Source organism: Flavobacterium sp. R1_16, assembly GCF_057652095.1.
Genome location: NZ_JBYFCG010000001.1, coordinates 1 through 57,671, shown reverse-complemented (window position 1 = coordinate 57,671; position 57,671 = coordinate 1). Strand labels below are relative to the sequence as shown.

General features: G+C 31.9%; 50 protein-coding genes (1 of these 50 running past the window's edge). 20 read left to right on the top strand and 30 right to left on the bottom strand.

Annotation, left to right across the window (positions count from 1 at the left end; all coding sequences use genetic code 11):
* On the bottom strand, window positions 1–541 hold the 5' portion of the coding sequence (locus AC23L6_RS00250) for an acyl-ACP desaturase (RefSeq protein WP_487560279.1). It extends 449 nt beyond the left edge of the window; the window shows 541 of its 990 coding nt (coding positions 1–541); the start codon lies at window positions 539–541; its stop codon lies off the left edge, out of view.
* A 54-nt stretch (window positions 542–595) separates the two neighbouring features.
* Entirely contained in the window at window positions 596–1,333 is a 738-nt protein-coding gene (locus AC23L6_RS00245; protein ID WP_487560278.1) for a lysophospholipid acyltransferase family protein, read from the bottom strand.
* Between the two features lie 148 nt (window positions 1,334–1,481).
* On the opposite strand from AC23L6_RS00245, the gene recA reads away from it, so the two are divergent.
* Entirely contained in the window at window positions 1,482–2,486 is a 1,005-nt protein-coding gene (gene recA, locus AC23L6_RS00240; RefSeq protein ID WP_487560277.1) for a recombinase RecA, read from the top strand.
* A 23-nt stretch (window positions 2,487–2,509) separates the two neighbouring features.
* Here recA and AC23L6_RS00235 read toward each other — a convergent pair whose 3' ends face one another.
* Entirely contained in the window at window positions 2,510–3,259 is a 750-nt protein-coding gene (locus AC23L6_RS00235) for a lysophospholipid acyltransferase family protein (protein ID WP_487560276.1), read from the bottom strand.
* Window positions 3,260–3,328: 69 nt separating this feature from the next.
* Between AC23L6_RS00235 and trpS the strand changes: the two genes are divergently transcribed.
* Window positions 3,329–4,309: a tryptophan--tRNA ligase gene (gene trpS / locus AC23L6_RS00230; RefSeq protein WP_487560275.1), complete on the top strand. Its 981-nt coding sequence runs from the start codon at window positions 3,329–3,331 to the stop codon at window positions 4,307–4,309.
* Here the strand turns inward: trpS and dprA are convergent.
* On the bottom strand, window positions 4,306–5,406 hold the full coding sequence (gene dprA, locus AC23L6_RS00225; protein ID WP_487560274.1) for a DNA-processing protein DprA: 1,101 nt from the start codon (window positions 5,404–5,406) through the stop codon (window positions 4,306–4,308). The two genes, trpS and dprA, sit on opposite strands and share 4 nt — an antisense overlap.
* 102 nt (window positions 5,407–5,508) lie before the next feature.
* On the opposite strand from dprA, the gene AC23L6_RS00220 reads away from it, so the two are divergent.
* A complete protein-coding gene (locus AC23L6_RS00220) occupies window positions 5,509–6,465 on the top strand; it encodes an HU domain-containing protein (protein ID WP_487560273.1) in 957 nt (318 codons plus the stop codon).
* Between the two features lie 63 nt (window positions 6,466–6,528).
* Complete coding sequence (locus tag AC23L6_RS00215) at window positions 6,529–7,038, top strand: acyl-CoA thioesterase (RefSeq protein ID WP_487560272.1); 510 nt, start codon at window positions 6,529–6,531, stop codon at window positions 7,036–7,038.
* Between the two features lie 76 nt (window positions 7,039–7,114).
* Here the strand turns inward: AC23L6_RS00215 and AC23L6_RS00210 are convergent, their stop codons facing one another.
* From AC23L6_RS00210 to AC23L6_RS00120, 19 genes are all read right to left on the bottom strand, one after another.
* Window positions 7,115–8,419, bottom strand: coding sequence for a murein hydrolase activator EnvC family protein (locus tag AC23L6_RS00210; RefSeq protein WP_487560271.1), 1,305 nt, complete (start codon window positions 8,417–8,419; stop codon window positions 7,115–7,117).
* Between the two features lie 20 nt (window positions 8,420–8,439).
* Window positions 8,440–9,207, bottom strand: coding sequence for a lipoprotein insertase outer membrane protein LolB1 (gene lolB1 / locus AC23L6_RS00205; RefSeq protein ID WP_487560270.1), 768 nt, complete (start codon window positions 9,205–9,207; stop codon window positions 8,440–8,442).
* Complete coding sequence (locus AC23L6_RS00200) at window positions 9,207–10,550, bottom strand: tetratricopeptide repeat protein (RefSeq protein WP_487560269.1); 1,344 nt, start codon at window positions 10,548–10,550, stop codon at window positions 9,207–9,209. Before AC23L6_RS00200 ends, lolB1 begins: the two co-directional genes overlap by 1 nt.
* Window positions 10,551–10,564: 14 nt before the next feature.
* Window positions 10,565–11,575, bottom strand: a complete 1,011-nt coding sequence (locus AC23L6_RS00195; RefSeq protein ID WP_487560268.1) for a sugar nucleotidyltransferase — start codon at window positions 11,573–11,575, stop codon at window positions 10,565–10,567.
* 33 nt (window positions 11,576–11,608) lie between these two features.
* Complete coding sequence (locus AC23L6_RS00190; protein ID WP_487560267.1) at window positions 11,609–11,929, bottom strand: GIY-YIG nuclease family protein; 321 nt, start codon at window positions 11,927–11,929, stop codon at window positions 11,609–11,611.
* A gap of 106 nt (window positions 11,930–12,035) precedes the next feature.
* A complete protein-coding gene (gene dut, locus AC23L6_RS00185) occupies window positions 12,036–12,470 on the bottom strand; it encodes a dUTP diphosphatase (RefSeq protein WP_487560266.1) in 435 nt (144 codons plus the stop codon).
* A gap of 15 nt (window positions 12,471–12,485) precedes the next feature.
* The gene (locus tag AC23L6_RS00180; RefSeq protein WP_487560265.1) at window positions 12,486–13,952 is read right to left on the bottom strand and encodes a lipopolysaccharide biosynthesis protein; all 1,467 of its coding nucleotides are present in this window, start codon (window positions 13,950–13,952) and stop codon (window positions 12,486–12,488) included.
* Window positions 13,953–14,094: 142 nt separating this feature from the next.
* Window positions 14,095–14,955 (bottom strand): ATP synthase F1 subunit gamma, encoded by an 861-nt coding sequence (atpG, locus tag AC23L6_RS00175; protein WP_487560264.1) that lies wholly within the window; start codon window positions 14,953–14,955, stop codon window positions 14,095–14,097.
* Between the two features lie 90 nt (window positions 14,956–15,045).
* Window positions 15,046–16,623, bottom strand: a complete 1,578-nt coding sequence (atpA, locus tag AC23L6_RS00170; protein WP_487560263.1) for a F0F1 ATP synthase subunit alpha — start codon at window positions 16,621–16,623, stop codon at window positions 15,046–15,048.
* Between the two features lie 15 nt (window positions 16,624–16,638).
* Entirely contained in the window at window positions 16,639–17,172 is a 534-nt protein-coding gene (atpH, locus tag AC23L6_RS00165) for an ATP synthase F1 subunit delta (protein ID WP_487560262.1), read from the bottom strand.
* Between the two features lie 2 nt (window positions 17,173–17,174).
* Window positions 17,175–17,675 (bottom strand): F0F1 ATP synthase subunit B, encoded by a 501-nt coding sequence (locus AC23L6_RS00160; RefSeq protein ID WP_487560261.1) that lies wholly within the window; start codon window positions 17,673–17,675, stop codon window positions 17,175–17,177.
* Between the two features lie 85 nt (window positions 17,676–17,760).
* Window positions 17,761–17,952: an ATP synthase F0 subunit C gene (atpE, locus tag AC23L6_RS00155; RefSeq protein WP_171221220.1), complete on the bottom strand. Its 192-nt coding sequence runs from the start codon at window positions 17,950–17,952 to the stop codon at window positions 17,761–17,763.
* Between the two features lie 34 nt (window positions 17,953–17,986).
* Window positions 17,987–19,147 carry a F0F1 ATP synthase subunit A gene (atpB, locus tag AC23L6_RS00150; RefSeq protein ID WP_487560874.1) on the bottom strand — a complete coding sequence of 387 codons (1,161 nt, stop codon included), beginning with the start codon at window positions 19,145–19,147 and terminating at the stop codon, window positions 17,987–17,989.
* Window positions 19,148–19,254: 107 nt separating this feature from the next.
* On the bottom strand, window positions 19,255–19,647 hold the full coding sequence (locus tag AC23L6_RS00145; protein ID WP_487560260.1) for a hypothetical protein: 393 nt from the start codon (window positions 19,645–19,647) through the stop codon (window positions 19,255–19,257).
* A complete protein-coding gene (locus AC23L6_RS00140) occupies window positions 19,634–19,882 on the bottom strand; it encodes an AtpZ/AtpI family protein (RefSeq protein WP_487560259.1) in 249 nt (82 codons plus the stop codon). The genes AC23L6_RS00145 and AC23L6_RS00140 overlap by 14 nt, the downstream gene beginning before the upstream one ends.
* The gene (locus tag AC23L6_RS00135) at window positions 19,845–20,255 is read right to left on the bottom strand and encodes a bactofilin family protein (RefSeq protein WP_487560258.1); all 411 of its coding nucleotides are present in this window, start codon (window positions 20,253–20,255) and stop codon (window positions 19,845–19,847) included. The genes AC23L6_RS00140 and AC23L6_RS00135 overlap by 38 nt, the downstream gene beginning before the upstream one ends.
* 8 nt (window positions 20,256–20,263) lie before the next feature.
* Window positions 20,264–23,137 (bottom strand): type IX secretion system periplasmic lipoprotein PorW/SprE, encoded by a 2,874-nt coding sequence (porW, locus tag AC23L6_RS00130; RefSeq protein WP_487560257.1) that lies wholly within the window; start codon window positions 23,135–23,137, stop codon window positions 20,264–20,266.
* An 88-nt stretch (window positions 23,138–23,225) separates the two neighbouring features.
* Complete coding sequence (locus tag AC23L6_RS00125) at window positions 23,226–23,921, bottom strand: ABC transporter ATP-binding protein (RefSeq protein ID WP_487560256.1); 696 nt, start codon at window positions 23,919–23,921, stop codon at window positions 23,226–23,228.
* Window positions 23,922–23,942: 21 nt separating this feature from the next.
* Window positions 23,943–25,412, bottom strand: a complete 1,470-nt coding sequence (locus AC23L6_RS00120; protein WP_487560255.1) for a DUF5687 family protein — start codon at window positions 25,410–25,412, stop codon at window positions 23,943–23,945.
* A 131-nt stretch (window positions 25,413–25,543) separates the two neighbouring features.
* On the opposite strand from AC23L6_RS00120, the gene AC23L6_RS00115 reads away from it, so the two are divergent.
* The gene (locus tag AC23L6_RS00115) at window positions 25,544–26,596 is read left to right on the top strand and encodes a 2Fe-2S iron-sulfur cluster-binding protein (protein WP_487560254.1); all 1,053 of its coding nucleotides are present in this window, start codon (window positions 25,544–25,546) and stop codon (window positions 26,594–26,596) included.
* A gap of 39 nt (window positions 26,597–26,635) precedes the next feature.
* Here the strand turns inward: AC23L6_RS00115 and AC23L6_RS00110 are convergent, their stop codons facing one another.
* Together AC23L6_RS00110 and AC23L6_RS00105 are read right to left on the bottom strand one after the other, a co-directional pair.
* Window positions 26,636–27,646 carry a glycosyltransferase family 9 protein gene (locus tag AC23L6_RS00110; protein ID WP_487560253.1) on the bottom strand — a complete coding sequence of 337 codons (1,011 nt, stop codon included), beginning with the start codon at window positions 27,644–27,646 and terminating at the stop codon, window positions 26,636–26,638.
* Window positions 27,647–27,767: 121 nt separating this feature from the next.
* The gene (locus AC23L6_RS00105; RefSeq protein ID WP_487560252.1) at window positions 27,768–28,373 is read right to left on the bottom strand and encodes a DUF4254 domain-containing protein; all 606 of its coding nucleotides are present in this window, start codon (window positions 28,371–28,373) and stop codon (window positions 27,768–27,770) included.
* 87 nt (window positions 28,374–28,460) lie between these two features.
* Between AC23L6_RS00105 and upp the strand changes: the two genes are divergently transcribed.
* A complete protein-coding gene (gene upp / locus AC23L6_RS00100) occupies window positions 28,461–29,114 on the top strand; it encodes a uracil phosphoribosyltransferase (protein ID WP_487560251.1) in 654 nt (217 codons plus the stop codon).
* Here upp and AC23L6_RS00095 read toward each other — a convergent pair.
* Window positions 29,109–30,026 carry a DUF6427 family protein gene (locus AC23L6_RS00095; protein ID WP_487560250.1) on the bottom strand — a complete coding sequence of 306 codons (918 nt, stop codon included), beginning with the start codon at window positions 30,024–30,026 and terminating at the stop codon, window positions 29,109–29,111. The genes upp and AC23L6_RS00095 overlap by 6 nt on opposite strands.
* A 135-nt stretch (window positions 30,027–30,161) precedes the next feature.
* Here AC23L6_RS00095 and AC23L6_RS00090 point away from each other — a divergent pair, with 135 nt between their 5' ends.
* Window positions 30,162–30,395, top strand: coding sequence for a DUF6341 family protein (locus tag AC23L6_RS00090; RefSeq protein WP_487560249.1), 234 nt, complete (start codon window positions 30,162–30,164; stop codon window positions 30,393–30,395).
* On the opposite strand, the gene purD is transcribed toward AC23L6_RS00090, so the two are convergent.
* The gene (gene purD / locus AC23L6_RS00085; protein WP_487560248.1) at window positions 30,367–31,662 is read right to left on the bottom strand and encodes a phosphoribosylamine--glycine ligase; all 1,296 of its coding nucleotides are present in this window, start codon (window positions 31,660–31,662) and stop codon (window positions 30,367–30,369) included. The genes AC23L6_RS00090 and purD overlap by 29 nt on opposite strands.
* 133 nt (window positions 31,663–31,795) lie before the next feature.
* Between purD and AC23L6_RS00080 the strand changes: the two genes are divergently transcribed.
* The 3 genes from AC23L6_RS00080 (at window position 31,796) to AC23L6_RS00070 (ending at window position 35,515) form a co-directional block, all read left to right on the top strand.
* Entirely contained in the window at window positions 31,796–33,118 is a 1,323-nt protein-coding gene (locus tag AC23L6_RS00080; protein WP_487560247.1) for a phenylacetate--CoA ligase family protein, read from the top strand.
* A 93-nt stretch (window positions 33,119–33,211) separates the two neighbouring features.
* Window positions 33,212–34,318, top strand: a complete 1,107-nt coding sequence (gene wecB / locus AC23L6_RS00075) for a non-hydrolyzing UDP-N-acetylglucosamine 2-epimerase (protein ID WP_487560246.1) — start codon at window positions 33,212–33,214, stop codon at window positions 34,316–34,318.
* A 12-nt stretch (window positions 34,319–34,330) separates the two neighbouring features.
* Window positions 34,331–35,515: a glycosyltransferase family 4 protein gene (locus tag AC23L6_RS00070; RefSeq protein ID WP_487560245.1), complete on the top strand. Its 1,185-nt coding sequence runs from the start codon at window positions 34,331–34,333 to the stop codon at window positions 35,513–35,515.
* Here the strand turns inward: AC23L6_RS00070 and AC23L6_RS00065 are convergent.
* Complete coding sequence (locus AC23L6_RS00065) at window positions 35,512–36,879, bottom strand: undecaprenyl-phosphate glucose phosphotransferase (protein WP_487560244.1); 1,368 nt, start codon at window positions 36,877–36,879, stop codon at window positions 35,512–35,514. The two genes, AC23L6_RS00070 and AC23L6_RS00065, sit on opposite strands and share 4 nt — an antisense overlap.
* Before the next feature lies 1 nt (window position 36,880).
* Window positions 36,881–37,864, bottom strand: coding sequence for a UDP-glucuronic acid decarboxylase family protein (locus tag AC23L6_RS00060; RefSeq protein WP_487560243.1), 984 nt, complete (start codon window positions 37,862–37,864; stop codon window positions 36,881–36,883).
* Window positions 37,865–38,252: 388 nt separating this feature from the next.
* Between AC23L6_RS00060 and AC23L6_RS00055 the strand changes: the two genes are divergently transcribed.
* The 6 genes from AC23L6_RS00055 (at window position 38,253) to AC23L6_RS00030 (ending at window position 44,617) form a co-directional block, all read left to right on the top strand.
* A complete protein-coding gene (locus AC23L6_RS00055) occupies window positions 38,253–39,215 on the top strand; it encodes a GDP-mannose 4,6-dehydratase (RefSeq protein WP_487560242.1) in 963 nt (320 codons plus the stop codon).
* On the top strand, window positions 39,216–40,535 hold the full coding sequence (locus tag AC23L6_RS00050; RefSeq protein ID WP_487560241.1) for a lipopolysaccharide biosynthesis protein: 1,320 nt from the start codon (window positions 39,216–39,218) through the stop codon (window positions 40,533–40,535). It abuts the gene before it with no gap.
* A gap of 28 nt (window positions 40,536–40,563) precedes the next feature.
* Window positions 40,564–41,271, top strand: coding sequence for an FkbM family methyltransferase (locus AC23L6_RS00045; protein WP_487560240.1), 708 nt, complete (start codon window positions 40,564–40,566; stop codon window positions 41,269–41,271).
* A 124-nt stretch (window positions 41,272–41,395) separates the two neighbouring features.
* A complete protein-coding gene (locus AC23L6_RS00040) occupies window positions 41,396–41,923 on the top strand; it encodes a hypothetical protein (RefSeq protein ID WP_487560239.1) in 528 nt (175 codons plus the stop codon).
* A 65-nt stretch (window positions 41,924–41,988) separates the two neighbouring features.
* Window positions 41,989–43,404, top strand: a complete 1,416-nt coding sequence (locus tag AC23L6_RS00035; RefSeq protein WP_487570222.1) for an O-antigen polymerase — start codon at window positions 41,989–41,991, stop codon at window positions 43,402–43,404.
* On the top strand, window positions 43,391–44,617 hold the full coding sequence (locus AC23L6_RS00030) for an O-antigen ligase family protein (RefSeq protein WP_487560237.1): 1,227 nt from the start codon (window positions 43,391–43,393) through the stop codon (window positions 44,615–44,617). Before AC23L6_RS00035 ends, AC23L6_RS00030 begins: the two co-directional genes overlap by 14 nt.
* On the opposite strand, the gene AC23L6_RS00025 is transcribed toward AC23L6_RS00030, so the two are convergent.
* Window positions 44,587–45,687, bottom strand: coding sequence for a glycosyltransferase family 4 protein (locus AC23L6_RS00025; protein ID WP_487560236.1), 1,101 nt, complete (start codon window positions 45,685–45,687; stop codon window positions 44,587–44,589). The genes AC23L6_RS00030 and AC23L6_RS00025 overlap by 31 nt on opposite strands.
* 229 nt (window positions 45,688–45,916) lie before the next feature.
* On the opposite strand from AC23L6_RS00025, the gene AC23L6_RS00020 reads away from it, so the two are divergent.
* The 4 genes from AC23L6_RS00020 to AC23L6_RS00005 form a co-directional block, all read left to right on the top strand.
* Complete coding sequence (locus AC23L6_RS00020; RefSeq protein WP_487560235.1) at window positions 45,917–47,149, top strand: glycosyltransferase family 4 protein; 1,233 nt, start codon at window positions 45,917–45,919, stop codon at window positions 47,147–47,149.
* A gap of 49 nt (window positions 47,150–47,198) precedes the next feature.
* The gene (locus AC23L6_RS00015) at window positions 47,199–50,126 is read left to right on the top strand and encodes a DUF7619 domain-containing protein (RefSeq protein ID WP_487560234.1); all 2,928 of its coding nucleotides are present in this window, start codon (window positions 47,199–47,201) and stop codon (window positions 50,124–50,126) included.
* A gap of 200 nt (window positions 50,127–50,326) precedes the next feature.
* Complete coding sequence (locus tag AC23L6_RS00010; protein ID WP_487560233.1) at window positions 50,327–53,710, top strand: CotH kinase family protein; 3,384 nt, start codon at window positions 50,327–50,329, stop codon at window positions 53,708–53,710.
* Window positions 53,711–53,871: 161 nt separating this feature from the next.
* On the top strand, window positions 53,872–57,671 hold a 3,800-nt coding region (locus AC23L6_RS00005), incomplete at its 3' end, for a CotH kinase family protein (protein ID WP_487560232.1).

Here is a 57,671-nt window from a genome sequence, read left to right as displayed (position 1 = left end):
AATTTTTTGCCAATTGGGAAACTCTGTTGTGTGAAATATAGGTTGCTAACTCCTGAAAAGAGGTGTAAACAAAGTTTTTATAAGGATCTCTCCCTGTTCCGATATCAAATCCATCATTAATTAGATGCTGGGTGGTCATCTCTACTTCACGCATATTAATACGCCCAGATAAATACAAATATTTATTGAGTACATCTCCATGACGATTCTCTTCACCCGTCCATTGACGAACCCACTTAGACCAACCGTTTCGTTCTACATTATCAACACCTTCAACATCCATAAGCCATGATTCATAGGTAGGCAAAGCTTCTTCGGTGATGGTATCACCAACCATTGCAACCCAAAAATCATAGGGTAAATCTTTTGCTATTTCTCGCAATTCTTTTACTTCTTCAAAAAAAGTAGTACTCTCTGAATCTGGTAAAAAATCAGAAGGCTGCCAAATTTTTTCTACGGGTATCAGATATTGATCAACAAATTCTTCCACCTTATTTTCTAGAAATTGCATTACTTCTAGTCGAATATTTTTGATAGACATTATTCTTTTTAGATTTAGGATTTTAGATTTTACCAAAACTAAAATCTGATTATATTATTTTGTTAGTATTCCTTGAACTATTGCTTGCTCTGTTTGTTTCATGATTTCATCAAATGACAAATCTTTTACAGAGAGAGCTTTATGAACGGTAAAGGTAATACGATTTCCTAAACCAAGTGGAAAAAATCCATATTTAAATAATTTCCATGAATTATTAATCGATACAGGCACTACATAAGCAGATGGTGCGTACTTGCACAAAATTTTCAATCCTGTTTGAGAAAATTCTTTTGGAATTCCTGTTTTACTTCTAGTTCCTTCTGGAAAAATAACCGCCGAACGTTTGTACAACTCTATATAGTCTGATAGTATTTTGATGGTTGGAACGGCTTGTTTAGGGTCTTTTCTATCTATAAGAACCGAGCCTCCATGACGTAGATTATAAGAAACACTTGGTATGTTTTTGCCTAATTCTTTTTTACTAACAAATTTTGGATGAAATTTCCTGAAAAACCATATCATCGCAACAATATCATATAAACTCTGATGATTGGCTACAAATATTATGGGAACACCTTTAGGAATTAACTCCCTATTTTCAACTTTATACGAAGTACCTAACAAGTGGCTAATTCTCAATAAAACTAAATTGAGATAATCTACACTTTTTTTATGAGCCTGATATCCTAATAGATTTAAACACAGCCATTGAATTGGATGAAAAATCAACAAAGTCAGGATGAAAAAAAGTATAGCAACTAGCGATAATGGATACGAAACAATTTTCTGCATTAGTAAAAAATATGAGCAAAAATAAGAAATATATTTTTGTTTGTTCTATTTTAGAAAAATAGAAAATTCTTTGTCAAATCTTCACTTGGAACTTAGGAAAAAATAAGTATTTTTACGAAAAATAAGTGTCATCCAAACGAAGCAAAAAATGAGTTCAGAAAAAGAAGCAAAGTTAAAAGCATTACAATTAACTCTTGATAAATTAGATAAAACGTACGGTAAAGGAACCGTAATGAAAATGGGGGACAAAGCTATTGAAGAAGTTGAAGTTATCTCTTCTGGTTCTTTAGGTTTAGATTTAGCATTAGGAGTTAATGGTTATCCAAAAGGGAGAATTATAGAAATATATGGTCCTGAATCTTCGGGTAAAACTACTTTAACATTACACGCCATCGCCGAAGCCCAAAAAGCAGGTGGAATTGCTGCTTTTATTGATGCAGAACATGCTTTCGATAGAAATTATGCTGAAAAACTTGGGGTTGACATCGAAAATTTAATCATTTCGCAACCTGATAACGGAGAACAAGCGTTAGAAATTGCTGAAAACCTAATCCGTTCAGGAGCTATAGATATTGTTGTTATTGACTCGGTTGCTGCCTTGACTCCAAAAAGTGAAATTGAAGGCGAAATGGGCGATTCTAAAATGGGATTACATGCTCGATTGATGTCGCAAGCTCTTAGAAAATTGACAGGAACCATTAGCAAAACGCATTGTACTGTGTTTTTCATCAACCAGCTGAGAGAGAAAATTGGTGTGATGTTTGGAAATCCAGAAACTACTACTGGTGGAAATGCATTAAAATTTTATGCATCCGTGCGATTGGATATTCGTCGCTCGTCTCAAATTAAAGATGGAGAAAATGTTATTGGAAATAGAACCAAAGTAAAAGTGGTTAAAAATAAAGTAGCACCACCGTTTAAAACTGCTGAATTTGATATCATGTATGGCGAAGGCGTTTCTAAAACTGGGGAAATCCTCGATTTAGCCGTAGAGTTTGAAATCATCAAAAAGGCAGGTTCTTGGTTTAGTTATGGCGAAACCAAATTAGGTCAAGGTCGTGATGCAGTAAAAGCTTTAATAAAAGACAATCCAGAATTAGCGGACGAATTAGAGGAAAAAATTAAAGCATACATTAAAGAAAATAACTCATAAAAAACGCCCTATTGGGCGTTTTTTTATTTTTGATAACGTAACAATTGATTTAAAATAATCGTTCGTACCTCATCTTTTACTTCTTTAATGTCTTTTTTACTTTCTATATTTTTCCCAATAGTTGAGACAAAAGAATGTACTTTGGCTCTCATTAATCCTGGACTACCGCTAAAAAAGGTATAAGAAAAACGTTTTTTGTTGTCTGGAAAAGTCATAGGAACAATAGGGATTTGATGTTCTATGGCTAAACGAAATGCCCCATCTTTAAATTCATCTAAAATGATGGATTCGTCCGCAGGAACGCCTCCTTCGGGAAAAATACAAATACTCAAACCTTGATTCAGTCTTTTTTGAGCTCTATTAAAAACTTCCATTCGACTTTTTTGACTTCCTCGATCAACCAAGATACAGGTTCGCTTATAGAAAAATCCAAATAAAGGAATTTTTGACAATTCTTTTTTACCCACAAAAACAAATGGATTTTTTACTACTGCCAACATCAACATAATATCCGCCATTGATGTATGATTGGCAACAAACATATAGCTTTTATCTTGCTCTATTTGCTGTTCTGCTTCTACTCTATAATAGAATCCAGAACCATATAAAATTACCTTTGCCCAGATTCTTGCCATAATGAAAAAATAAGGATACCATTTTTCTTTTAGGATAGAAACAATCAAAAAAGGCAACATTATGATAATAGGAATTCCCATCATAATATAAAACCAAACACGCCAAAGTGTCCAAAAAATGATTTTTACAATTTTCATGTTACCAAAAGTAAGAATTCAATTTTTATTTTTGGTAAAACATTTACCTTTGTAAAAATTAAGTTAATCATGGCCAAAATACTTACAGGAATTCAAAGCACTGGAACTCCTCATTTAGGAAACCTATTAGGCGCTATAATTCCTGCGATAGAATTATCTAATAAACCTGAGAATGAATCTTTTCTTTTTATTGCCGATTTACATTCTGTAACTCAAATAAAAGATGGAGCTGCCTTAAGAGCAAATACCTACAGTACGGCTGCAGCATGGTTAGCCTGTGGGTTGAATATCGATAAGGTCATTTTCTACAGACAATCTGATGTGCCTCAAACAGCAGAATTATCTTGGTATTTGAGCTGTTTCTTTCCCTATCAAAGATTAACTTTAGCACATTCTTTTAAAGACAAATCAGACCGACTAGAAGATGTCAATGCAGGTTTGTTTTCTTATCCAATGCTAATGGCAGCTGATATTCTATTATACGATGCTCAATTTGTTCCTGTTGGCAAAGATCAATTGCAACATATAGAAATTACTCGCGATGTGGCAGCGCGTTTCAATCACCAAATGGGAGAAACCTTTGTTCTACCTGAATCCTATCTGCAAGAAGAAACCAAATATATTCCAGGAACCAATGGCGGAAAAATGAGTAAATCAGCAAACAATATTATCAATATCTTTTTGGATGATAAAGCGTTACGTAAACAAATTATGTCAATTGAAACCGATAGTACTCCACTTGAAGAGCCAAAAAACACTGAAACTTGCAAGATTTTTGCTATCTATAAATTACTAGCAACCGACAGTCAAATTGAAATAATGACTGAAAAATACAAAAACACAAACAGAGATTTTGGTTACGGTCATGCCAAACAAGCTTTGTTTGAACTTATCGTGGAAAAATTCAAAACAGAAAGAGAAAAATACAACCATTATATGAATAATTTAGCTGAAATCGACCAAGCCTTGTTTCAAGGTGCAGAAAAAGCTAAAGTTGTCGCCAATGGTGTTTTGAATAGAGTTCGAGAAAAATTAGGGTTTAGCGCTTAAATCGCTTCAAATAATTTTCCTGGCAACGGTCGAATTACCCCTTTTAATTCCATATTTAAAAGAATTCCTGAGATTCTGTATATTGGAAAATCACAATGCAAAGCAATAGTATCTAGTAATTCTTTCCCATTTTTTTGAAGATAGTTATATATCTTTTGTTCGTCATCATCTAGAGTTACAAACAATTGCTTTTGTACTGGTTGGGTTGGGGTCTCAATATCCCAATTTAACATGTAAATTAAATCGGCTGCGCTAGAAAGTAAGTTTGCTTTTTGAGTTTTAATCAATGTATTGCAACCCTGACTGTATTTATCTGTTGTTCTGCCTGGAACTGCAAAAACATCTCGATTATAATCATTTGCCATCGTTGCAGTAATTAGCGAACCGCCTTTATCAGCAGATTCAATAACAATTGTTGCTTCAGAAATTCCAGCAACAATTCGGTTTCTTTTTACAAAATTTTCCTTTTCGGGATTGGACGAACTCCAAAACTCGGTCATAAAACCTCCATTTTCTTCTATTTTAGAAACATACTTTTTATGCGATTTAGGATAAATTTGATTCAATCCGTGAGCGAGTACACCTATGGTTTGTAAATTATGTTCTAAAGCCGCTTGATGAGCAACGATATCTACGCCATAAGCAAAACCACTCACAATAATTGGATTCAGCGGAGCCAAATCGGCGATTAATTTTTTACAGAATTCTGTTCCGTAAGAGGTAATTTGACGAGTGCCAACAATACTAATCGTTTTTCTATTGTTTAAATCAATATTCCCTGCTGAAAACAAAACAACCGGACCATCTATACAATGCTTTAACCGCTCTGGATAATTTTCATCTAAAAAATAAGAAACATTGATGGCATGAGTTGTTATAAACTTTAATTCTTTTTCTGCTTTTTCAAAAATCGATTTATCTTTTAGATTTTTGAGTAAAACAGTCCCAATTCCATCAATAGAGCCTAATTGTGTAGTTTTGGTTTTAAAAATTGCCGAAGGAGAACCACAATGGGTAAGTAATTTTTTGGCTATAATATCTCCAACTCCTTCAACTTGTAACAAGGCTAATACATGGAATAATTCTTCGTCGTTCATGATAACTATTTGAGGTTGAAAAATATAAAATTTTATGATAATTGTTAATAAAATTTGTGAATAAAATTTTGAAACATTCTCGCATTGTATAACTTTGTTTCTATGAAGATTGAACAATATATTTCGCAACTTTTATACAGACACCAGTGTGTAACTGTACCTGGATTTGGTGCTTTTTTGACTGAAATTCAGTCGGCTCACATGCACGAAAAAACAAATTCATTTTATCCGCCAAAAAAATTAATTTCTTTTAATTCTCATTTAAAGAATAATGATGGTTTATTGGCCAACCATATTTCTAACATAGAGAAAACAAGTTATGAAAATGCTGTTGCAGCCATCGAAAGTGAAGTTGTTATTTGGAAAAGTATTCTTCAGGTAAATGAAAAATTTTCATTGAAAAACATTGGTGAACTTTCATTGAATGCTGAAAAAAATTTAGTGTTTACCCCTTCTGAGAATATCAATTATCTTACCGAATCTTTTGGATTAAACTCATTTGTTTCTCCATTAATTAAAAGAGAGGTTATTACCAATCTTGAACATAAATCTGAGGATGTTGTTGTTGTAACTAAAAAAGTAGAACCAATTACTTTGATTCCTCAGGAGACTAGAAATAGACCTTATTTAAGATATGCTGCTGTTCTTATGCTAGCGTTGTCAGTGGCAGGTAGTATTGGCTATAAATTATACCAAGACCACGTTGCAGAAGAAACTTTATTAGTAGAAAAAGCAGTTCAAAAACAAGTACAAAATAAAATTCAAGAGGCTACTTTCTTTATTGAAAATCCTATTCCTTCTGTTACACTTACCGTAAAGGAAGAAAAACTATCGTATCATGTTGTTGCAGGTGCTTTTAGAAATGAAGAAAATGCAGAAAAAATATACGATGAATTAATAGAAGTAGGATTCAAAGCACGCAGAATCGCTCCAAATAAACATGGATTATTTCCTGTTTTATACGGAAGCTATGCCACTTATGAAGAAGCTCAAAAAGCCATGAGTGACATTCACAAATCAGTTAATCCTGATGCTTGGTTATTAATTAAAGAACTTTAAATAACATCCCGTTTTACAGCGGGATTTTTTTTGCACTGTAATTCCTATCTTTGACTTAAAAAAATGCAACCAAAATCTCCTTCAGAATCGTTGACGGTATTAACCGATTTAGTTTTACCCAGCGAAACCAATCCTTTGAATAATCTTTTCGGTGGTGAATTATTGGCTCGTATGGATCGGGCAGCGAGTATTACTGCAAGAAGACATTCCAGAAGAGTTGCAGTAACTGCTTCTGTAAATCACGTTGCTTTTAACCGAGCTATTCCTCTTGGCAGTGTGGTTACCATTGAAGCAAAAGTCTCTAGGAGTTTTAAAAGTTCGATGGAAATTTACATTGACGTTTGGATTGAAGACCGCGAAACAGGAATTAGAAGCAAAGCTAACGAAGCCATCTACACATTTGTAGCAGTAGACGACACAGGACAACCTGTTGAAGTTGCTCCAATTGTTCCCGAGACCGAACTGGAAAAAGAACGATTCAATGCTGCTTTACGCAGAAAACAACTAAGCTTAGTACTTGCAGGCAAAATGAATCCACACGATGCTACTGAGTTGAAGGCGCTGTTTGCCTAAAACTCAACATTTTTATATAAAAAAACAGCTTTCATATCTTACAAGAAAGCTGTTTTTGTATTTATCGAAAATCGAACTACATATTAAACAACCAACTCGCTGGATTGTTATAGGTTGTATTTTGAGATATGGTAAACTTCAATACGGTTTTCCCCGTATCGCCATTGGTTCTTATTCTTCCAATCGTTTCCTTAATCGATACTTTATCTCCTTTACTAACGCTGACACTACTCAAATTTTGATATACGGTAAAATAGTCTCCATGCTGAATCATCACAGCCTTATTCACCGGAGATAATATCATCACACTAATGACTTCTCCACCAAAAACAGCTCTAGCGTTGGCTCCTTGATCGGTGGTGATTTCTACACCGCTATTGTGAACTATCAATGTTTTGTATATTGGATGCGGCTGATCTCCGTAAGCCAACGACACAAATCCTTTTTCTACTGGCCAAGGTAATTTTCCTTTATTAGCCTTAAAATTATTTGCAATAAGCTGCCCTTCTGATGTTAAAACTATTTTTGTAGAAGTCTCAATTGCTTTGGATTCAGCATTAGAGGTTTCTTTAGAAACTGTTTTTGGACTGTTAGGCGCTGTTTTTCTATTGGCTTCGGCTGTCTTTCTGTTGGCTTCAGCAGTTTTTTTATTGGCTGCTGCAATAGCTGCTTTTATCAATTTTTGTATCTGATTGTCAATTGCTCTTGTTTCTTGCTGTTTTTTCTTAATTTCAGCAATGATTTGTTTTTTATCTTTTTTTATTGATTTAGCTATCTCTTGTTGTACCTGTTTCTCTTTTTCAAGCTCTGCTTTTTCTTTTTGATTTTCTTCTAATAATTTTTGCTTTTCGGTTTTTTGAACACTTATTTTTTCATTATACCCCTCAAGTTCTTTAGTTTTATTTTTGATTTCCTCCCCTTGAACTTTTCTGTAACTAGCATATTGCTTCATGTATTGCGCTCTTTTGTAGGCTTGTAAAAAATTTTCTGAGGACAATAAAAACATTGCTCTACTTTGTTCCGAACGGCTTTTATATGACTTTACAATCATGTTGGCATAATCTTCCTTAAGAAGCACCAACTCTCTTTTAAGTCTATTAATGTTAATTTGATTAATATACATATCATTACTCAACAACTTGGTTTGTTTTTCGGTGGTGTTGATTAATTTTTCCTTAAGCTTAATTTTTTCTGTTTGAAGAACCAGCTGTTTAGTTACCGTTTTCTCTTTAGATTGAACGTTTTGCAATTGCTCTTCTTTTTCTCGAATTTCTCTGAGAATTTCCGCTTTGCGTTGTTCTAATTTTTCTTGCTGACTAACCTGACTCCATGAAAATGAAATCGTTAATAAAAATATCAAGCTTAAAATAAATTTTAGCATAGGTGTAAATTTGTACAAAACTAATTAATAAAAATTCTTTCGTAGCCCTCAGGCACACTGTAAGGAAACGACAAATCCTCGTTGAATGTCACCGTATTGTAATCGATGTTTATGTTTGTCTTTTTGTTTTCTTGAACTGCATCTATTATCAATCCTGTTGGGAAAAGTATTTTATCAAATTCCGAATGGCTTGGATAACGGATTTGAACCATTCGTTGTTTGTCTTTTTGAGTGATTTCTTCTTTTTTGATTAGGAAATTATCTGGCTGAAAAAAATACGTTTTTTTGGTGTTTGCATCTGATTCATCTTCTAATTTGTATAGCTGATCTTCAATTGTTGTAATATAGTTTACCTCTTTTAAATTATCTAAAGCCTGACCAATAATCATGTTTTGTACTTTTTTAAAATCTAAATCTGTACCCAACCATTGGCTTAATGCAGCATAATTCCCTTCTAAATATTTACCTCCAATTTTCTCATAATATTTTACTTCTTTTGGAGTAATTAATGCTTTTGCCATGGTAATTCCGAGAAAACGAATGCTTACCAAAATAATCTCATCTTTCTTGATTTTAATTTCGGCAGTAACATTTTGAGATTGTTTTCCGTCTTCATAATGTGCATTGGATTTGATATAAAGAGTTGAAAAATCTTTTTGCATACTGTAATGATTTTCAATTATTTTATCTGAAGATAATTTATTAGTAGCATTTCCAGCCACATAAACCGCTTTAGATTTACAGGCTGTCATAAAAATCAATAGGACTACTACACTATATTTATTCATTATTTCTCTTTCTTTAATAATTTTTCAGCTTTTGTGAAATAATTTTCTTTTCTAGTATTATCTCCCAAGCCGTTGTAAGCTTCACCTATTTGTATATAAAAATTAATTTCAAGTGCTTTGTCATCAACTAAATAATCTAAACCCGTTTCGAGAATGGTTGCCGCTTTTTTAAAATTTTTCAATTGATTATTGGCCAATCCAGCATAATAATAAAACTGTGGTTGCAACGGAAACAACTCAATACAATTCTCTGCTTTCTTCGCTAAAACGTCAAATTGTTGCTTTTCAGTATATACATCAAACAAAAGTAACTGAATTTCGATATCGTCTGGATTACTTTTTAAATGTAATTCATAATACTGAATGGCTTTATCCCAGTTCTTTTTGTTGTGATAAAATTTGCCTATTTCTTTAGGAACTTTAACTTCGGAGTCTGAATCAAAATAAGAAATTGCTTTCTCTAAGTCTGAATCAAATTGTGGTTTGTCAGCACTAAAAATCAAAAACTCATTCAATATTCTATGTTTGATTTTATCATCAATTTTATTACTTGCTAACACTCGATTCATGGCTTTAACAGCGCTAGTTCCGTCGTTATTATTCAAATGAAATTTAAACAAACTTACCTGTGCCCATTCTGATGATGGAATTTCTGCTTCTAATTTTTTAGCAATTTCTAAAGCTTTTTCTTCTTGATTGCTCTCGGAATATAAATAAATTAAGGCGATATAATTCGATTCCTCTTTAGGATACTTCTTAATTTGTTCTAATAAGTTACTTTTTTCTGAATTTTGATATTTCGATTCTCTAACTATTTGAGCTTTATAATTGTCTCTTAAATCGGATTTACCAACGGTATCATTCAACTCATTTATTAATTCCAATGCTTTGTCAAATTGTTGCGTATTCATATAAAGAGAAACCAAATCTTCCTTGTATTCCTTCTTGAATTCAATGAGTTTATTGACAATTACGATAGCTTGTGGATAATCTTTAGTTTCATAGCAAACATCATATAAACCAACCCAAAACCATTTATTCTTTGGGTCAATTTGTGTCGCTTTTTCGAAAGACTCGTACGCTTTTAAATAATTTTTTTGTGCTAAATAATTTTTGCCTAATTCAAAAAAAACGACTGCATTGTTGGGTTGAATTTTCTGGCATTTTTCTAAAGCTACTATTGCTTTATCATAATTTTCAATCCCTTTTTGCAACAGCGATTCATAAAAAGAATTCTGAAATTCATCGTTTGCTAAAGCAATATCCTCTGGCTCTGTTTGTGCCAAAAGTACCGTTTGGAAAAAAAATCCAAACACAATAAATAGCAAAACATTTCTTCTCATTGAATTTATTCTCTTTATTCAAGCACAGAATAGTCGCCAATACTAATACTAGTGAAACTTCCGTTAAAACTAGCATGACTTCCTATCATGGCATTATCCAAATTGGCATTTTTAATATGGGTATGATCTTGAATCAAACTATTTGTAATGGTACTATCCTGAACGTGACACCCTTTCCCTAAAGAAACATTCGGACCTACGGTTGCATTTATTAGTATCACATCTTCTCCGATAAAACAAGGTTGGATAATGGTGGAATGTTCACACACCACTGAGTTTGAAACTAAATTTTCGCCATCTTGATGTAAAAACCCTAACATTCTAGAATTGGTTTCTACCGTTACATTCTTATTTCCGCAATCCATCCACTCGGCTACTTCACCTGGTACAAATTTCATGCCTTTTGCCATCATCTGTTTGATTCCGTCATTAATTTGATATTCTCCACCATGAATGATATTGTTATCTAAAACATATTGCAATTCATTTTTCAAAACTGCAACATCTTTAAAATAGTAAATCCCAATAACGGCAAGGTCTGAAACAAACTCTTTGGGTTTTTCAACCAATTCGACTATTTCGTTAGCTTCATTTAAGTTGATGACACCAAAGGCCTCAGGCTGGTCCACTTGTTTTACCCAAATCACACTGTCTGCATTTTGATCCAAATCAAAATCGGCGCGGATTAAAGTGTCGGCATAAGCGATAACTGCTGGTCCACTTAAAGAATCTTTAGCACACATAATAGCATGACCCGTTCCAAGCGCTTCATTTTGATAATAAATAGTTCCTCTTGAACCTAGCTTTTGAGCAATTTCAATTAAATCTTCTTCTACTTTCTTTCCAAAACTTTCGTGAATAATAAAAGCAATTTCTTCAATATCCTGATTTAAAACTCCAGCAATATCTTCAACTAATCGATGGACTATTGGCTTTCCTGCAATCGGAATTAGTGGTTTTGGAACCGTTAATGTATGTGGTCTTAAACGGGAACCACGACCCGCCATAGGTACTATTATTTTCATATTAATTGCCCGCGAACGCGGGTATCTTTTAAATTAAACATTATTTCTTATTTTATTAAAATCGAAATTCCAATTTAAACTAATATCCATCCAAGACGGATTCATATCTTCGATTAAATTTACTTTCCAATCTCTTTTCCATTTTTTCAATTGCTTTTCTCGTCTTATAGCTTCAAACCCATTTTCCCATTCTTCAAAATAAATTAATTTATCACAATTGTATTTAGCAGTAAATGAATTTGGATAAATTTTTAATTTATGCTCTTTTACTCTTTCAATTAAGTTATCGGTAACTCCTACATAAATAACGCCTTGATGTTGATTTGACATTATGTAGATATACCATAATTTCATTTTCACCGCCCGCGAATGCGGGTATCTTTACTATTAAACTTTACTTTTTACTTTATTTATTGAATTTCAATCTTAATCTTCACAAGATTCCTGCCTTCGCAGGAATTTACTTCACTCCTGTACTCCCAAAACCACCTTCTCCTCTAGATGTTTGGGACAATTCTTGAACTTCAACCCATTCTGCGCGTTCGTGTTTTGCAATAACAAGTTGGGCGATTCGTTCGCCGTTTTCTATGACAAATGCTTCATTAGATAAATTTACCAAAATCACCCCTATTTCTCCTCTATAGTCAGCATCTACCGTTCCTGGAGAATTAAGTACCGTTATTCCTTTTTTGGCAGCAAGACCACTTCTAGGACGCACTTGAGCTTCATAGCCTATGGGTAATTCAATAAAAAGTCCTGTTTTTACAATAGCTCTTTCCAAAGGATTTAACGTTATTGACTCGGATAAATTGGCTCTTAAATCCATCCCTGCCGAGGCTATAGTTTCGTAATTTGGTAAAGAATGCTGCGATGTATTGATTATTTTTATGGTCATTGTAATTCAAAAATTCTAATTCGGTTTGCGTTTTAAAATTCTATTTAAAGTTTCTTTTTCATTGTGATAAATGAAGTACAAAAATAGGATTAATAAAGATATACCTACGATATAATTTTCTCTAAAGCCATAAAAAGAAATAACTGAAAAGACTGTTGATAGCAAAAGGTATCCACTGATTTTTTTTATTTCATAAGGAATTGGATAATACTTGTTTCCAAAATAATACGAAATTAACATCATGCTTCCGTAGGCAGCAATAGTAGCAATCGCTGAGCCGTAATAACTCAAACTTGGAATTAATAGAAAATTGAGCACTAACGTTACAATAGCGCCAATAATCGAAATATAAGCTCCAATATAGGTTTTGTCAATCAATTTATACCAAACAGAAAGATTCGTATAAATCCCAAGGAAAAAATTAGCCAAGATAATTAACGGAACTACTTTCATAGCTTCCCAGTAGGAGGTGTCCCGAATCATAATATATTTAATCAAATCCGCAAAAACAATTACTGACAGTAAAATAAATGAGCCAAAAATTACAAAGTATTTAGTAATCGTTGCATAGGTTTGTGGCGCATTTTCATTTGATGCATGGCTAAAAAAGAACGGTTCTATACCTAAAGTGTATGCTGTTCTATACAAGACCATAAACAACCCTAACTTATAACAAGCTGAGTAAACTCCTACTTCCGCTTCAGCAACATTTGATGGCAAAAGTTTACCCAAGAGAATTTTATCAGACTGCTCGTTAATGGCAAATGCAATTCCAGCAATCATTATTGGCAGACCATATCGTATCATTCGCTTCCATAAACCAAAGTCAAATTTCCAATTGAGATAAATATAATTTGGCGAAAGCACAACAAATGTCAATAGACTAGCAATAATATTGGCAACGAAAATGTATCCAATTTGAAAATTTTCAACATACAAAGAACTCAAATAGCCATCAGGATATGCTTGTGCAATTTTAGGTAAATACAGCAAAAAGAAAACGCTTAAACTAAGATTTATCACTACGTTACCTATCTTGATTACGGCATAAACCATTGGTCTTTGATGGGCTCTTAATTTAGAAAAGGGCACAATAACTAAGGCGTCTAATGCTAGAATCCAAATGGTATAAATGACATATTGTGAATCAATATCTGACCAATCTGCTAATGAATTTCTAAACAACATGGCGGTAAAAAGAAATATAAAAGAGGACCAAAATATAGAAACTGTTGTGGTTTCAATTACATTTTCTTTGTCTTTTTCATTATTATAAAATCTAAAAAAAGCGGTTTCCATACCATAGGCAAGAATGACATTAAAAAATATCATCCATGCAAAAATGATGGATACTTTACCATATTCGGCTTTTGGCAACAAATCAGTATACAAAGGGACGAGTAGAAAACTAAACATCCTTGGCAAAACCGTTGCAAGTCCGTATATAGCAGTTTGTTTAAAAAGATTTTTATATAAACTCAAAATTATAGCCTGTTTTTCTGTTTAACAAAAATAACCAATTCTTTGGTTTTTGACCTAATTTGATACTTTAATCGTTTTTTAATTTTATTAAAAATAAAAAAGCCTCGCTATGCGAGGCCTTTTACAATACTGTCTTTATTTATTATCCTTTCAACGCTTCTGCTCCACCAACAATTTCTAAAATTTCGTTTGTGATAGAGGCTTGACGGGCTTTATTGTATGTCAATTTTAATTGATCTCTTAACTCCGTTGCATTGTCTGTCGCTTTATGCATTGCTGTCATACGTGCTCCATGTTCAGCAGCAAAAGAATCTCTAATTCCTTTGTACAATTGAGTGCGCAAAGATTTAGGTATTAAAGTCAATAGAATTTCTTCTTTTGAAGGTTCGAAGATATAATCTCCTGATGAAACTGCGCTATCTGAAACTACTGGTGCTAAGGGTAAAAATTGTTCTGTTTGAATAATTTGGGTTGCTGCATTTTTAAATTGATTATAAACCAATTCTATTTTGTCATATTCTCCAGAAATAAATTTATCTGTCAAGACTTCAGCAATTTTGGCCACATTATCGAAAGTTAATTGGTCAAAAACAGCGCTTTGGTTATCAATAACAGAAAATGATTTGCTAAGAATATCATTTCCTTTTTTTCCTATGGCAAAAACATCTACTTGTTTTCCAACATAAAACTCAGAACGATTTTTAACTTCTTTAATTACATTAGAGTTAAATGCTCCGCACAAACCTCTATTAGATGTTATAGCAACTACTAATACTTTTTTAACTTCACGTTGAGCAGTATAATCTCCTCCTATATCACTATCTAATGTTGAAGAAAGATTTTGTAATAATTCCGTTAATTTTTCGGCATAAGGGCGCATGGCTGTAATTGCATCTTGAGCTTTCTTCAATTTTGCAGCAGAAACCATTTTCATTGCCGATGTGATTTGCATCGTTGATGAAACGGAAGTAATTCTATTACGGATTTCCTTTAAATTTGCCATTTTTTATAAATTGTATATTGTAAAAATTGTATAAAGTATACTGTAATTTGCTTTGGGCATTATACAGTATACAACATACAATATACTTTATTAATTATATTTCGCTGAAATTTCTTTAGCAGCTGATTCAATAACATCTGTAATGCTATCATCTAGTTTTCCTGCTTTCAAAGCATCAAGAGTATCTCTGTGTTTGTTATTTAAGTATTCTAAGAAATCTTTTTCAAATTCTTTAACTTTATTAACAGGAACACTTCTTAACAAATTTTTAGAACCCGCATAAATAATAGCTACCTGATCTTCAACTGTATAAGGAGAGTTTAATCCTTGTTTCAAGATTTCAACATTTCTCTTTCCTTTTTCAATAACGTTTAAAGTTACAGCATCCAAATCAGAACCGAATTTAGCAAAAGCTTCCAATTCACGGAATTGTGCTTGGTCTAATTTCAAAGTACCAGCTACTTTTTTCATTGATTTAATTTGAGCGTTACCACCCACACGTGATACTGAAATACCCACGTTAATTGCAGGACGAACCCCAGAATTAAACAAATCTCCATCTAAGAAAATCTGACCGTCTGTAATCGAAATTACGTTGGTTGGAATATAGGCAGAAACGTCACCAGCTTGTGTTTCGATAATTGGCAAAGCCGTTAACGAACCTCCACCTTTTACGATTCCTTTTAACGAATCTGGTAAATCATTCATGTTCTTAGCGATTCCATCATCATTGATAACTTTACAAGCTCTTTCTAATAAACGAGAGTGCAAGTAAAATACGTCCCCTGGATAAGCTTCACGTCCTGGTGGTCTTCTTAACAAAAGAGAAACCTCACGATATGCCACCGCTTGTTTAGACAAGTCATCATAAACGATTAAAGCAGGACGACCAGAGTCTCTAAAATATTCTCCAATAGCTGCACCAGCAAAAGGTGCATATACTTGCATAGGAGCTGGATCAGAAGCATTTGCGGCTACAATAATTGTATACGCCAAAGCTCCTTTTTCTTCTAATGTTTTTGCGATACCTGCTACTGTTGATGCTTTTTGCCCAATAGCAACATAGATACAATATACTGGTTTTCCAGCATCATAAAATTCTTTTTGATTCAAGATAGTGTCAATACAAACCGTAGACTTTCCAGTTTGACGGTCACCGATTACCAACTCACGTTGTCCACGACCTACTGGAATCATAGCATCAACCGCTTTTACTCCTGTTTGTAATGGTTCTGTAACTGGCTGACGGAAGATAACTCCTGGTGCTTTTCTTTCTAATGGCATTTCGAATAATTCACCTCCTATTGGTCCTTTTCCATCAATTGGAAAACCAAGAGTGTTCACTACACGACCTACCATGCCTTCTCCTGTTCTTAAAGAAGCAATACGTTGCGTTCTTTTTACAGTTGAACCTTCTTTAATTCCTGTTGATGGTCCTAAAAGTACTACTCCAACATTGTCTTCTTCAAGATTTGAAACGATACCTTCAAGTCCATTATCAAATTCTACAAGCTCTCCGTATTGAACATTCGAAAGTCCGTAAACAAGAGCAATTCCATCACCAACCTGAAGCACTGAACCTACTTCTTCAAGTGAAGCACCAGATTCGAAATTTTCTACTTGTTTTTTTAATATTGCTGAAATTTCAGCAGGTTTAATATCCGCCATAATTATTTTGAATAATTAGTTACTTAATTCTCTTCTTAATGTTTGTAATCTATTGGCAACAGAAGCGTTGTATTGATTGTCGCCTATTTTTAATATAAATCCTCCTATAATTGATGAATCTACAGTATTTTGAATCGTGATTTTTTTATTTGAAAATGTTGCAATTTTAGCTAAAACTTTTGCTTCTAAAGCTGTATCCAAAGGAATTGCTGTAGTCACTTTTGCTATTTCTACACCATTCTTTGTGTCAAATAATTTGTTATATTCAACAGCAATGCTTTCTAAAATTTCAAATCTTTTGTTCTCGAATAATAAATGAAAAAGACTTTTTGTTACCGAATTTACCTGTTCAAAAACTTCTAAAAGGGCTTTTTCTTTTACCTCAACTCTAATAGTTGGACTTTGAATAAAAGTATTCAATTCATCATTGCTTTTAATTGTGGTAGCAATTAAACTCATATCGCTACTTACTTTATCAGCCACTTTTTTTGAATCTGCTATATCCAGAATCGCTTTTGCATAACGAATTGCTGCTCTTGTACTAGCCATAATTAATTCAATTTAGCATCACCAAGCATTTTCTCTACCAACTTGGTTTGAGCTGCTTTGTTAGACAATTCGTCTTTTAATAATTTCTCAGCAATATCAAGAGACAATGAAGAAACTTGTAATTTTAACTCTGCAATAGCTGCAGTTTTTTCACTTTCGATAGTTGCTTTTGCTTGTTCAATAATTTTTTGTCCTTGAACTTGAGCTTCATTTTTAGCATCTGAAACTATTTTTTCTTTTATTTCACGAGCTTCTTTCAACATGGCATCACGTTCCATTCTAGCTTCTTGCAAAATACGTTGGTTGTCTGCTTGAAGATTTTGCATTTCTTTCTTAGCATTTTCAGCAGAAAGTAAAGCATTTTTTATTCCTTCTTCTCTTTCGTTAATTGCATCTAATATTGGTTTCCATGCAAATTTTTTCAATAACAAGATTAATCCAATAAAGATTAATGCTGACCAAAAAAACAAACCAAGTGAAAATTGTTCTACTAATTTTTCCATTATATAAACTCTTATTTATAATAACATTTTTAAATTTTTAAACAAAAGCTATAACCAACCGTTATAGCTTTTGATTTTTTTAGAATTATACAGCGAATAACGCAGCAAATCCAATACCTTCAATAAGCGCAGCTGCAATAAGCATAGCTGTTTGAATTTTTCCTGTAGCTTCTGGTTGACGAGCAATAGCGTCCATTGCAGATCCACCAATTCTACCGATACCAATTCCAGCTCCAATTACTACTAATCCAGCTCCAATGATTTTAGGAATTTCCATAAAAATATGTATTAAAAATTAAACATTCAAACTATTAATGGTGTGCTTCGTCATGGTGGTGTTCTTCAACAGCCGAACCAAAATATAAAGCAGACAACATGGTAAATATATACGCTTGCAATAAAGCAACTAATATTTCAATTAATGAGATTGCAAATGACAATCCGAATGACAAACTGCTTCCCAACCAACTTTTGAATAAAAACATCAATCCAATCAAACTCATTAATACGATATGACCCGCAACAATATTTGCATACAAACGAATCATTAATGAGAATGGCTTGATTATAGTTCCTAAAAGTTCAATTGGTGCTAAAATAATTTTCATTGGAACAGGAACTCCTGGCATCCAGAAAATGTGCCCCCAATAATTTTTATTTGCAGTTAATGTTGTAATTATGTAGGTAACTATTGCTAAACAAGCTGTTATAGCGATGTTGCCTGTTACATTAATTCCAAGAGGTGTTAATCCGAAAATATTTAAAAACCAAATAAAGAAAAACACAGTCAATAAATGGCTCATGTATTTTTTATAATGTTTTTCTCCAATATTAGGAATCGCAATTTCGTCTCTAATGTAAAGAACTATTGGCTCAAAGAAACGTCCAGCGCCAGCAGCAACTCCACCATTTTTCGCATACGATTTTGCTAAACTTCTAAACAATACGAAGATTAAAAGCGAAACCACCAACATTACAAAAACGTTTTTGGTAATCGATAAATCTAAAGGCTTACTATTTGTTGGGTGATGCTCTTCGTTTAAAGTTACTTCTTCATCCGCTGAATTTACTTTGTATATTTTTTCGTGATGCAATCTATAGAAATTACCATTGCTTTCAGCTGCTTTTTCTCCGTGGTGAAATGCCGATGAAGAAAATATATGCAATCCGTTATCCCATAAGATAACAGGCAAAGGAAAACCAATGTGGTGTTCTACTTTGGCATCATCTTCATAAGAAAACAAGTGAAAATCGTGGGAATCTAATAAGTGGTGCTGAATGAATTCTTTTCTTTCTTCAGCTTCTTTCTCTTTTTCAGATAATTCTTTAACTTCTGTTTGACCAGCTACAGCAGCAGTGATAGCTTTGTGTTCTACAGGTAAAGTATCGTTAGCATTTGCATTGCTAAAAAAAGGCAAGAAAGCAACTAGTGTGGCGAATATGAATTGCTGTAATTTGTTAGAAAACACCATGTCTGATAATTTATTTTTCAAATTTGGTGCAAAAGTACAATTTTAATTAATACTAAAAAGTATTCATTTTAATTTTTTGATAAAATCATTAGGTTTTCAATAAATTACTACTTTTTATTTAATATTCTTATAGTTACAATCGTTTCTATTACTAAAAACAAAGCAAAAACACTATAAAAATTAATTTTTTCTGATGCAGATGTATTGGATTCTTGTAGTATTGGGTGAACTAAAATATAGGCAGCTACCATTTTTATTGATGTTAACAACAAAAAAGTTAGACCAACACTGTCTATGTTGTTCTTTTTTATCTTGATTAAGATAGAAATAATAAGAATTGAGCCTATCAAAAAAAACAGATATAAGGTCAATAACGAATAGTGAAAAGCCGTTTCATTAATTTGATTTCTCAGCAAAAAAAGAATTGCTTTGTGCAGTAAAAATGCAACAACAGAGAGGAAAAATACCTCAACAACTGGCTTGTATTTACTTTGCATCATTGTTGTCTTTTTCGTTTATCTCTTTGAGTTGCCTGTTTATATTGTAAAATGATATTACAACTCCTAATAATGTTAGGATTTTGAGGCATATCCCATTGGCATTATTATATTTGGTGTCCAACCATGTTCCCGCTTTTGCAAAAAGAAATACAATTACCCCCATTTGTATAGGAATATTGATTAAAGCTAACCATTTGCTATTGGTTTTTTTCTTCGGATCTTTGTTGTCCGTCATTTATAACTGGCGTTTTTACATTGGGTTTCATCACACAAGAAGCACTAAAATCGGCACCAGGCTCAACAGAAAGTTTTCCGCAAATTACCTCTCCGTGAATAGATGCTTTCGATTTTACATTTAAAATCTCAGTTACTTGTATTTTACCTGTAAATTTCCCTTCTATGTCGGCATTCTTGCATATAATATCTCCTTTTATGCTTCCAGCTGGACCGATAACAATTTTTCCTTTTGATTGAAAATTGCCAATTAAATGTCCATCCAATCTAAAATCTGCTGGTGAAATTATATCGCCTTGTATCGTTGTTCCTTCAACAATTCTGTTAGTTTTTCCTAATAAATCAGTGTACGATTTTGGATTTTTATCAAACATTGCGTCTTTTATTTTGGTTCAACAGGATCGGGTTCTTGTGGTGGAGTTCCAATTTCATCGTCTGGTGCCTGCGGAGGAAGCATTTTTAATTCAGAATCATTGTTGTTTGGTGGTGCAATGGTATTTCCTTGATTAGGAATAGGAACTGCTGCTGGTTCAGGACTATTTGTCTGATTGACTTGATTATTTGGAGCTACTGGCACACTATTGGATACCGGTTTTGATGGATCTGTATTTAGATACTCTTCAAAATTCTTTTTGATTTGTACAATTTTATAGTTGTCACTAGAAATGATATAGGCTTTATCTTGAACTTTATAGTCTTTAAATTCTTTCAAAATGGATGCAATTCCATTGGCATACTCTTCTGTTTTCATGCCATGAATAACTATAAAGTTTTTATCCATAGTATAAATGTCATTTGACATGGTGATTTTAGCAAAATCTCTATCTACAAAGAATTTTTTGATTTTATCCTGCAGATTCTTAACGTTTTTATCTTCAGGATTTCCTGAAACAGCATACAGAATCTTCCAGCTTAAAGGTTTTGCTTGATAGAATTTTAAGTTTTCTAATTTAGGCATATCGTTAGCCAAATACAATTCGGCAATTTTTCCCTCCTCATTATTAGGATAATTTAATGCTACAAAATTTAATGCTTTTTTAAACTCTTCCAAGCCTTTTAATTTACCAACGGTATTGGCTTTTAATAATTCTAATTTTGGAATAATTTCTTCTCCAGCATATTGATTTATCGCCAAGTCAACATTTGTCAAAACTGTTTTATAATCTCCTGTTTGGAATTGTTTGTACAACTTATAATAACTTGTTTCTGGGCTATCCGTTGCTGCCACACTTGTAGCATTTGCACTCCCAATAATCTGAGCATATCTAGAATCTGGGTATTGGTTTATGATTTTTTCCTTCATCGCCAACTCCTTATCCTTATTTCCTGTAATTTGATAAATTTTATACAAATTATACATAGAAGGTAATACCAATCGTTCTTCAGGATGAAAATCTAACAATTTCTCGTATTTGTTTTCAGCTAAATTGTATTTTTTGAATTTTTCTTTATAAATACCTCCTAACTGATAGTACGCAAAATTGCGCTCCTTAGCTATACTATCTATTGCTTTTTGGTCTTTAGGTAATTGCTTTAGGTAAAAGTCCACCGTGTGTCTTTCGTCTACTTTTTCTTCAATTGGATTTTCTGATGAGTCGTTTTTTGTAACATCATTTCCTTCTACATTTTCTGCTTCGGTTTTAGCAGTAGATAATCTCCAGTTATCCTTAAATACTCGGTCTCCCCAATTCTTTTTGAACTCTTTTTTTCCGTAAGCTACAGTAGCTGGATTGTAAAAATAGAAATTGCTTTGACTTGAAATTGATGAAGGATTATTCTCGGCTGGAGGCATCAATGAATTTTGTCTGCTATTGTCCTTTTCTCTATTTCTTGACCTTCCATTTTTGTCGATCTTGTCAAAAGAATCTTGCCCTTCGAGTCCGCCATTATCTTGAGATTGAGATTGCATTTCTTTTTGTTGCTTTTCAAGTAAAATCTTTTGGGCTTCTTCTTCTTTCTTTAATTTGGCGATGTAATCTTCATAATAGCTTACTCTATCTTTATCCGATAAAGAAAACACATTGATGATACTGTCGTTTCTCGTGGCAATTCCCTCGTATTTTATTACATCGACTAAATTGTCTCGTTTCTTTTTAATCGCTTTAAACTCTCTGGTTCTATTGTTGAGTTGAACCATGGTACTATCATAGTATTTTCCGGCGGTAACATATTTTGCTTTATTGAAATAAATCTCTGCCAAATTTCTATAATTGGATGCTATTAAATAGGAATCCTGAGATTTTGTTTTTAGAGACGTTTGATAATAATCCATCGCTATTTTTGGCTTATCAACATTTTCATAAAACACTGCCATTTGGTGGTATAAAACGTCTAAAAAAGGACGGTTTTCTCTGTCTTTTGTGAGCTTTCTGAAGTTGTCTAAAAATGCTATGGTATCATCAGCTTTATAGTCAAACATTTGGGCTTGTTTGATATGAGATTGAATCACATACTGTCTAGGCGATTTTCTTTTCATATTGATAACTGTTTGATAGGATGCAAAGGCACTGTCTTTATATCCTAATTCTCGATAAAGCTGACCTAGAATGAAATTATATCTTGCTTTTTCCTCTTTTTGCTTGGTAAATTCTTTGGCCAATTTGAGTTTGGCAATCGCACTGTCTTTTTGTTCTAAATTTAAAAATGCTTGAGATAAAATAGCATTGGCATCGGCAAAAATTTGATCTTTGAATTTAATGTCTTTTAATAATCTTCTTAAATTATTAACTGCGAGAGCATCATTATCCATTCTAATGTTTACTTTTTCTCTCCAAATTTTTGCTTCATATATCTTGTCGCTATTGGGATACTTGTATAAAATGTAGTTGAAAGCCTCGAGTGAAGGCACAAATCTCTGGTCATAATATCTCGCTTTTCCTAACATTAGATAGGCTTCGTCCATTTGAGGATTTCTTTCTGAACCTGCTATGTTCATAGAATGCTTTTGGATGGCTTTGATAGCTTTAGTTTCGGCGCGCTCAAAATTAGGGTTGGGTGTAGACTGTCCAGGAAGAAAAGCTTCTTTATTTACTTGCATTCTTTCGATAGGTAATCGCTCCCAAAAATTATCTTTGTATTGCGATTTTAAATCCGCAATTCCTTTATCTAAGGCAATTCCTCCGTTGTAAAGAATATTATACTCCGCACTTAATGCATGAGAATTTCTGGATAAAAAAGTATCTTTCTTGGTAGAACATGCAATGAAAAAAAGGATTCCTCCCAGTACCGAAATATATTTAAGTTGATTGGTTTTCAATGTGAAACGATTTTATTCTTAAAACTTTTAAAAGTCTAATTTAGTATACTAACTGGTAAAAATACGTTTCTTTTTGAAATATAGAAATTTAAACCGCAAAAAACGCTTCCAACTCTTGGAGTGTTTCTCGTGTGGTTTGAATGTCTTTAACCACTTCGCCTTTATTGAGTGCTACTATTCTGTTGCAGACTTCAACAGTGTGTTGCAAATCATGACTGGAAACCAAGACTGTTACATTAGAATCATCGGCTAATTCTTTGATGATTTTTTTAAGTCGATTTACCGTTGTTGGGTCTAAATTGGCAAAAGGTTCGTCCAAAATAACCACTTCTGGATTACCAATTAATGTGGCAATAATTCCTACTTTCTTTTGATTCCCTTTTGATAAATCTCGTAAATATTTTTTGTTTTTTAAGATTTCGCCGTTAAAAAATTCTTCATGTTTAGCAAGAAGCGCATCTACATCGGCTTTATTTTGTCCGCGTAAATCGCCTATGAAATAAAAATATTCTTCGGGTGTTAAATACCCTATTAAAAAACTTTCGTCAAGAAAAGAAGCCGTAAATGGTTTCCAATTTTCACTTGTGTTTACCACAACGTTGTTGTTAATGATGTTTCCCGTTGAAGGTTGAATTAAATCCAACAATAAACTGAAAAAAGTAGTTTTACCAGCACCGTTATTCCCTACTAATCCGAAACTTTGTCCTTTTGGAATTTCGAGTGTTTCTATATTTAAAACCGTGATTCCGTTATATTTTTTTGAAAGATGATTTACTTGTATCATTGTAGTTGCTGTTTAGAAAATTTATGATTTTTGTTTGTAAGCGTCTATTGTAGCATACTTTTCGGTTTTATATACTTTTTCGATTAATGTAAATACATAATCTTTGAAAGCAAAGCCTATAATCCCGACACTACTTACTAATACTAGTCCCATATATGCATCTTTGATTAAAGTGCCTAACCAATACAAAAGAACTGGTAATCCTAGTTGCGGGATAGAAATCAACATTGTTTTTACATTAAACGCTTTTTTGTCTCCAAAAGCGCCTTTGCCAGAAGTTAAATCTATTGGTGTTTTAGTGTAAGCACCTCCTAATAAAACAAGATGCGAATTGATTCCGATGTTATAAATCGCTCCCACAACAATGGTAAGGTAAATTTGCCATCCAAAATACAAATAGAACGAAGCCAAAACAGTAGAAATAAGAGTTCCAATAACCATTAACCACCATTTTGAACTCAGATAGCCTTTGTAAGGAATATTTTGTGTCATCATTAACTGATAGTAAGCACTGTCCCAACTTGGAACAAATTGTCCGAAAGTAATTAGAAATCCTCCCGAGACAAAAATTCCTGCAAAAACATGCATCGTAGGATTGTTATAGACCTCAATACTATTAGTAAAAAAAAGAAGTCCATAAAACAGAAACATTACACTCATTCCAATAGTTGTTTTAGAACGCTTGTTTCTTTTAATCAATTTAATATCATTCTTTAAAAAAGTTCCAAGTGTTCCAAACTGGTTTAACCAAGTTAAATTTTCAGTTTTAGCAATTTCATTTTTAGTCGAAAGCCCTGCATCTAGGTATAAATTGCTCTTAAAGTAAGTAAACGTAGCATAATATAAGCCTATTAATAAGGCAACTGGAAATAAGAATAGCCATTTTGTGTGAAACAAACCGTCGAAAAATGGAGTGCTAAAATGGGTAATGTCAAAAAAATTGTAATACTTTAAACCTCCTAAAACAGCTGTAATTCCTAGAAAAACGACAAATAAATTGTCTTTATTACTCAACAAAATATTCAGAAAATTAATACTATACACCAATGAAAACAAGCCGATGTGCCAAAGAATGACACTTAAAACATCATACCCTTCATAAATTAGAACAATGCTAAAAGGTAAAAAGAAAAAAGCATGCACAAAATTGAAAAAAGAGAAGCCTGTTTTCCCTAAGGAAAAATGAACAATCGTAGCCTTTTTAATTGGAAAAATTAAAAGCGGACGAATATTCATCACTGGGATTTTCTGTAAAAGCAATCGAATAACTAAATCGATTAAAAAATAATAAATCAAAAACGTATTGACCGTAACCAATGGATCTAGGTTCATTTTTCTAATGATGTAGAAAGCGCCTACGCCCAATGCTAAAAACACCAAAGTAAAATAAATGGCTAAAAAAATCATTAGAATTTTGAGTGCCAAATTGGACTTAAAGGATGCCGCACGCAAAAAGCTCTTCCATTCTAAATAAAGAAATTTTTTTATCATAAGATTTATCCTGAATTTATGTTTCTCATTTGTCTACAAAAAAATCCACTTGTTACACTTTAATTGCTTTTCTATATTTCTAAATCGTTCATCTTAATAGTTTTTTCTATTTTTGCCAAAAACTATTTCCCATGTCATCATTTTACAAACTAACTATAAAAGAAGTACGACGCGAAACCCCGTCTGCAGTATCTGTTTTATTTAACGTTCCACTAGAATTTAAAGATTTCTATCGATTTATTGCAGGTCAATACATCAATTTAAAACTTACCTTAGATGGACAGGAAATCAGACGTGCCTATTCTATTTGTTCTTCACCTGAAAGTGGTGAATTACGAATTGCCATAAAAGAAGTGAAAAATGGTACTTTCTCCGCATTTGCTAATAGCAAACTCAAAGCAGGTGATACTTTAGAAGTAGGAACTCCAGAGGGAAAATTCACTTTTGAACCAGAAATGGGACGCTTACGAAATTATGCTGCTTTTGCCGCTGGAAGTGGTATAACACCTGTTTTATCTATCATTCAAAGCGTATTAAACGGTGAACCAAAAAGCACTTTTGTCTTAGTTTACGGTAACAAAACTCCTGAAGAAACTATCTTTCACAAACAATTACACGATTTACAACTGAAATACGTAGGACGCTTTTTTGTGCATTTTGTGTACAGTCAAGCCAATGTTGAACATGAACTTTTTGGTAGAATTGACAAATCAACCGTAAATTTTGTACTCAATAACAAACACGCAGCATTGCAATTTGAAAAATTCTATTTGTGTGGCCCAGAAGAAATGATTAATTCAGTTTCTTCCATTTTAAAAGAAAAAAATTACAAAGATTCAGCCATAAAATTTGAATTGTTTTCTACTTCAACAAGCGAAAATACAATAGAAAAATCGCTAAGTGGTCATTCTAAAATCACCGTTATAGTAGATAGTGATGAAACTTCTTTCGAAATGTCACAAAAACAAACCATTCTTGAAGCGGCTTTAAAACAAGGTATTGATGCCCCTTATTCCTGTCAAGGTGGAATTTGCAGTAGTTGTTTGGCGCGAATCACATCTGGAACTGCCGAAATGAAGAAAAACTCCATTTTAACTGACAGTGAAGTTGCGGAGGGATTAGTGTTAACTTGTCAGGCGCATCCAACATCTGATGCTATTGTTGTTGATTATGATGATGTTTAAATAAAAATTTCAATGACAATTTCTAAATTCCAATTTTGTTTAGGCAAGATTGGAATTTATTTTTTCTACAACTTTCTCTACTGAAATGGTTCGCATCGCATCTTCATATCCTTTCACTTTTTTATTTCCATAAACTGAAGTTGGCAAATAAGGATACTTAGTTCTATCGGATACCAAAGCATTTTCTAAAGGTTGATTGAACGGTGAAAAACCAGTAAACGGATGTGTAGCGCCCCAAAGCGTAATAACATTTACTCCTAACATCGCTGCTATGTGAGCGTTTCCGCTATCCATACTTAGCATTATATCCAGATTGGAAATCAATTGCAACTCTTGTTCAAATTTTATTTTCCCTGCTATAACAATAACATTCTGTCTGTTTTTTGAGAGAGCATTCAAAAGTTCAATTTCTTTGTTTCCACCTCCGAAAAGTACAATTTTATAATTTGGGTTAAGAGCCAGTGCATCAATCACTTTTTGCATTAAATCTAGTGGATATACTTTTGATTCGTATTGCGCAAAAGGAGCAATTCCGATTAATTTGTTTGAATTGTCGCCAATTAAATGTACAACTTCAGCGTCTAGCTTTTGCTTTGGCGGGAAAATTGGATTTGAGATATCTACAGAAAAGCCCAGTTGTTGAAAAACATTAGCATGTCTTTCAAACATGGTCGGTAGTGGTTGAAAAACTTTATTTTTTGCTCTTGTTAAAGCTTTTTTTGCTGCACGTCCTTTGTCAACAGAGGCGATTTTTTTTCCGCTGATAGCAAATAATGTTCTCACGATTTTAGAACGCAACACATTGTGCAAATCAGCAAAAGCATCAATATCTAATGGTTTCAAATCTCGAAATAAATGAATTAACCCAAAAAATCCTTTGTGTCGCTTTTTTTCATCAAAAGCAAAAAAAGAAACATTGGGAATTCCTTGGAAAAAAGGTTTGAAAAACGGTCGAGAAACTACTGTGATTTTGACTTCTGGATTTTGTTGCACTAATGCCCGTAAAACAGGAACCGTCATGGCGACATCTCCCATTGCGGAAAGTCTCATGACGGCTATATGTTGGTTTGCCTTTGACAATTAAATTATGTTTAAAAAACATTAAGATAATAAGAAAATTAAGAAGGGCTTAATGAAACTTAACACCTTAATGGTTTAAAATAAATATTAATTATTTCTTATTCTGATACAAAATAGGATTCAATTCATCATCATTGTACATTTTCATCTGCTTGTACACCTTCATGAATTTATCTCCATTTTCAATATCTTTCAATAAATCGTCAATTGCCGTTGACAAATCGGTTCTTTGTTCTAACAGAATATTTAATTTGGCTTGACATTTGTCTCTATGATCTTGGGTAGCTTCAGGTCGAGTAGCTTCTTCTTTCATATGATAAATTTTCAATGCTAGAATTGACAATCTATCAAACGCCCAAGCTGGACTTTCAGAATTGATTTTGGCATGGTCTTTTGCTTTTACATGACTGTATTTTTGTAAAAAATAGCTATCAATATATTCCACCATATCGGTACGCTCCTGATTGGAGGCATCAATTTTTCTTTTAAGAGTCAAAGCAGCTACAGGGTCGATGTTTGGATCTCGAATAATATCCTCGTAATGCCATTGAACAGTATCAATCCAGTTCTTGAGATACAATAAATGCTCAAATTTATCTTTGGGATAAGGATTAGCAATTGGGTGATTTACATCATCAAATTGATGATAATCAATAATACTTTGTTCAAATACGGAATAAGCTAATTTTGAAAACATATCTCTTTATATTAAAAAGACAAAGATACTTTTTATACTTTTATAGTCTATAAAAAACTTTTGTAAGTTTAAACCAAAATCTAAATTATGCAAATTCATTATTTATCAGACGAAAATAGTATTCTCAACCATTTTTTAGGACAAATAAGAAATGTAACTGTACAACATGACAGTATGCGTTTTCGAAGAAATGTGGAGCGGATTGGCGAAGTCATGGCGTATGAATTAAGTAAAAATTTACACTATTCACCTATTGAAATTCAAACACCGCTAGGCATAAAAAAAACAACTCAAATAACGGATAAGTTAGTTTTGTGTTCGATACTTCGTGCGGGTTTACCACTGCATTTAGGCTTCTTGAATTATTTTGATAGCGCTGAAAACGGCTTTGTTTCTGCCTACAGACATCATCCAAATAATGATGCTTTTTTTGATATTTTGGTAGAATACCAAGCCGTTCCTAACATTGAAAACAAAACATTGTTACTTATTGACCCCATGTTAGCCACGGGACAATCTATGGTTGCGGTTTATGAAAAATTGATGGAAAAAGGCTTGCCTAAAGAAATTCATATCGCCGTTATAATTGCTGCGCCTGATGGGGTTAATTACCTGAAAAATCATTTGCCTGACCATTGTCATCTGTGGGTCGCTACTCTAGATGAAAAACTTAATGATAAAAATTACATCGTTCCTGGTCTTGGAGATGCTGGAGACCTTGCCTACGGAAACAAATTATAATTGGGAGAAAAAAGAAAAAATTCCCAACGCAATTAAAGCGAATAATACAACCTCTTTTTGCCACTTTATTTGTGCCATTTCTATATGACTGGTTGCCATCATCGCTAGTGGAGCTATAGTAAAAACCAATAAGTCATTACTTTTGCTTGGAGAAATCACAAAAACTACAACACCTATAAAAAATGCGCTTATAATTTTCTTATAAGAAGAATGAAGCATTAACGGACGATTTGATAAAGACAAAAGCAAGGATGTCACAAAAAACAAGGCAATCGTTGCGTAAATTGATAGCGCTAAATTCTGATAATTATTGATAAAATAGTTGATTTTATAATCTATAACTGTTTGATTTAGTAATTGTTTAATATATGTTGCATCAAAGAACAAAGCCATCAAGAAAAATATAGAACCTATGGCAAAGAAAGCTATGAATGGCAAAAACCAATTTCTGTAATCTCTAGCTACATGAAATAAAATTGCTATAAACACTAGTATGATATACAAGATACTCCAAAAATGAAATAAACATGCAACAAAAACCCATAAGGAAGCATCAAATATTTTTTCTTTGGGAGTTCTTGGTGATTGTAGCGAAATCAATCTTCGTAAAGCCAAAAGGATAAAAAAGTTTGATACAATCAAATTGAAATTACTCCAAAGTTGAGGAAAAAATAATAATAAGATAAAGTAAAATAAAACCGTGTAAGCGCTGTCTTTACTCAGAGCATTTTTTTTAACAATGAAGTTTGCAATGAATAAAGACCCTAAAATTGTTGTTAATAATAACGTCCTTTTTATAATTCCTAATTCAACATTTCCTTGAATTTGGCATAAAAAAAAGAAAACTAACACCCCGATAATCACTGCAGAATAATTTAAAAGTGTAGATTTTCTAAAAAGACTTGTAATCATAAGGATATTTTATACTTTTGTAAATGTAAATATAATACTTGTTTAAAAAAATGAAACAAGCAGTAGAATAAAATTTTCAATTTGAAATTTGTTCCCGTGAGTTTCCCTTAAAACAAAAAAATAATTCTAAACAATATGAAAGCATTTTTTGAAGGAATACAGTGGTTATTTGAAAACATTTTTTTTATTCCACAAGACTATTTTAGAAAATTAGAACTTACCCATTGGTTTGCTGCTAATACTATCAATTGGATATTCATGATTATTTGTACAGTTGCTACGGTATATTGGATCAAACAATTGAAATTACACGAAGAAAATAACGAAGAAAACCAAGATACTACGGCTCATTCCTTTTTAAGTAAATAAGGTCAAAGCCAATATCTTTTCTACAATACATCGTATCAAAATGTAGTTTTTCTATACTTTGATACGATTTTTTTATGGCTTCTTGAAAAGTATCTCCATAAGAAGTCACCGCGAGAACTCTACCTCCGTTACTTACCACTTTTCCATTATCTATTTTAGTTCCCGCATGAAAAACAATCGATTCTGAAACATTTTCAATTCCGGAAATTTCTTTTCCTTTTTCAAAATCTTCAGGATAACCTCCAGAAACAACCACAATCGTTGTGGCACTTCTGGTATCTATTTCAAGTGAAACTTCGTTTAATTTTTCTTCAGCTACCGCTAAAAACAATTCTACTAAATCTGATTTTAATCTTGGTAGAACCGCTTCAGTTTCTGGATCGCCCATTCTCACATTATACTCAATAACCATTGGTTCTCCTTTTACATTGATTAATCCAATAAACACAAAACCTTTGTAGAGTATTCCGTCTTTTTGTAGACCATCAATGGTAGGTTTAACAATCCTTTTTTCTATTTTTTCTAACAAAATGGAATCTGCAAATGGAACTGGCGAAACCGCTCCCATTCCTCCTGTGTTTAAACCTGTATCACCTTCTCCTATACGCTTGTAATCCTTTGCCGTGGGAAGCATTTTATAATTTTTACCATCGGTCAATACAAAACAACTTAACTCTATTCCGTCTAGAAATTCTTCAATAACCACTTTGGAGCTTGCCTCGCCAAACTTTTGATGAAGTAGCATATTGCGTAATTCCATTTTGGCTTCTTCTAAATCTTGAATTATCAACACTCCTTTTCCGGCAGCCAAACCATCTGCTTTTAAAACATACGGAGGCGTTAGGGTTTCTAAAAAAAGGCAGCCTTTTTCAACAGTTTCGGCAGTAAAACTATCATACGCTGCGGTAGGAATATTGTGTTTTACCAAAAATTCTTTGGCAAACTCTTTACTTCCTTCGAGTTGGGCTCCTTTTTGAGATGGACCTATAACTGGAATTGTTTTCAACTCTTCATCATTTTGAAAAAAATCAAAAATACCTTTTACTAATGGATCTTCGGGACCAACAACAACCATCTCAACTTTTTCAGCCAAGACGAATGTCTTTATGGATTGAAAATCTGTGGGATTTATATCTATATTCGTTGCTATGGTTGCTGTTCCTGCATTTCCGGGAGCGACAAAAAGTTTGGAACAATATGAACTTTGAAGCATTTTCCAGGCGAAAGCATGTTCTCTTCCCCCAGAGCCAAGTAGTAAAATTATCATGGTGTAGTTATAAGTTGTGAATTGCAAAAATACTTGCTTTTAGATGTAAATTGGTAATAATTTTTTAAAAAAATGTTAGTAGGTAGTGGTTAGTTGTAGCTATGTATTACTTTTGTAAAAAATTAACTTTTAAGTGTTAAATCTTTTTAATCTTTCATTAAAAATAAATGGCTATCCAATAGGAAAAGCCAAACAGCAATTATCTGAAATTTTAGCTGTTCCAGATAATGATTACCATCATTTTATTGAAAATAAAAAAAGAGAAATTGTTGATTTTCACCTGAAAAACAATTCGTTTTACAAAAATTTTATCGGAGAATATGATGTAACAAGATGGGAAAATATTCCCGTGATGAAGAAGATAGATTTTCAAATTCCTTTAAAAGAAAGACTTTCTAATGGTTTTTCTAAAAGAAATGTATATGTCAATTCTACTTCTGGCTCCAGTGGTGATCCTATGGTTTTTGCGAAAGATAAATTTTGTCATGCGTTGATATGGGCAAACATAATGCGCCGATTTGGTTGGTATGATATCGACTGTAATCGCAGTTATCAAGCCCGTTTTTATGGTATGCCTTTAGATTTTATTGCTAATAAATTGCTTCGTCTTAAAGACTATTTAAGCAATCGCTACCGTTTTATCATTTTCGATTTGTCATATCCTAGTATTGAAAAAATAATTGGTGAATTTAAAAGACGAAAATTCGACTACATTAATGGCTACACAAGCTCTATTGTACTCGTTGCAAAATACTTAAAGAAAAGGAAACTAGTTCTTAAAAAAATTTGTCCTTCATTAAAAGTGTGTATTGTTACCTCTGAAATGCTTTTTGAAGAAGATAAAAAACTATTGAATGAGCAATTAGGTGTGCCAATAATTAACGAATATGGAGCTTCTGAGCTTGATATTATTGCTTTTGAAAATCCAAATGGAGAGTGGCAAGTAAACTCTGAAACTTTGTTCGTTGAAATTTTAGACGAAAACAACCAACCTTTACCTTGCGGAAAAGAAGGACGCATAGTAGTAACAAGTCTCTATAACAAGGCACATCCGTTTATTCGATATGAAGTAGGCGATTATGGTATATTAGACGAAAAAAGCACTCCTAAAAAGCCTATTCTGAAAAAATTAATTGGTAGAACAAACGATGTTGCCATTCTTCCAAGCGGTAAAACTTCGCCTGGAATGACTTTTTATTCCATAACCAAAAAGCTTTTTGATGATAATGGAAACGTGAAAGAATTTGTCATAATACAAACCCAACTTGATACTTTTGAAATTCAATATGCTAGCGATATGCCTTTAAAAAAGGCAGAAATAAAAAGAATCGAGGCTGTATTTTCTGACTTTTTAGAACCTAATTTGAAATATATTTTTACTCGTAAAGAAATTTTGAAAAGAAATGAAACTGGTAAATTGAAACAGTTCTTCTCTATGATACATACTAAAAGCTAATTTGCTTTTCTTCTTTTTCTATCTTGCTTTTTTATGCAAAAAAGACGAGATTCCACAATTAAATACTAAATTCGTGATGAAAAGTATGTTACTATGAAAATCACAATAGTCGCTGGAGCAAGGCCTAATTTTATCAAAATTGCTCCTATTATAAAAGCAATTCAAGATAGACAAAATGAAGGCTATTCAATTTCGTTCCGATTAGTGCATACTGGACAACATTATGATAAAAATCTAAGTGATACTTTTTTTAAAGAACTTCGCATTCCTAATCCCGATGCTAATTTGGATGTTAAAAGCGGTTCACAAGCCGTTCAAACCGCCACAATAATAATCGCTTTTGAACAAGAACTACTACAAAACCCTTGTGATTTAGTTTTAGTAGTTGGCGATGTCAATTCCACCATGGCATGTGCTCTAGTTGCTAAAAAGCTTCATGTGAAAGTGGCTCATGTTGAAGCGGGAATTCGCTCTGGTGATATGACTATGCCTGAAGAAATTAATCGAATTGTAACCGATAGTATTTCTGATTATTTTTTCACAACCTCAACTTGGGCGGGTGATAATCTCATAAAATATGGTGGGGATGTCTCTAAGATTTATTTTGTTGGTAATGTCATGATTGACACCTTGTGCCAAAATAAGGATAGGTTTGAAAAACCTTTTTTTTGGGATGACTATCAATTAAAACAAAGCAACTATATTGTTCTTACTTTGCATCGCCCATCGAATGTTGATGAAGAACTATCTTTACAAAATTTATTAATTGGTATTAATGATTTAGCTGGAGATAAAAAAGTGCTATTTCCGGTTCATCCAAGAACAAAAGCGGTATTAGAAAACTCTAATTTAAATTTCGAAAACATTATTTATGTCGAGCCACAGGGTTATTTGTCTTTTCTGTATTTAATTAAAAATGCATTTGCCGTAATAACAGATTCTGGAGGTATTTCAGAAGAGACTACGGTTCTTGGTATTCCGTGTTTTACCCTCAGAGAAAATACCGAAAGACCCGAGACAATTACTGTAGGAACCAACACATTAGTAGGAAATTCTATTGAAAATTTAAAGGTTGCCTACAATTTATTTATTCAAAATGGAAAAAGAAAAAGCAGCATCCCTGAACTTTGGGACGGAAAAGCTTCTGAAAGAATAATTACTATTCTACTAACTATTTTCAATCAGCAGTTGCTGAAATAAATTCAGCATACAATGGAAGAAATACTAATCATATCCAATTACTATCCTCCAGAAAAAGGAGCTGCTGCCAATAGAATCGAACAATTGGCTCTGCAATTGCAACAAAATAATTATGTTGTTTCGGTAGTTTGTCCATTAGGGAATTATCCAAAAGGAGAATTATTTCCCGAATATAAAGGTAAATTTTATTGTGTTGAAACTTTACAGCAGATTGTTGTAAACCGTCTTTGGATTTATCCAAGCAACAGTGCAACTATTTTTAAACGAATTTTATCCGTTCTATCGTTTACTTTTTGTCTATTTTTCTATTTATTAATTAAAAAAACGCCCAAGAAAATTATTGTTCAATCGCCACCTTTGTTAATTTCTTTTATCAGTGTGGTGGTATTATCATTGCAACGAAAAAAAATAATTTTAAATGTTTCCGACTTATGGCCTTTGGCTGCAATAGAATTAAATGCTTTAAAAACAAATTCCTTTTCTCATAAAATCTCTTTGTTTTTTGAACATTTTATATACAAAAAAGCTACTCTACTATTAGGTCAATCCAATGAAATAATAAGTCATATTCATCAATTATTTCCAGAAAAAGAGTGCCATCTGTACAGGAATTTTCCAAATCATCAAGTAAGTAATTGCATCATTAAAACCGATGAAAATCAACCTATACAACTATTTTATGCTGGTCTATTAGGTGTTGCACAGGGAATTTTGGAAGTATGTGAGAAAATAAATCTTAACGATTTGAATATGGAGTTTCATATTTTTGGCGAAGGTGCTGAGAAAACTCAGATTGAAAACTACTTACAATCCAATCCATCCAAAAAAATATTTTTTCACGGAATGTTAGAACGTAACGAGTTAATTTCCAGACTAATATCATTTGACATAGCTCTTGTTCCTCTTAAAAAGAGAATTTATGGTTCTGTTCCATCAAAAATATTTGAATATAGCTCATTAGGTATTCCTATACTTTATTTTGGTGGCGGTGAAGGAGAAAGTATTGTTAAGGAAAATCATTTAGGATGGGTGACACCAGATGGAAATTATAACTCTTTAAACGAAACTTTATTAGATATTTCAAAAATGCAGAAAGAACAATTATTTGAAATGAAAAAAGGGATTTTGGAACAAGCTCAAAACAATTTTAATCTTGCGATTCAAACTGAAAAACTAATTAAAAACAATGTCTTCTAATAGGCTTTTTCTTCTCCTCTAAAAATGTTGATTACCGTTTGTACAATAATTTTTATATCAAGTAACAACGACCAGTTTTCGATGTAGAACACATCATATTTAATTCTGTTAATCATGTCTTCATCGGTTTCAATTTCACCTCTGAAACCTCTTACTTGGGCCAATCCTGTAATTCCAGGTTTCACATAGTGTCGTACCATGTACTTTTTTATCTTGCTTCCATAAACTTTATTTTGCGACCAAAGATGTGGTCTAGGACCAACTACCGACATGTCACCCAATAAAACATTAAGAAATTGAGGCATTTCATCTATACTTGTTTTGCGCAAAATTCTTCCTATTTTAGTAACTCTAGGGTCGTTTTTTGATGCTTCTTTCTCAGTTGTTTTATTAATTTGCATGGAACGAAACTTGTAACAGAAGAACTCTTTTTCATCCATTCCAGGTCTTCCTTGTTTAAAAAAGATTGGCCCTCTAGATTCTGCTTTTATCAAAATAGCCAATAGTGGTACCAACCATGATAGTAATCCAACGATGACAATTATTGAAAAAACGATATCAAATCCTCTCTTGAAAGCCTTTGTTAAAGGGTCATGAAGTAAGGTTTTTTGGAGAGATAGCACGGGAAATACTTCATAATATTCCATTTTTAAACTCTTTGAAAAAATCTCCTTTGTATCTGGAATGAACTTTATGGTTTTACGATGGTCATCAGCAAAATCGACCAAATCTTTTAATTGTTCATTTGTAATTTCATTTAACGAACAATAAATTTCGTCAACGTTATGCTCTAATACAAATTTTGTTAAATCCTCCAATCTTCCTTTGATATTGGCATTAGATTTTTTATCTGAAAAGAAACCTAGAAAACGATATCCGTAATCAATTCTTTTTTCAAAAAGAGATTTTAAACGAATAGCTTCAGGTGTATATCCAATAATTACTGCGCTTCTATAGTTGCTCCCAGTTACTACTCTATATTTTTTTAGGTAATAAAAAAGTAAGTATTTAAAAATGGTTATTAGGGTAAAACTAGAAACCATGAAATAGGCTATTGCTTTTCCGCTAAATAAAACTTCTTTTGAAAAGGGGAAAAAAGCAATGATTACCAATAAAAACAATACTCCTTGTTTGACAATTTTCGAGGTAATTTCAACCGGTGTGGTAAATCTATATATAGCATAAAATTTAATTAAAAGCGCTATAATTCCCCAAGCAATTGTTTGATAAATAATATAATACAAAGAATTCAAATTCAATTCTTTGAAAAAAAACAGGCACAAAACAGTAATTACCAATAAGTCAAAAGATATACTTATTGGTCTGATATATTTTGAATATCTACCTGTTTGTGATGCGGTCATGTTAGTGAATATAACCCGTAAAGTCCTTGTGTTCTTCTTTTAAAAGTTCTTCTGTGGATAATGATTTGAAGTAGTCATATGTTATTTTCATACCCTCTGCTCTTGAAACTTTAGCTTGCCAGCCCAACAATTCTTTTGCTTTTGTTGTATCAGGTTGTCGTTGTAAAGGATCATTTATTGGTAATGGGTGATAGACCACTTTCTGATTAGTTCCTGTTAATTTTATGATTTCTTCAGCAAAATCCTTGATAGTTATTTCATCTGGATTACCAATGTTTACTGGATATACATAATCAGAATGTAGCAACCTAAAAATACCTTCCACCTGATCATCTACATAACAAAAAGAGCGTGTTTGCATTCCGTCACCAAAAATAGTTAAATCTTCCCCACGCAAAGCTTGACCTATGAAGGCAGGAATGACTCTTCCATCATTCAATCGCATTCTTGGTCCATAAGTATTAAATATCCGAACGATTCTTGTTTCTACACCATGAAACGTATGATAGGCCATGGTTATAGATTCCTGAAATCGTTTGGCTTCATCATAAACACCTCTTGGTCCTATTGTATTTACATTTCCATAATATTCTTCCGTTTGCGGATGAACCAATGGATCACCGTATACTTCAGAGGTAGATGCAATTAAAATCCTTGCCTTTTTTACTCTTGCCAAACCTAAAAGATTATGCGTTCCTAAAGAACCCACTTTAAGAGTTTGTATAGGTATTTTTAAATAATCTATTGGACTTGCAGGTGAAGCAAAATGAAGAATATAATCTAACTGTCCTGGGACATGAACAAATTTTGTAATATCATGATGATAGAACTCAAAATTCTTGAGTTTGAATAGATGTTCTATGTTTTTTAAATCTCCAGTAATGAGATTGTCCATCCCTATAACAAAATAACCCTCTGCAATAAAACGGTCACACAAATGCGATCCTAAAAAGCCTGCAGCTCCAGTAATAAGTATTCTTTTCATTTTTGTTTGTTAGTTACTTTTATAACGTAAAAATTATAATTTTCTTGTGTAAATATTAACTTTTTATTTACAAGAAAAAAAGAATTTATGCGTTGTGTAGTTTTTTGTTGTTTTACTTTTGTAAAAAAATTCTATGACCAAAAATCTGATGTTAAATTAGAAGAACATTCTCTTTATTATATTCTAAATACTCTGCCAAAAATAAACTTATCCAATAGAATGGCAAAAGAAATGAGAATAAAATCTTTAATTTGTTCGATATATATTAACGGAAAACTAAAATCCTCAATAATTATCATGAATAATATTATTATTAGTCACTGATAAATATAACTAAGTTATTAAATATTAAAATTATATTTGTATTCAATATTCAGTTTCACAAAAGATGAAAGTAGCAATTATTACAGGGATTACTGGGCAAGATGGTGCATATTTAACAAAACTTCTTCTAAATAATAATTACAAAGTCATTGGTTTAGTTAGAGGGTCTTTAAATAAGTTTACAGGGTTAAATTATTTAGGGGTTCTTGATAGAGTAGAAATAATAGAATGCGATCTTTTGGATATTATTCAATTTATTAAAATACTAAATTTATATAAACCTGATGAAATATATAATTTAGCCGCTCAAAGTTCCGTTTCTCAATCGTATAAAGATCCTATCGGTACTTTTCAATTTAATACAATAAGTGTTTTCAATATTATAGAAGCTATAAAAAAGACAAATCCAAATATAAAATTATACCAAGCCAGTAGTAGCGAAATGTTTGGTAAAGTTCGAAAACTTCCTATAACAGAAACCAGTCTTATTCATCCTGTTAGTCCTTATGCAATATCAAAAGTTGCAGCTCATTATACTTGTGTAAATTACAGAGAAAGCTACAATCTATTTATTTGTTGTGGAATCTTATTTAATCATGAATCGTACTTGAGAAATAATAATTTTTTTATCAAGAAAGTCATTAAAGAAAGCTTAGAAATTTCCCTAAACAAAAGAAAAAACTTACAAGTAGGTAATATTGATATTAAACGTGATTTTGGCTATGCTCCAAAATATGTTGAAGCGATGTATTTGTTAATGCAACAAGATAAACCTTCCGATTATTTAATTTGTTCCGGACAATCTATAAGTTTAAGAGATATTATTTATTACGTTTTTGAAAAGTTAAATATTGATAAAAACTTATGTGTCATCAATGAAAATTTTTACAGACCATCTGACATAGAAGATATATATGGTACTAACGAAAAAGCAAAAAAAGAATTATCCTGGGATTATGATTACAATTTTTTTGAGGTATTAGATTTGTTAATTGAAGAAGAAGTAATTAACTACAAAAACAACTAAATGCTTTTGCAAAAACTAAAAAACAATCATTTGTTAATGAGTGGTTTTTATAAAGGCATTTCAGGGTTGTCTTTATTTGTTTCCATCCCTTTACTTATCGCTTATTTTGGTAATGACAATTATGGTGTTTGGGTTTTAGTTTTTACTCTCTTTCAATGGGTTTTGTTAATGGATTTTGGAATTCAAAGTTCTTTAAAAACTAAAATACCGATTCTTTTACATAACAACAAAATTGATTTACTGAAAAGTTACATCAAAACCACCTATAAAATCTCTTTTTATATTGCTTTTAGTATCTTTATCTTTTTCATTCTTTTTATCTGTTTCGTCGATATAAAATCGAGTATGAATGTAACTTTTCACAGCAAATCATTTGTAAACGAACTGTTCTTGATTAATATCTTTTTCTTTTGTGTCAATTTTGTTGCCAACATTCATAAATCCTTATACGTTGCTTTTTTAAAAGGTAAATATTCCGAAGAATCTCTTGCTGTAAATCAATTTGGATTTTTAGTTTTAGTTTTTTTTGTCTCTTTCTTATTCCCGAATATTTCAGCTGAAAATAAACTTATCTTAATTTCCTTTATAAATGGCTCATTTTGCCTTTTTGTAAACATCTTTTATACAATTCGTTTTTTTAAACTTGAAAAGTTTAATTTAAAAACAAACGAAAAAACACCTAAAGATTTTATAAAAGAAATTCTAACGCTAGGATCAAAATTTATGATTATACAGTTGGGGTTGATGTTTATTTTTACTTCTGACAATTATATTATTTCAAATAATTTCAGCCCAAAAGATGTTGTCCCGTATGATACTGTCAACAAAATTTTTCAATTGCCAATAATGATTCTTTTTGCTACACTTTCTCCATTATGGTCAATGTTTGCTAAAGATTATATCGACAAAAACCACATTAAACTAATTACAACTTTTAAAAAGTTTAATATTTATTTTATTGGGATTTTCCTTTTCATTATTGGAATTGCCGCTCTTTGTCCTTTCTTAATTTCTATTTGGATTAAAGAAAAACTAGAAATTCCCAATCATTTAGTTTTATACATCGGAATCGCAACTTCATTACGAATTTTTGTTACTTTTTACACTTTTTTCCTAAATGGAATAGGAAAATTAAACAAATACATCCTCATTTTATTAATAAGTGTGATTTTAAAAATCCCTTTAACTTATTATTTAATACATTTGGATTTTGGAATAAACAGTGTCGTAATATCAACCTTAATTATAATGTTACTTTGGGTAATTTTTATTCCTTATGAAAGTTATCTAATTGTTAACAAACTTAAAGAAAATGAATAGTTTTATCTATAAAAACAAAAGCTCATTAATGAAATTGAAAAGAGCTTTTAATTCTACTTTTAAAATAGAAATTACAAAATATCCAACGGATGAATTAGATAGGAGAATTAAACTTATAAATAATTATAATATTAATGTAATTCTTGATATTGGCGCTAATATTGGTCAATATGGTAGTGAAATGCGAAACCTTGGTTTTAAAGGAGAAATCCTTTCTTTCGAGCCTATGAAAGAAGCATTTAGTAAATTACAAAAAAACGCTGCAAAAGATCCTTTGTGGAAGGTTTTTAACTACTCCATTGGTGAAAGGGATGGACAAACTACAATAAATGTTGCCAAAAACTCTGTAAGTAGTTCACTTCTCGAAAATTTACCTCAACTTACCGATAGTGCTCCAGAAGCTACTTTTATTGAAAAGGAAACTATCGAAATTCGGAAATTAGATAGTATCTTTAAAAGTTTAGGATTACAAGGAAAAAATGTATACCTGAAAATTGACACTCAGGGTTATGAAGAAATGGTGTTGAAAGGTGCTGAACAATCGTTACATTATGTTACTGGAATGCAAATTGAAATGTCGTTTATTCCTTCCTATGAGAGCGCAATGACTTTTGATACCATGAAAACCAAACTCAATAATTTAGGATTTCATTTAGTTGCTTTGGAAAATGGTTTTTACGACAAAAAAACAGGCAAACAATTAGAAATTGATGGTATTTTTTATAAAGACGTATAAGCTTCAATGTGTCTTCTTTATTAACTGACGGTCATAAATGTATAGTGAAAAGTTGACTTAAAATTAAAAAAAATATCTATTTTTGCGATTATAAATAATTTATTTTGATTTAAAATAAACAGCCATGATTAAAACAACTTTTCTGAGTTTATTGTTTTTGAGTTTATTGAATGTTTCATGTGGTTCAAAAGAAAAAGAGCCGTCATCCGAAAATACTACAAAAAACGTACAACTCATTCTTGAATTTAAAACTACCGTAAACGATAAATTTAAAATATATTATTCTAAAAATGCCAATACCGAAATTGGTGGTGAATTGTTTATTGATAAATACATTTATGGTGATGATGATATGCAAAAAGTGACCTTTAACTTTCCTAAAGATGATTTACCTTACAAAATAAGATTAGATGTTGGAACAAATCAGAAAGTGGAAAACATCACAATTAAAAACATTTCTATTGCTTATGGTGATAAAATATTAAATGGTGATGAAGGCGAATTTATGAAATTTTGGTCGCCTAATGAATGTATTAAATTTGATGATGTAAATTATATTTATACTCTAGTTCCGTCTACAAATGGGATAAAAACCCCTGTTTTTATGGCTAACATAGAATTGCAAAAAAAATTAAGAAGTCTATTTAAATAATTACCTCATAAAACTATACCTAAGGCACTATACATAGTATCTTCTTTTAAATATCAGATTTCAATATGGGGAAAACCTCGTTTATGGGTATTTTTACCTTTATTTTTTTATTACTATTTGTTTTTTTAGACGTGCCTTTTCTATTGAGATTGTCATTTATGGTTAATTTCTTTGTGTTATGGCTTATAACTTATTATAATATTTTTTTAGAAAAAAAATTTTCTCCTTTTCTTGGAACCTTTATTGTTTTTAACTTACTGTTTTTTATTGTTGCCCCATTAGTGCAAATCAGCAGTATTGTTTCAAATGGCTATGGCGATAGTGGAAAATACGTTCAAAATCTTCCTTTTTCTGAATATTTTGCCATTAGAGGAAATATATACATTTTATTATTTAATGTTGTTTTCTTTTTTTCATATCTATACTTTAAAAATAAAAATTATCGTTTTAAATCGAAATATAAAGTTTCTTATAATAATACTCCACTAGTTTTAATTATTTTAGCTATTATTAGCTTTCTTATCATCTTAAGTAATTTTTCTACAATTGTATTTCAATATCAAAATGATTTCTATAAAGAGGTAGAACAAACTTCAATTTCTAATTACTTAATTGTTCAAAAATTTTTATTTTTTATTCCTCTCTCAGGATTATTTTTGTCCTATTTCTATTTAGTTAATAACAAAATGATTACCAAAAATTATTTGATTGTTATTGCATTTCTGGTAGCATTCATATTTTTTGTTTTTGTCCTAAAAAATCCATTGACTGAAAAAAGAAATGCATTAGGACCAATATATATAACTTTAATTTATTTGTTTTATAAAAAAGCATTGAATACCAATTACAAGGTTATTAGATTCATGTTTTTTTCAATGGTTCTTCTTTTTCCTTTGATGTCTGTAATAACTCATAGTCAGCATTCATTAAAAGAGATGATTTCTAAACCTAACATATTAGCAGATAATATGAAAATGCTTGATGTTACAGATGCATTCGATTCTCTTCATTATGATGCGTACCCTGACTTCCTGGCAACTATTGATTACTGTGATAGAAATGGAATAACGAAAGGAGAACAATTAAAACCTGTTTTTTTGTTTTTTATCCCTAGAAGCGTTTGGACTTCAAAACCAGAAGTTACTGGTTTTAAAATCGGGAATTATCTTATTAATAGTTATGGATTTAATTTTAACAACCTTTCAAATCCTTACATTTCAGAAGGCTACATTAATTTTGGTTTGTTTGGAATAATTTTATTTGCTGTTATACTAGCCTTAATCTTTGTTTGGCAAATTAGATGGTTAGAAAGTGACGATTCTTTGAAATCTATTTTTGCATTCTATTTTTCAATATATTTAATCTACTTTTTAAGAGGAGATTTAGCAAATGTATACATGCTTATTATATCTACATTTTTTGCAGTTGTGTTTTTTCCTAAGATTTTATTTGCATTAATAAATTATTATGTTAAAAAATAAAGTTTATCTGCATTTAATAAAGTTTTCACTATTATTAAATAGTTGCTTTTTATTAGTGCCAAATAAATTTAAAGCGTATCCAATAGTTATTTTATTACTATTTTCATTCATTTTCTATACTAAAACTGAAAAAAAAAACAGTTATTCCTTAAATAAAACATTTTTAATTGGTGCTTTATTTTTTATTTATCTAGCAAGTTGTTTATATTCATCCCAAACAAACGAAGCTTTTTTTAAATTATCAACTATAGCTTCTTTGATAGCGTATCCTATAATTTTTGAGTTATTAAAATCTTCAAATTTTATCATATCAAAAAAAGAAATTATCACTGTTTTTAAAGCTTTTTCATTTTCAACTACATTGTTTTGCATAATTAGTTTTATTTATTTTTGGAGACAGGAATTTAATTTTTATGAAACAATAATTCATTTCTTTAACCTGATTGATATCCGTTTAGGAATATTTTCTATTCACCCAATATATTTGGCAATTTACATCGGAATTTCAATACTCATGCTTGTTTTCTTGATACATGATAGTCATTACCTATTTTTAAAAATTGCATTTTCTTTTTTAAGCCTATTCTTAGCTATTATACTTATAATATTAATGCGAAAAGGACCCATTATTTATTTGTTACTTCCTCTATTTCTTTTATTAGCTAATTTTTTAAAAATTAAAAGAACAATAATAATATTGTTACTCGTTTTAGCTGGAATTGTTTTTTTTGTGAAAATTGTGCCTAAATATCAAAACGAAAATAGATTTAATGAATTAACCAGCAATACCCTAAACGAAAAACCTGAATCATCAATTTCAATTCGATATAGAGTTTATCAATGTGTAGTTGAAAAGATTTCAGAGAATCCATTTTTTGGATATGGTTTAGGTAGTGTGAAAAGTCACTTGGACCCTTGTTATATTAGTAAGAATATTGATTTAAGCAAAAAAAACTACAACAGTCACAATCAATTTTTTAGTGTTGTCTTGACTGCTGGATTTATCGGTTTGGCAATTTATCTATTTTCTATTTATAAGATTTATAAAATCTTAAATCAAAAAAAATCTATCCTAGGAATTGCTTTATTTACTTTTTTTTTATTGAATTTCTTAACAGAAAATGTGATTGAACGAGAACATGGTGTCCTTGTATATTCTTTTTTTATTAGTCTTTTTCTATATCAAAATGATGAATTGTATAAATCCGTATAAAATTCATGTGTTTCTCTACTGCTCTTCTGCCAACTGTATTTTTGTGATTCCAAAAGCCCTTTAGCAATTATCTCTTGTCTAAAAACAGAATTCATTAATTTTTGTTTTTGTTTGTTAAAGTCACTTAAGTTAATGTTGTCTAACAAAAGCGCCGAGTCTTCAGCTACTTCTCTAATCGTTGCGTTATTTAACCCTATTACTGGGCAACCAGCTCGCATAGCTTCAACAACAGGAATTCCAAAACCTTCATAACTGGAAGGATAGAGTAGCGCTAAAGCACTGTTTAATAAGATATTTAATTCTTCATTCTTTACAGATCCTATAAAAACCAATCTCTCAAAGGCTTCTTTGGTAAATAATTTTAATTCTTTTTTATTCAATGCTCCGCCACCAACAATCACTAATTTTAAATCTTTATTTTCATTGAGCACAGCCGCTACAAAATCAAAATTTTTGTAATTTGTTCTTCCTCCAACAAATAACAGAAACCCACTTTCTAAGTTATGATTAACTAAAAACTGTTTTTGAAGAGTATCTAAATCACTAATAGGAAAATAATCATCACTAACACCTACATAAATAACTTCTGCTTTTTGATTCTTTTTAGTTGGGCAAAATTTTTGAAGGTCAGCATAAGTGTTTTTTGAAATACAAATGACTCCTTTTGACCTTTTTATTGCATTATATTTTAAATTGTTGTGTATTTTTCTCTTTAAAAAAGACGAATAATAATCATGGATAAAATCATAAACCGTAGTAACTTCAATCTGATTTTTGGCACCCGACAATCCTCTATAATAACTAGAATGATATATTAATTTTTCATTGCTTTTGTAATTTATAGGCAATAACCTTGAAAAAAAAGAAGACTTGCTTTCATTACGAATTATGCTTTCTTGAGGAATTTGAAGAATTTTTCTATGAAAATTAGTTAGGTCATTTTTTTCTTCAAAAAATTTTACCTCTTCATTGGTTTGGTTTATTAAATATTTTGATAATTCAAACCAATAATTAGAAACCCCTCCGTTTTTAACTTTTGAATAGATAATGTTGTCTAAAAATATCTTCACTTCAATCTTAATTTATATCGTTTTATATACTTGAATGATTATTAAATCATGTTGTAAATATATACTTTTTAGGCGAAATTGATTTTCCTTTTATAAATCATTATGCATTGGAAATTAAAATACGACTTAAAGTATTCTTTTTTAGTGTCAAAAAGATTTCTACTCAAAAATTAAAGAACAAAATTGTCGAAAAAGGATATATTTGCTAACCGAAACGATTTTAGTTTTTATGCAGCATACTAAAAACATTACTATAGTTACCAACTTCTATTATCCTGAAGACACTGCAATAGGACTTTATACCACACAGTTTTCTAACTATCTTTCTAATAAAGGGTATTCTGTAAAAATTATTACAGGTTTTCCATATTATCCTACTTGGAAAATTTTTGAAAGCTATAACAATCATCCTGATTTCTATTCTGAAAAAATCGATGCTATTGAAGTGTTTCGTTACAAACAGTTTGTTCCAGAAAAAGTGACCTTCGGTGGCAGAATAAAAATGATGTTTAGCGCAGTTTATGGTACTTTTTGTAATTTAAAAAAAATTAATGATACTGATTTAATCATTTGTATTGTTCCGTTTACAATGTCAATTCTTCCTGCTATGCTTTTGGCTAAAAAGAAAAAAGCAAAACTTTGGGTTCACATTCAGGATTTTGAATTTGACCTGGCATTAGAGTCTGGTATTGTAAAGAAAAACAATCTAGCGTCAAAACTTTTTGAAAGTAGTGTTTTAAGTTTTGAACGGTTTTTATTAAACCGCGCTACACTAGTTAGCAGCATTAGTAATAGTATGTTGTCTAAAATAAGGGAGAAGTCCAAACACGATATGCCTTATTTTTTCCCGAATTGGGTATCCTCAAATAAAATAAATCCTGAACTAAGCAAAAAACATCCTTTAATAAATCCTGATAAATTTACGGTACTCTATTCAGGAAACATTGGCGAAAAGCAAAATTGGGATTTCCTATACGATTTGTGTCAAGTAATTTCTCCTACTGAAAATATAGAAATTGTCATTGTGGGTGATGGCGGTTTTAAAAATACGCTAATCGAAAAACTGAAAAGTTTTCCTTTTGTTAACTATTATGAACCTGTTCCTTATGAAGAACTCAACGATTTATTATGTTCGGCTGATGTTCATTTTTTATTTCAAAAGACAGATGTTCTTGATACGGTTATGCCCTCAAAAATTCTCGGGATGATGGCGAGTAAAAAACCGTCTATTATCTCTGGAAATCAAAATTCAGAAGTTTTAAAGGTAATTCATGAATCTCAAGGTGGTTTTTATTTCTCAGAAAATAATATCCAACCTGTTTATCAAACCATTTTAGAGTTGAAAAACAATCCTGCTTTAAGCGAACAAATGGGTTTGAAAGCACGAAATTACATACTTGAAAAATTTAATGCAGAAAAAATACTAGCTGATTTTGAACAGAAAATAAGTGCGCTAATTTAAAAAACTGTACCTTTATAATTAGATTACTATCCCAACAACACAATTCTACATGAAAACAAATATATCTCTTCTATTGCTTTTATGCTCTTTTTTGACACGTGCGCAAATTATTAGCTTTGCTGATGCAAATTTTAAAAACAGCCTTGTTAACTCAACAACTGTGAGTAGCCCAGCAACGGGATTTGACGACAACTACTTAAAAGTTGATACCAATAGCGATGGCGAAATACAAATTAGCGAAGCTTTATTGGTAAAAAGTTTAAGTTATTCTTTTGGCTGTTTTAGGTTTGGTTGTGATGGAGTAAGTATAGCCAATTTTCAAGGTTTGAATAGCTTTTCTAATCTTGAAGTTTTTTCAGCGACTGGTCAAGACGCTGCTCTTATTGATGTTAAAAATCTATCTCATCTTAAAACCTTAAAATATAGTCTATATAGCTCTATCGGTTTTTATAATCTTGCCGCCCATCCTAATAACTATGTGAAAATTGATTTTATTGGCACAACAAATTTGGAAGTTCTCGACATTCGTGCTAGTTATATGGATTTCGACTTATCTACCTTGATAAATCTAAAAGAATTAAGAATTGCATCACCAAATTTAACTACTTTAGACTTGAGACCTAATACTAAACTCGAAATACTTTATTGTGGAGGTAATAGTTCTTTAACAAGTGTCAATTGGACTGGGTTAACCAATTTAAAAGAGATAGACTGTAGTGGTAACAGCAAAATTAATTCTTTGTCATTTGATGGATTAATTAATTTGAAAAAATTAGTATGTAATTTAAACCCTATTACTGAATTAAACGTTTCAAATTGTCCAAATCTTGAGTATTTATCATGTCAAAACAGTAAATTGACTTCACTAAATGTAACTGGGCTTTCGAAACTTACCTATTTAAACATTTACGATAATTTAGTAACTACTATAAATACTTCAACCTTATCTTCTCTAAAAGAATTCACTTGTGGATATAATAAACTATCTACATTAGACTTAAGCGGACTTTCTAAACTTACTCAATTAATTTGTAGAGGTAATCTATTATCTTCCTTAGATTTAACTGGACTTTCTGTACTTGAAGAAATTGATTGTAATAGTAATCAAATTACATCATTAAATTTAAGCTCTTTGACCTCGGTTAAAGATATTGATGTATCTTTTAATAAACTATCCTCAATTAATGTAACTGGTTTAACTAATTTAATCACATTGGACTGTCGCTACAATTTGATAAGTTCTTCTCTTGATTTAACGGGTTTAAATAATTTACAAAGTCTTGATTGTAATACTAACCAAATTCCTGCTATTGTTTTTGGTGGTAATGCAAAACTTACTAGTATTGAATGTTCAAACAATTTTATAACAACCCTTGATTTAAGTAACTTTACTTTAGATAGTAATTTATCTTGTTATAACAATTTATTAGAAAGTCTTTATTTAAAAAACGGAAAAAAAGAAGTTATAAATATTTACGGCAATCCCACTTTAAAGTTTATTTGTCAAGATCAAGATGCTATTTATAGACTTCAAGGATATGTTACTGATCTAAATTACACTAATTGTTTTATTAGTCCTTTCTGCTCTTTTACACCGGGTGGCGTTTATTATACTGTTCAAGGCGGTCAAAAATTTGACTTTAATAACAATGGTTGTGATAGTGCTGACAGTAGTTTGCCTAATGTAAAATATACAATTTCTCCTTTAGGCTCATCAAATCCACCGGATTATATTATCTCTAAAGAAGATGGTAGTTATCATGTCGATTTACCCGCTGGTAATTTTTCTATAAGTCCTTCTTTTGAAAACCCTTCTTATTATACTAGCAACCCAGCTACATTAAACGTTTCTTTTCCTACTCAATACAGTCCTTTTACTCAGGATTTTTGTATCACTGCAAATGGTTCTCATCCTGATTTAGAAGTAGTGATAATTCCGATACAACAGGCAAGACCAGGGTTTGATGCCACTTATAAAATTGTATTAAAAAACAAAGGAACTATTGCGCAATCTGGAACCCTGAATTTAACATTTGATGATGCTGTTTTAGATTTTGTCTCTTCTAATCCTGCTCTCAATAATCAGTCGCTTAATTCATTATCGTGGGATTTTTCGAATATAAATCCTTTTGAAACAAAAACTATAAACCTTATTTTAAATCTAAACAGTCCGCTAGAAACACCTGCTCTAAATATGGGCGACATTCTTCATTTTTCTGCCTCCATTACAAGTGCTGAAACTGATGAAACTCCCTTAGATAATACTTTTTATTTTAACCAAACGGTTGTCAATTCATTCGACCCAAATGACATTACGTGTCTAGAAGGAGAAACGGTTCCATTAACTAATGATGATTTTTATTTGCACTATATCGTTCGTTTTGAAAATACAGGAAATTATAGTGCTCAAAATATAGTAGTAGAAGACGTTGTTGAAACTAATTTTTTTAATGCAGCTTCTTTAGTGCCTATAAGTTCGAGTCATCCGTTTTATACCATTAAGAAATATGCTAATGGATCGGGAGTAACAACTATTCATTTTATTTTTGAGAATATTAATCTTCCTTTTACAAATGGCTCCAATACGGGATTTATTGCGTTTAAAATAAAAACAAATCATTCTTTTTATAATTTACCTCAAGGCATTTGGAACCACAAGGCAAATATTTATTTTGATTATAATTATCCTATTAAAACCAATATGGTTTCAACATCCATGCTAACGTTGTCTTCAGAAAATTTTGCTGATGCTAAAAAAAACATCTTTTATCCTAATCCAGCAAATGATAAAATATACTTTACTCAAGAACAAAAATCAGTTACTGTTTTTACTATAGAAGGGAAAAAAATAAAAACGGTTTTAAAAAATAAAGAGCTAGATATTTCTGACTTGCCAAAAGGGATTTATCTCCTTCAAATAGATACTTTACAAAACATCGAGAATGGTGTGATTACAAAAAAATTAATCAAAAATTAAGTTAGAAAATTATATTAATTATCTTCTTTTAAATCACACTTTTTAATACCAGGTCGTTAGTGAAAATAGCATATTAATACAGAAACTATTCTTTTTTTCTGCATTTCATAGAATAATTAAGCTTTGTATCGATAAAATATCATGAGTTATTAACAATTGTATAATTTCACACCCTTATTAATCAATACTTTAAAAAAGTCATGAAAAAAAGTACCCCAATTTTTATCTGTTTGCTTTTACTAGTAGTAAGTCAAACCTCGATAAGTCAAAACCTAGTTATCAACGAAATTGTAACTTCAAACACCACTATTAACCAAGACGAAGACGGAACCTATCAAGATTGGGTTGAACTTCGTAACAATGGCGCTTCAACTATCAACTTAACAGGTTTTGGTTTAACAGATGATGCCACATTACCCTACAAATGGACTTTTCCTAATGTTAGTATTGGTGCTGGTCAATATTTATTGATATGGTGTTCTGACAAAAACAAGACTGTTCCGGGAAGTCCACTTCACACTAATTTTAAAATAAGTTCTTCAGGAGAAGCAATAACACTGACTAATGCTTCAGGCGTAACACTAGATGTTGTTCCTGCTACTGTTATTTTACAAAATCTATCGTATGGGCGTTTGCCTAACGGAACTGGGTCTTTTAAATTTTTTAATGTCGTAACTCCTGCTGCTGCGAACGGAACAGTTGGATATACTGAAGCTTTAAGTCCTCCAACGTTTTCTAAAGAATCTGGATTTTTAACTGCTGGTTTTAATTTAACCCTTTCTACATCAGTTCCAGGCGCAACTATTTTGTATACACTAGATGGTTCTGAACCTCAATCTTCCAATTTAGGAGGAACAACTTATAGTTACAAAAACAAGTATGCAGAACATCCTGGACAAACAACAGGTTCTTTGTTAACAAAAAACTTTAAAACCTTACAATATAGTACTCCAATAGCTATTGTGGATCGTTCTAGTCAACCCAACAAACTTGCTTCTATATCAAGTACTTATTCTTTTGATCCAACCTATATTCCAACTTCACCCATATACAAAGGCACAGTTGTTAGAGCTAAAGTTGTAAAACCTGGTTCTCTGGATAGTAAAACAGTAACTAATACATATTATATTTCGCCACTTGGCACTAACAGATTTTCATTACCCATAGTGTCCTTAAGTCTTGATGAAGATAAATTATTCGATTACACCAACGGAATATATGTTGCAGGAAAAGACTTTGATACTTGGAGAACTGCTAATCCAACTGAAGAACCTGATTATGTCGAAAACACTAGTAATTATTGGAGAAGAGGTATTGAAAATGAAAAAAGAGCAAATATGACCTACTTTGTGAATGGTTTGCCTGTTATGAATACTGATATTGGAATTAGAATTCATGGAGGATCGACACGTGCATTTGAAAGCAAATCTTTAAATCTATATGCCCGTTCTGATTATGGCTCTAGCACAATAGATTATAAATTTTTCAACAGTAAATCAGATGACAAATTTGAAAGTTTAGTATTAAGGAATTCTGGCGGTGATTTTAGAAATACCATGTTTAGAGATGCCTTGAATCATAAGTTGATAAAATCATTAAACTGCATTACTGAATCATACCAACCAACTGTTACTTTTGTAAATGGAGAATTTTGGGGAATTTTAAATATTCGCGAACGCTATGACGATAACTATTTTAAGAGAACTTTTAACATAGATAAAATCGATTTGGATTATCTGGAAGATAGAGGGCGTGCCTCTGATGGAAATGTTTCATATGGTGATGATATTGATTATCAAAATATGATAAATTATATTACAAATAATAGTTTAGCAACTGAAGCCAACTATAATTATATTAAAACCAGATTAGACCCTGAAAGTTTTAGTGATTATCACATAGCTAACATTTATCTGGAAAATGGAGATTGGCCGGGAACCAACATCGAATTTTGGAGAAAAAGAACTTCCGGCTTTGTTCCCAATGCTCCATACGGTCATGATGGAAGATGGCGTTGGGCTATCCATGATATGGATGATACCTTTGGATCCTACTTCGATGATGTTACTACAAACACCTTAGCATTAGCAACAGCTACAAATGGACCAACATATCCGAATCCTGCTTGGTCAACACTAATTCTGCGAAAATTATTAGAAAACACTTCATACAAAAATGATTTTATCAATCGTTTTGCTGATTTAATGAATACAACTTTCCTGCCCTCAAGAGTTATTGCTACCATTGATGAAATGAAAAGTGTAATCTATCCAACGATTCCCGAACATATTTCCAGATGGAAATCTCCAGCTAATATAGACGATTATGATTGGCATATTGGTTTCGAGAAAAATTTTGCAACAGAAAGACCAGCAGCTCAAAGAAATCATATTCGTACTAAATTTGGAATTGCCTCCAATATAAATGCAACATTAAATGTATCAAATCCGAGTCATGGATACATAAAATTGAATACCATTGAAATTAAAGCAGGAACAGACGGAATCACTTCAAATCCTTATCCCTGGACAGGAGTTTATTTTTCTAACATTCCTGTTAAATTAAAAGCAATTGCTAATCCGGGATTTGTATTTAGTCATTGGACTGGAGCTTCATCAAGTACAAATGCAGAAATTACTGTAACTTCTGCTGCAAACTTCAACGTTACTGCGGTGTTTGTTGCAGAAACGATAGCCACTAGTCAACCTATTTACTACTGGATGATGAATTCGACAATTGCAAATAACGTACCTCTTGAATCTTTAACTACTACCTATAAAACTGGAACAACAGATGGTGTAATTCAATATCAATCGTGTTTGGTAGGTTATCCTTTTGTCTCAACTGATGTTGTAAATTGGAGAAAAGCATCAATGGAAAGAAGAAATAGTCCAACCGATATCAATTACATCCCATTAGCGAATGCCAATTTGCCATTTGCTACAAGTGATATGAAAGGTTTACAAATAAAAGAACCTTTGCAAAAAGACGGATTAGAAAATACAATGGTATTTAATTTTTCTACTAGCGGTCAAAAAGACATAAAATTAACATTTGCGGCTATTAATGAACTAACAAATGCCTCGGCTATACTTGTTGATTATTCTACAAATGCTGGATCTCCTGTTTGGACATCGGGAGGATTAGCATCTAGCTCCTTATCATTGACAAATTCTTATCAGTTATTCAGTATTGATTTTAGTTCCATTTCATCGGCCAATAATAATCCAGATTTTAAAGTTCGTTTACGATTTTCAGGAACGAATATGACGGTAGATAATGGCAACCGGATTACGTTCAATAATATTGCTGTTCATGGGACAAAAACCACTTTATCTGTTAACCAAAAAGAAGCGCTTCAGTTTTCAGTATTTCCAAATCCCTTCTCTGATATAGTGAATGTTGTAGGCTTAAATCAAGCAGAAAATGTCTTTTATAAATTGTTTACTATTGATGGTAAATTAATTAAAAATGGTAAAACAGAAAGTAGCAAAGTTGATTTAAATGATATTTCTAAAGGTGTTTATCTCTTGCAATTGTCCTACGATGGAAAAATAGAAACCAAAAAAATAATTAAAAAATAACAGTGTGTTTTTACCTGTTTTTGGAAAAGAGGCGATTACGAATCGTCTCTTTTTTTTATTCAATTTTAGCTGCTGTTCATCGGATAAATTAGTTATGTGGCGATAAAATTTAGTGTTGGATTTTTCATTTCATAATTTTGGTTATATAACCTAATTTCTGTATGAAAATTAATACTTATTTTCCTGTTTTATTTTTATTTTTCGCCTTATCAAATCCTGTTTTTTCACAAAGTCTTGTCATAAATGAGATTATGACTTCAAACTCTAATTCCATCAAGGATGAAGACAATAGTTATCAGGATTGGATTGAGTTATATAACTCAGGTCCCACATCTGTAAACCTTCTCGGCTTTGGATTATCAGATGACCCTTTGGTATTGTACAAGTGGACTTTCCCTAACGTTTCACTAGCCTCAGGGCAATACCTAATAGTATGGGCTTCTGATAAAAATAAAACTTTAGTTGGAGGTCAATTGCACACCAACTTTAAAATTAGCTCAACTGGAGAAACCATTTTACTTACAAATACTTCTGGAGTCACTATAAGCACAGTGCCTCCAGTAAATTTACAAGCTGATATTTCCTATGGTAAATATCCAAATGGAACTGGTCCATACGCTTATTTTGGCACTCCAACTCCTAATGCGGTAAATGCGACGACAGGATTCTCTGAAATTTTAAATCCACCTGTTTTTTCACAAGCCTCTGGATTCTTAACTTCTGGTTTTAATTTAACGTTATCTTCACCTGACCCAGGAACAACTATTCTGTATACCTTAGATGGCTCTGAACCTGATGAAAATAACCTTTCAGGAACAACTTACAACTATAAAAATCAATACCCAAAACTGCCCGGGCAAGCTTTTGGTTCTTTCTTATACAATTCTTTTCAAACACTACAATATACTGCGCCAATTCCAGTAGCAGATCGTTCATCGCAGCCAAACAAACTTTCTGCAATGTCCACCACTTATGATTTTACGCCACCTTATTTTCCAAATGGCCCTATTTATAAAGGAAATATAATTAGAGCTAAAGTCATTAAACCTGGCGCTTTGCCAAGTAAAGTAGTTTCTAGAAATTATTTTATTACACCGTCCGGCTCAACTAAATATTCACTTCCTGTACTTTCGTTAAGTTTTGATGAAAATGATTTATACGATTATGAAGACGGAATTGCAGTTGCTGGTATTGATTTCGATAACTGGAGAACGGCTAACCCAACAAAAATTCCTTCAAGGGAAATTGGGAATTTTGAGCGAAGTGGAATTGCCAATGAAAGAAAGGCAAATATGCATTATTTTGTAAATGGCCAAGAAAAAATAAATCAAGATGTAGGCATCCGTATCAGAGGAGCCTACTCAAGAGTGTATCCAAGTAAATCATGGAACATAGCTGCGCGATCGGATTTTGGTGATGAGAATATGTCGTACAAATTTTTTGCAGACGAACCATATACAAGCTACGAAAGATTGAGTGCCAAGAGTGGTGGTAGTGATTTTTACAATACCATGTTCAGAGATGCATTGAATCATCAATTGGTCAAAGATTTAAGAATGGAAACTGAATCCTTTCAGCCAATGGTGGTTTTTATGAATGGGGAATATTGGGGACTTCTCAATATGCGTGAAAAATATGACAACAATTATTTTAAGCAAGTCTATAACATAGATGAAGTTGATTTATTAGAAAACCAAGGAGAAATTCAAGAAGGTGATGCTGTTGATTATAACAACATGTATTCCTATATTTCAAATAATAGCTTTAGTAGCGATGCCAATTATGCTTACATTCAAACACGAATGGATACTGATAATTTTATAGATTATTTTACCACAAATATTTTTGCACAAAACGATGATTGGCCGGGAAACAATATTGTATATTGGAGAAAAAGAACCACAGGATATGTTCCAAATGCCCCTTATGGACATGATGGAAGATGGAGATGGGCAATTCATGATATGGACAGCACTCTCGACGAATCTGATCATAATTCATTAGCTGATGCTACATCTACCACTGGAACAAGTCCAAATCCACCTTGGTCAACACTAATTCTAAGAAAATTATTAGAGAATAACACCTTTAAGAATGACTTTATCAATCGATTTGCCGACTTGATGAATACTAATTTTCTTTCCTCAAGAATAATTGCAAAAATTGATGAAATTTCAGCCATCATAGCTCCTGAAATGCCTGATCAATATTTTCGATGGAAAGCACCTCTGAATAATGGCGATTGGCAATATCATCTTAATGAAGAAAAAGACTTTGCAATAGAAAGACCACAATTTCAGAGAAGCCATATCCGTTCAAAATTTGGAATCTCATCAAACATTGATGTAACTCTCAATGTCTCCAATGCAACTCACGGATATGTAAAAATAAGTACTATTGAAATCAAAGAAGGAACACCCGGAATAACTAGTAATCCTTATCCATGGACAGGTATTTATTTTAAGGGAATTCCTCTAAAACTAAAAGCGATTGCAAAACCTGGTTATGTTTTCAGTAATTGGTCTGGTGCATCGAGCAGTACTGACCCAGAAATTACGATAACACCAACAGGCAACTTCTCTATAACAGCTATTTTCGTTCCTGTTGTTACAGAAACTACTGTTCCTATTTACTTCTGGATGATGAACGGTTCGATAGTAAACGGTGCCCAATTGACCAATTTAAATTCTACATATGAGTTGGCTTCTGATGGTGTTATTCAATACCAATCTTGTCTTTCGGGCTACCCCTATCCTTCAGGGAATCCTAACTATGGAAAAGCTTCGATGGAGAGAAGAAATAATCCAACTACCTTAAATTACAGACCTGAAGTGAATAGCAATTTAGCTTACGCATCAAGTGATATGAGAGGTTTACAGATAAAACAGCCATTCCAAAATGGAGGACGAGAAAATATTTTATATTTCAATTTTTCCACTACTGGTTATAAAAAAATTAAATTTTCATTTGCTGCTGTTGACGAAGGAGCTGCAAACGCCATTTTAGTAGACTATTCTCTAAATTCAGGAACTCCTATTTGGATAAACTCTGGGTTAGCTACCGCTACTTTGAGTTTAACATCAAGTTATCAATTATTTACAATTGATTTTTCATCAATAACAGCAGTTGATGATAACCCAAATTTCAAAATCCGATTCCGATTTTCAGGAACAAATATGACTGCTGATACGGGCGCAAGAGTCACTTTCAATAATATTGCTGTTGAAGGCGTTAAATTACCTTTGTCTTATAAATCTCCTAATTTATTTACTGTAGGAACTGCTATACCAAATCTAGTTCCTTCGTCAACCGAAACTATTACTAATTTTAGTGTTTCTCCAAACTTACCTGCTGGTTTAAATTTAAATTCCTCAACTGGGATAATTTCAGGAACTCCAACTGTTGCTTCATCAACCTCTATTTACACTATAAATGGTACTTATGCTTTAGGTAATCTTTCCTATGGAATATCAATAGGTGTAAATGATTTACCTCCAAATAACTTAAATTATGCCTCACCTAGCGTATTTACTAAAAATCTTGCGATAACTCCATTAAATCCTTCGGTTTCTGGTGGTGTCGTAGTGAGTTATTCTATTTCTCCAAGTCTGCCTTTGGGATTGATTTTAGATACTACTACTGGGGTAATTAGTGGAACGCCAACTAGTATTAATAGCACTACTAATTACATTGTAACAGCAACGAATTCAGGCGGATCAACTTCGTTTACTATTTCAATCACTGTAAATGATGTTGCTCCAAGTGCTCTTTCATATAACTCGCCTAATGTGTTTACTAAAAATAGTGTGATTACTGCTTTAAGTCCTGTTGTTTCTGGGGGGGCAGTAATGAGTTATTCTATTTCTCCGAATTTACCTTCGGGGTTAAATTTTGATACTGCTTCGGGTGTAATTTCGGGAACGCCTTCGGTGATTTCAGGTAGTTCTAGTTATACCGTAAC

Coding starts and splice junctions, on each gene's coding strand:
- upp (WP_487560251.1), top strand. CDS start 28,461: ATGCAAATTCATTATTTATCAGACGAAAATAGTATTCTCAACCATTTT.
- AC23L6_RS00115 (WP_487560254.1), top strand. CDS start 25,544: ATGTCATCATTTTACAAACTAACTATAAAAGAAGTACGACGCGAAACC.
- atpE (WP_171221220.1), bottom strand. CDS start 17,952: ATGGAAATTCCTAAAATCATTGGAGCTGGATTAGTAGTAATTGGAGCT.
- AC23L6_RS00160 (WP_487560261.1), bottom strand. CDS start 17,675: ATGGAAAAATTAGTAGAACAATTTTCACTTGGTTTGTTTTTTTGGTCA.
- AC23L6_RS00065 (WP_487560244.1), bottom strand. CDS start 36,879: ATGACCGCATCACAAACAGGTAGATATTCAAAATATATCAGACCAATA.
- atpA (WP_487560263.1), bottom strand. CDS start 16,623: ATGGCGGATATTAAACCTGCTGAAATTTCAGCAATATTAAAAAAACAA.
- AC23L6_RS00055 (WP_487560242.1), top strand. CDS start 38,253: ATGAAAGTAGCAATTATTACAGGGATTACTGGGCAAGATGGTGCATAT.
- AC23L6_RS00050 (WP_487560241.1), top strand. CDS start 39,216: ATGCTTTTGCAAAAACTAAAAAACAATCATTTGTTAATGAGTGGTTTT.
- AC23L6_RS00070 (WP_487560245.1), top strand. CDS start 34,331: ATGGAAGAAATACTAATCATATCCAATTACTATCCTCCAGAAAAAGGA.
- trpS (WP_487560275.1), top strand. CDS start 3,329: ATGGCCAAAATACTTACAGGAATTCAAAGCACTGGAACTCCTCATTTA.
- AC23L6_RS00145 (WP_487560260.1), bottom strand. CDS start 19,647: ATGATGCAAAGTAAATACAAGCCAGTTGTTGAGGTATTTTTCCTCTCT.
- wecB (WP_487560246.1), top strand. CDS start 33,212: ATGAAAATCACAATAGTCGCTGGAGCAAGGCCTAATTTTATCAAAATT.
- AC23L6_RS00195 (WP_487560268.1), bottom strand. CDS start 11,575: ATGAAAATAATAGTACCTATGGCGGGTCGTGGTTCCCGTTTAAGACCA.
- AC23L6_RS00140 (WP_487560259.1), bottom strand. CDS start 19,882: ATGACGGACAACAAAGATCCGAAGAAAAAAACCAATAGCAAATGGTTA.
- AC23L6_RS00110 (WP_487560253.1), bottom strand. CDS start 27,646: ATGAGACTTTCCGCAATGGGAGATGTCGCCATGACGGTTCCTGTTTTA.
- AC23L6_RS00245 (WP_487560278.1), bottom strand. CDS start 1,333: ATGCAGAAAATTGTTTCGTATCCATTATCGCTAGTTGCTATACTTTTT.
- atpH (WP_487560262.1), bottom strand. CDS start 17,172: ATGGCTAGTACAAGAGCAGCAATTCGTTATGCAAAAGCGATTCTGGAT.
- AC23L6_RS00030 (WP_487560237.1), top strand. CDS start 43,391: ATGTTAAAAAATAAAGTTTATCTGCATTTAATAAAGTTTTCACTATTA.
- AC23L6_RS00220 (WP_487560273.1), top strand. CDS start 5,509: ATGAAGATTGAACAATATATTTCGCAACTTTTATACAGACACCAGTGT.
- AC23L6_RS00060 (WP_487560243.1), bottom strand. CDS start 37,864: ATGAAAAGAATACTTATTACTGGAGCTGCAGGCTTTTTAGGATCGCAT.
- AC23L6_RS00095 (WP_487560250.1), bottom strand. CDS start 30,026: ATGATTACAAGTCTTTTTAGAAAATCTACACTTTTAAATTATTCTGCA.
- AC23L6_RS00105 (WP_487560252.1), bottom strand. CDS start 28,373: ATGTTTTCAAAATTAGCTTATTCCGTATTTGAACAAAGTATTATTGAT.
- lolB1 (WP_487560270.1), bottom strand. CDS start 9,207: ATGAATAAATATAGTGTAGTAGTCCTATTGATTTTTATGACAGCCTGT.
- purD (WP_487560248.1), bottom strand. CDS start 31,662: ATGATAATTTTACTACTTGGCTCTGGGGGAAGAGAACATGCTTTCGCC.
- atpG (WP_487560264.1), bottom strand. CDS start 14,955: ATGGCAAATTTAAAGGAAATCCGTAATAGAATTACTTCCGTTTCATCA.
- AC23L6_RS00125 (WP_487560256.1), bottom strand. CDS start 23,921: ATGATACAAGTAAATCATCTTTCAAAAAAATATAACGGAATCACGGTT.
- AC23L6_RS00190 (WP_487560267.1), bottom strand. CDS start 11,929: ATGAAATTATGGTATATCTACATAATGTCAAATCAACATCAAGGCGTT.
- AC23L6_RS00040 (WP_487560239.1), top strand. CDS start 41,396: ATGATTAAAACAACTTTTCTGAGTTTATTGTTTTTGAGTTTATTGAAT.
- AC23L6_RS00010 (WP_487560233.1), top strand. CDS start 50,327: ATGAAAAAAAGTACCCCAATTTTTATCTGTTTGCTTTTACTAGTAGTA.
- AC23L6_RS00135 (WP_487560258.1), bottom strand. CDS start 20,255: ATGTTTGATAAAAATCCAAAATCGTACACTGATTTATTAGGAAAAACT.
- dprA (WP_487560274.1), bottom strand. CDS start 5,406: ATGAACGACGAAGAATTATTCCATGTATTAGCCTTGTTACAAGTTGAA.
- AC23L6_RS00020 (WP_487560235.1), top strand. CDS start 45,917: ATGCAGCATACTAAAAACATTACTATAGTTACCAACTTCTATTATCCT.
- atpB (WP_487560874.1), bottom strand. CDS start 19,147: ATGGTGTTTTCTAACAAATTACAGCAATTCATATTCGCCACACTAGTT.
- AC23L6_RS00090 (WP_487560249.1), top strand. CDS start 30,162: ATGAAAGCATTTTTTGAAGGAATACAGTGGTTATTTGAAAACATTTTT.
- AC23L6_RS00210 (WP_487560271.1), bottom strand. CDS start 8,419: ATGCTAAAATTTATTTTAAGCTTGATATTTTTATTAACGATTTCATTT.
- AC23L6_RS00045 (WP_487560240.1), top strand. CDS start 40,564: ATGAAATTGAAAAGAGCTTTTAATTCTACTTTTAAAATAGAAATTACA.
- AC23L6_RS00215 (WP_487560272.1), top strand. CDS start 6,529: ATGCAACCAAAATCTCCTTCAGAATCGTTGACGGTATTAACCGATTTA.
- AC23L6_RS00235 (WP_487560276.1), bottom strand. CDS start 3,259: ATGAAAATTGTAAAAATCATTTTTTGGACACTTTGGCGTGTTTGGTTT.
- AC23L6_RS00120 (WP_487560255.1), bottom strand. CDS start 25,412: ATGATAAAAAAATTTCTTTATTTAGAATGGAAGAGCTTTTTGCGTGCG.
- AC23L6_RS00035 (WP_487570222.1), top strand. CDS start 41,989: ATGGGGAAAACCTCGTTTATGGGTATTTTTACCTTTATTTTTTTATTA.
- dut (WP_487560266.1), bottom strand. CDS start 12,470: ATGACCATAAAAATAATCAATACATCGCAGCATTCTTTACCAAATTAC.
- AC23L6_RS00015 (WP_487560234.1), top strand. CDS start 47,199: ATGAAAACAAATATATCTCTTCTATTGCTTTTATGCTCTTTTTTGACA.
- AC23L6_RS00200 (WP_487560269.1), bottom strand. CDS start 10,550: ATGAGAAGAAATGTTTTGCTATTTATTGTGTTTGGATTTTTTTTCCAA.
- recA (WP_487560277.1), top strand. CDS start 1,482: ATGAGTTCAGAAAAAGAAGCAAAGTTAAAAGCATTACAATTAACTCTT.